This is a genomic window from Mesorhizobium sp. WSM4820 (assembly GCF_055811075.1).
Window position 1 is genome coordinate 513262 of sequence record NZ_JBVVQN010000001.1, and the last position, 56346, is coordinate 569607.

Consider the following 56346-nt stretch of genomic DNA (forward strand, 5'->3'; position numbering starts at 1 on the left):
CGGGCTGAGCTTCAAGCAGCTCGAGCTCAACGCACAAATGGTGCGCTTTCCCTCCGGCCAGGAGACCGAATTTGGCGGCCAGGCTGCCTACCTCATGCGGATTTTTGGCGTCGATGGAGAGACGGTCAGCGAAAAGCCGCTGGAAAACACGCCGGATGTGGCGCTGCTCTCGGAAGACGCCGCGCTGAAAGCAAAACTCGCCGACTATCTCAGCGCCAATCTCGCGGCGGTCGATCTCGGCGTCTACGAAATCCCCAATGAATTCCTGGCGAAGAAAGTCGTCTCATGGTCGACTTTCGGCAGCGCAAGGCAGGCCAATCACCCGTTCACGCCGCTGTTCCAGCCCGCGGATTTTTCCGGGCTGGACTATTCCGCGCTGAAGCTGCTGCGCACGCCGGAAGCGCTGGTCGAGCGGCTCGACAATGGCGCCTGCCAGGGTTGTCATCAGGCTGGTTCGACCGCCGGTTTCCATTTCATCGGCCTCGACGACAAGACGACATCGCCGCTGAACCGCATCGAGGTCGGCATCTCGCCGCATCTCCATGCCGAGATGCCGCGGCGCGAAGCTTGGCTGCGTGCGACCGCCGACGGCAAGGAGCCGAACCGGCTCCGCCCGCTGTCCTTCGCGCCGCCGGCCGCATGGAAAGACGCCGGCGAGGTCGCTTACGCACCGGCCGAGATAGCGATGCCATGTTTGATGCCGGATGATGCGGCCCGCTTCGGCGCGACCTGGCAATGCGGCGGCGGCACCGTCTGCACGGCGCTGGCGACGGCATCGGGGGTGCGGACGAAACTGGCGCAATGCCTGCTGCCCAAGGACAGCGAAAAGATGTTCTCCGGCCATCCATGCCTGACCGGCTCGATCGCCAGCAACGGCACGCAGCCTTTCAATGACCGCTACAGCATTACCGGCCAGTTCGCGGCCTTCGCCACCGACATTTCGCGCACCGCCTACACCTGCCGGCCGCCGAAGATCGGTGTGCCGGCCGGCATCGCCTATCGCGGATGCAATGACAAGGACCGTGCCTTTGCCGGCTTCAAGCCGGGCAAGCCGATGCCGAACGAGATCTGCGGGCTGGTCGGCGGCAAAAAATTCGACATCTGCGTGGCGACCAATAATTTCGACCAGTGCTTGGGCGGCGCCGTCAATCGCGGCAACCGGCCGGCTTGCTCGGCCGATCATTTCTGCCGCGAAGATTACATGTGCCAATCGCTGCCGCCCGACACGCCTGGTGTCGGCAAGGTGAAAGGTGTCGGATTCTGCTCGCCGACCTATTTTATCTTCCAGATGCGCATCGACAATCATGCCACGCCGTGGTCGGGCGCCGTCCGCGCGACGATGGGCGCAGGGTTCGGCGCGGCGGAAGCGGAGTGAGCTTTTGCTGTGGTCGCTTTCGCGACGTCAGCGCTTCACAACGGAATGTTGTCGTGCTTCTTCCAGGGGTTTTGCATGTCCTTATTGCGCAGCATGCGCAGCGCACGCGCAATGCGGCGGCGGGTCGAATGCGGCATAATCACCTCGTCGACATAGCCGCGCTCGGCGGCGACGAAGGGCGACAGGAAGCGATCCTCGTAAGCCTTTGTATGTGCTGCGATCTTCTCCGCATCGCCGATGTCCTTGCGATAGATGATCTCGACCGCGCCCCTGGCGCCCATCACTGCGATCTGCGCCGTCGGCCAGGCATAGTTCATGTCGCCGCGCAGATGCTTCGACGCCATCACGTCATAAGCGCCGCCATAGGCTTTTCGGGTGATGACGGTGATCTTCGGGACGGTCGCTTCGGCATAGGCGAACAAGAGCTTGGCGCCGTGCTTGATCAGCCCGCCATATTCCTGCGCGGTGCCGGGCAAAAAGCCTGGAACGTCGACGAAGGTGACGATCGGAATCGAAAAACAGTCGCAGAAGCGTACGAACCGCGCCGCTTTGCGGCTGGCGTCCGAATCGAGCACGCCGGCCAGCACCATCGGCTGGTTGGCGACGAAGCCGACCGTGCGCCCTTCGACGCGCCCGAAGCCGGTTACGATGTTTTTTGCAAAATCCTGCTGGATCTCGAAGAAGTCACCCTCATCGGCAACTTTAAGGATCAACTCCTTGATGTCGTAAGGTTTATTGGCGTTATCGGGGATCAGTCGGTCGAGCGACAGATCGTCATCGGTGACCGACTGATAACATTCGATCTCGGGGATTTCAGCCGTGTTGGAGGCAGGCAGCAGATCGACCAGCCGGCGCATCTGCAGCAGCGCCTCGACGTCATTGTCGTAAGCGCCATCGGCGATCGACGACTTCGTCGTGTGGACCAAGGCGCCGCCGAGGCTCTCGGCGGTTACCGTCTCGTTGGTGACGGTCTTCACCACGTCCGGCCCGGTGACGAACATGTAGGAGGTGCCGCGCACCATGAAGATGAAGTCGGTCATCGCCGGCGAATAGACGTCGCCGCCGGCGCAAGGGCCCATGATCACTGAAATCTGCGGGATGACGCCGGAGGCGAGCACATTGCGCTGGAATATCTCGGCATAGCCGCCAAGTGCTGCCACGCCTTCCTGGATGCGGGCGCCGCCGGCGTCGTAGAGGCCGATGATCGGCGCGCGATTGCGCAGCGCCATCTCCTGCACCTTGACCACCTTTTCGGCGTGGGCCTCGGACAGCGAGCCGCCGAACACGGTAAAGTCCTTGGCAAAGACATAGACCGGCCGGCCATTGACGGTGCCCCAACCGGTGACGACGCCGTCGCCGGCGATCTTGGTCTTCTCCATGCCGAAATCGGTCGAGCGATGCTCGACATACATGTCGAACTCCTCGAACGAGCCTTCGTCGAGAAAGACGTCGATGCGTTCGCGCGCGGTGAGTTTGCCCTTCTTGTGCTGAGCGTCGATACGGGCCTTGCCGCCGCCCATGCGCGCCATGGCGCGACGGCGCTCGAGTTCCTTCAGCACGTCCTTCATCGCTCGGTCCCCAAATAGAAGCTGATTTGTGGTAATCATGGCGGTAAGGGAGCGCAAGCGCCGCTTTTCGGCCTGCTTTGTTTTCGCAACGCTGGCGTGCTTTCGCCGTCGATCTCGATACGCTGGCGGGCATAGCTGGCCGTCTGTTAGGTGCGGCTTACCAACCGCTCTCGCTTTCCATGCTCCCCCGTTTCGCTCGCTGGGGCAGCGCCCGCCGCAAACGGGCCGATGTCAGTGGAAACGTTTGAGATTAGCCGAAGCATTCCTCCACTTCGTCATCCTAGACTAGGATTGACGAAGGCGTGGATAGAATTTGGCCAATCGCCAGCGTATCGGGTGAAAGACACTCAAATAGAGTTCTGTTCGTCCAGCATGGGGCGAGGGAATGGCCGGGAGAAGTTTGAGCAGACCTTCACGGCTGCTCGTCGTGGCTGTTTTTTGCTGCGCTGCAACATGACGGCCCTTGCATTTCGCGGCGAACTGGGCCATATGCGGCGGCATAGGCGCTTGGGCCGGGACCTATCCGGCCTTCTCGACGAATGAGACTGGTTGCGTCTGTTTTCCCTCTTTCCGGCATATCGGCAAGGCGGCGAAAAAGCCCCGTGGCATGATGCCTGCGGGCACGACAGCGCAGCCGTGCGGACGATAACGTCCGCCCGCCTTGTCGTTTCATGACAGTTTTTCGACGGCAGGTTGCGCCCTGCCGCATCGATGTTTGCGGCCAGGAGCCGCGTGAAAGAAGAATATTTTGAACAACGAAAACACTTTGACCGGTAACGACAACCTGACCGGTAAGGACACTGGCGAGCTTTCGGGTTTCGCAGCACTTGGAATTACGGGCGCGCTGCTCAAGGCCACCCATGGCGCAGGCTTCACCGATCCGAAGCCGATCCAGGCCCAGGCGATCCCGCCGCAGCTGGAAGGCCGTGACATTTTCGGCATCGCCCAGACTGGTTCGGGCAAGACCGCGGCGTTCGCGCTGCCGATCCTTTCGAAGATCATCGCGCTCGGCACCAAGCGCCGGCCGAAGACCGCTCGTGCGCTGATCCTGGCGCCGACGCGTGAGCTCGCCGTGCAGATCGAAGAGATGATCAAGCTGCTCGCCAAGGGCGCGCATGTCTCGACAGCACTCGTGCTTGGCGGCGTCTCGCGCTTCAGCCAGGTGAAGAAGATCGCTCCCGGCGTCGACATTTTGATTGCCACGCCCGGCCGGCTGACCGATCTGGTGCGTGAGGGCGACCTCGTGCTTGCCGACACCAAATGGCTGGTGCTCGACGAGGGCGACCGCATGCTCGACATGGGCTTCATCAACGACGTCAAGCGCATCGCCAGGGCGACCGCGCCGGACCGTCAGACGGTGCTGTTCTCGGCGACCATGCCGGCCGAAATCGCCGAGCTGGCCAAGGGTCTGCTGAAGAACCCGATCCGCGTCGAAGTGGCGCCTCACAGCACCGCGGCGGCCGAGATCGTGCAGGGCGTCGTCTTTGCCCGCACCAAGCAGAAGCGCCAGGTGCTGGCGACGATGCTCGCCGACGAGGCGATGAAGTCCGTCATCATCTTTTCGCGCACCAAGCATGGCGCCGACAGGGTGACCAAGGACCTCGAGCGCGATGGCTTCAGGGCCGCCGTGATCCACGGCAACAAGTCGCAGAACGCCCGCCAGAAGGCGCTGAACGATTTCCGCGAGGGTTCGGTGCGCATTCTTGTGGCGACCGATATCGCGGCGCGTGGCATCGACGTGCCCGGCATCAGCCATGTGGTGAATTTCGACCTGCCGGACGAGGCGGAGAGCTATGTACACCGCATCGGCCGCACCGGCCGTAACGGCATGGACGGCATCGCCATCACGCTTTGCGACCCGTCCGAGAACAGCAAGCTGCGCCAGGTCGAGCGGATCATCCGCACCAAGCTGCCGATCGTTGCCGACCATCTCGGCAGTCCAGACCCGCAGCGCAATCCTGCCGAAAAGAACGAGCGCAGCTTCGAGCCGGCCAACGACCGCAATGGTCGTCGCGACGGCAGGCGGCCGGGCGGCCACAACAACGGCAACAAGCGCTTCGGCGACAAGCCGGCCTTCGCCGGCGAGCGCAAGCCGGAAGGCGCCAAGGCGTTCAAGGGCAACAACAAGCGTCGTTTCGGCGGCAAGCGGCCAGCAGCGCGGGCTGCGTAATCAGATAGTGCGTCCGGCCCGCGCCTGTCGGCTCGGCTGCTCACAATTGAAAAAGGCGATCGGAGCGATGCTTCGGTCGCCTTTTTCGCCTGAGACCTACTTCACCACCGCCTGTACCCACACGACAATGCGCTGGGCGAGGAAAGCTGTGGTTGCTGGCGACAACGCGTCTCCGGCGATGACATGATTGTCCCGATCGCCGGTATCGTCGACCGGCACCAGTTCGTGCGCCGCGCCCCAGCGCCCGGCGATGTCACGGGTGCGGTCCGGGCGCACGATCCTGTCCGAATCGGAAAAGATGAAGAGGGCAGGGATGGTCGCCTTCTCCACCGGCGCGCCATAGGCCAGCTCGGTCAGCGCCACCATCGGCAGGGTCGCCGCGATCGGATAGCGCCAGGTCCAGAATTTCTCGTGCAGAGCATTGCGCGGCACGAAGCTGCGCTCCTTGCCGGCAACCAGCTCGGCGATCTCTCTGCCCCACGGCATGGTCAGGAGTTCGGCGCCGGAAGCCTTGACGCCGAAATTCGGCGAGATGAACGCTATGGCCGCCACCCCGTCCGATGCGCCCGGCTGCGTCGCAGCCCAGGCTGCCAGCGAGCCGCCGGTCGAGGTGGCGATGACGATCACCTTGTCGCCGATCGCTCGGCCGATGGCGAGCGCTTCCTCATAGTCGTTGATCCAGGCGTTGACGCTGCCGTCCGCCATTGCGGCGCCGCCCTGTCCGTGGCCGGTGAGACGGGTGTAGTAAAGATTGGCGTCGAGCTGGTCGGCCACCTCGTCGGGAAGCGGCCGAACCTCGCCCTTCGACGCCGAAAAGCCGTGGATATAGACGATCGACAGCGGCGTCCTGGTGTGAACCATCGGATTGGCCCAGATGATTTCCTTTTCCAGCCCGTCGTGGATATCAGGTACGGCCGCCTCTTTGCGTGTCAGATAGGCCTGCGGGTCATCGCCGAGCACGGAAGGATCGAAGCGGATCGTGGTATCGGCTTGGACGCGCGGGCCGAAGACGTAGGCAAGGACGAGATTGACGGCGAGACCCGATACCGCAAGCACGATCCGTCGCCCCATCGCAGACTCCATGCAATAAATCTCAACCTATGGCCACGATGACAAACAGGCAACGACGCCCCGCCGGCGGCGGGATCGCCAGCTTTGATGACCGGTCTATTCGCTCGGCGGCTTGCGGTCGAAATTAAGCGGACGCGCCTTCCAGCGGGTCGCGGTGCTGATGACCCATCGGCAGAACGGTCTCGGCAGGATTCTGAGCAGCTTCAGGCCCCAGCTCAAGCGCCGCGGGAAGGTGACCTCGAAGCCGCCGGACTTGATGCCGCGCGCCATGCGGCGCGAGGCGCGATTGACGGGCATCAGCCCGGGCATCGGCAGCAAATTCTTCTCGGTCAGCGGGGTGTCGACGAAGCCCGGGTTTATCACCTGGATGCGGACGTTCATCTTGTCGAAATCGTACTTCAGCGATTCGGCGAGGATATTGATCGCCGCCTTGGTGCCGCCATAGGCGGCCGTGGTCGGCCAGCCGAAATAGGCAGTGACCGAACCGACCAGGACGATATGGCCGCGCGCGCGGACGCGCATGCGCTCGATGACCGGCACCAGGCCATTGATGATGCCGAAATAATTGACATCGAAGGACTGGCGAAATCCACGGACAGTGAGGTCTTCGCCGACGGTCGCAATATAGCTCCCGGCATTGAACACGGCCAAGACGATCGGGCCGAGATCCTTCTCGATCGCCGCGACCGTCCTTGCCATGCGTTCTTCGTCGGTGACGTCGCAAGCATAGGCCGTGACGTGGCCCGGCATCTGCGCCGTCTCGACAACAAGCGTGTCGATCGGATCGTCGTCGAGCGCCGTCACCGCGACGACATAGCCTTGCGCCGCAAGGTCCTTGGCCAGTGAACGGCCGATGCCGCTGCTGCCGCCGGTAATCCAGGCGACGCCGTGCTTCGGGTCGGCCCGATAGAGTGTCATGCTATGCCCTGCGACTTTTTCTTAGCCTGTGCTCTAGCGGTGAAGAAATCGGATGAAAAGAGCGCTTTTCAATGGTGAGCTTCAATGATTGGCGCAACGCAACGTCTGTATTAGGAAATTGCAGCCCGGAAATGCTGCTGGACCAGGCAATTCTTGCCTTGAAACCCAAGCTTCGGGTTTCTAGGGTTCGGCCGCAAGCATAAAGGAATCTCCATGCCCCGTTCTGTGATCGAAGCGATCGGCAATACGCCTCTGATCCGCCTCAACAAAGCCTCGGAAGAAACCGGCTGCGAGATCCTGGGCAAGGCCGAATTCATGAATCCGGGCCAGTCGGTCAAGGACCGTGCCGCGCTGTTCATCATCCGCGACGCCGAGCAGCGCGGACTTTTGAGGCCGGGCGGGGTGATTGTCGAGGGGACGGCCGGCAACACCGGCATCGGATTGACGCTGGTCGCCAAGGCGCTTGGCTACCGCACCGTAATCGTCATCCCGGAGACGCAAAGCCAGGAGAAGAAGGACACGATCAGATTGCTCGGCGCCGAGCTGATCGAGGTGCCTGCCGTTCCCTACAAGAACCCCAACAATTATGTGAAGCTGTCGGGCCGTCTGGCCGAGCAGATGGCCCGGTCCGAGCCGAACGGCGCGATCTGGGCCAATCAGTTCGACAACGTCGCCAACCGTGATGGCCATACCCGCACCACGGCGGAAGAAATCTGGGCCCAGACCGGCGGCAAGGTCGACGGTTTCGTCTCGGCGGTCGGCTCCGGCGGAACACTGGCCGGCGTCGCCTTCGGGCTCAAGGCCAGGAGCAAGGACGTCAAGATCGCGCTCGCCGATCCGCTCGGTGCGGCGCTCTATAGCTTCTACACCAGCGGTGAGCTGAAATCCGAAGGCAGTTCGATCACCGAAGGCATCGGGCAGGGGCGGGTCACCGCCAATCTGGAAGGGTTCACGCCGGATTTCTCCTTCCAGATCCCGGATGAGGACGCGCTGCCTATCGTCTTCGACCTGATCCAGGAGGAAGGCCTGTGCGTCGGCGGCTCGACCGGCATCAACATTGCCGGCGCGATCCGGCTGGCACGTGAGATGGGTCCCGGCCACACCATCGTGACTGTGCTTTGCGACTACGGCACGCGCTATCAGTCGAAATTGTTCAACCCGGAATTCCTGCGTCAGAAGCAGCTGCCGGTGCCGGGCTGGATGGAACAGCGGAGCACAATCTCGGTGCCGTTCGAAAAGGTTGCGTGATGGCTTACAGGACGGATCCCCTGTTTCGCGACGACGCCTATCTCAGGACGGCTGATGCCGTGGTTGTCGCTGTCAACGACCGTGGCGGCATCATTCTGGACCGGACGATCTTCTATGCCACGTCGGGCGGGCAGCCCGGCGATACGGGCACCCTCGAACGCGCCGACGGCAGCCTGATCGCTGTTGCCGCCACCATCACAGGTGAGACCAAGGATGACATCATCCATGTGCCGCCGCCTGAGCAGGCGGTGCCTGAGGTCGGCGAACCGGTAAAGCTTGCCCTCAATTGGCAGAGGCGGCATCTGCTGATGCGCATGCACACAGCCTGCCACTTGCTTACCGTCGTCTGCCCGTTCCCGATCACCGGTGCCTCGGTTTCCGAGGACGACAGCCGTATCGATTTCGATATTCCGGATGCCGGCTTCACCAGGGAAGACGTGACGGCCCGGCTGATGGAATTGGTGCGGGCCGACCACCCGGTCTTTGTCAGGCTGATCACCGACGAGGAGTTGGCGGCCAATCCGGGACTGGTGAAATCGAAGAATGTTCGGCCGCCGGTCGGCACGGGCAAGATCCGCTTGGTCTGCATTGGCGAGAACGCCTCGATCGACAGCCAGCCTTGCGGCGGCACTCATGTGAAGAGCACTGGAGAAGTCGGCGAGATCCATATCGGCAAGATCGAGAAGAAGGGTCGCGAGAACCGGCGCTTCCGAATACGCTTTGGACCAATGCCGCCGGCCTGATAAACAGCCGGCCTGATAAACAGCCGGCCTGATAAACAGATTATCGAAGGCGGGCAGGAGAAGAACAATGGCCGAAGACAGCCCTTTCACCATCGATGCGGACTGGTTGCAGAAGCGCCTCGGCGAGCCTGGCCTGACCATCGTCGACGCGTCCTGGTATTTGCCGGCGCAGAAACGCGACGCGCGCGCCGAATATGACGCAGCGCACATTCCGGGCGCCCGTTTCCTGGATCACGATGCGATCTCGGATCCTGATTCCCCACTGCCGCACACACTGCCGTCGCCGCAGCATTTCGCCCAATATGTCGGCGCCATGGGCATTTCGGCCGACGACACCATCGTTGTCTATGACGGCCCGGGCTTCTTCTCGGCGCCGCGCGCCTGGTGGATGTTCCGTGTCATGGGGGTGTTCCAGGTCTACATATTGGACGGCGGCTTCGATCGCTGGAAAGCGGCTGGACGGCCGGTGACGGCGGAGCCGACGAAGATCGCGCCTTGCGTGTTCCATGCCGACTTCGATGCCGCTCGCGTCGCCAGCCTGGCCGACATGCGCCGGATCGTCGAGACCGGAGAAAGCCAGATCGCCGACGCGCGTTCGCCTGGCCGGTTTGCCGGTACCGAGCCGGAGCCTCGCGCCGGCGTCCGCTCGGGTCATATGCCCGGCGCGCGCAATGCGCCGTTTTCGGCGCTTGCCGAGGATGGCGAGTTGCTGTCGAAAGACCGGTTGCGCAAGGTGATCGAGGACGCCGGCATCGACCTGTCAAAGCCGGTCGTCACCTCTTGCGGCTCAGGCGTTACGGCGGCGGCGATCACGCTGGCGCTCGAGACGCTAGGCCACACCGACAACAGGCTCTACGACGGTTCATGGACCGAATGGGGTGGGCTTGGCGATACGCCCGTCGAGACGGGCAAGGACTGACTGCGATGGAAAACGGCGCGCTTGAAGACATCGAGGTCACGGTGACGTTTCTCGAAATGCATGCGCCGCCGGCCTATTCGCCGCCGCTGCCGTATAACCGCCAGATCGCATTGCTGAAAACCAAGGACATTCCGCTGCATTTCTACCGCTATTTGATGGATCGGGTGGGCCGCAAATGGCACTGGGTCAACGTGCTGAGGCTGAGCGACGAGGAGCTTTCTGCCGGGATCCACCGCGAGGACCGCGATATCAGGGTGCTGTATCTCGACGGCTCGCCGGCCGGCTTTTTCGACCTGAAGCCGCATCTGCCGGGAGAAGTGGAACTGGCCTATTTCGGCATGATGGAGCACGCCACCGGCCAAGGCATCGGCCGCTGGTTCCTGGGTGCGGCGATCGACGCCGCCTGGTCGCACGGACCAAGGCGGGTGACGGTGCAGACCTGCACGCTCGACCATCCGGCGGCATTGCCGCTCTATCAGAAGCTCGGCTTTGAACCGGTCGCGCAAAAGAAGGAGATGGTGCATCCGATGACCTTCGCCGAGCGTGCGGCCAGCGTCATGCGGCCATGATTTTCTCGGCAAGCTGAACCTTCATCGATGCTTCAGCTTGCAGTCAAACTGTTGGAGCGTTCGTCATGCATCTAAGGCGGGTGCGCTCAAATAGCGATGGGAGGATCAAACGATGACGATTCGGGTGGTGATGGCCGGTGCGACCGGCTGGGTCGGCAAGGCACTGGTTCCGGCGATCGGGGCGCAAGGCGACATGGCGCTGGCCGCGGCCGTGTCACGCAGCGGCGCTGGGCAGGATTCCGGCCTGCTGGTCGGCCTGCCGGCAAACGGCATCATCGTTGCCGCCTCGCTGGCCGAGGCAATGGAGGTGCCGTCGGACGTGCTGGTCGACTACACCAAACCGCATGTGGTGAAGGACCATGCGCTGCTGGCCATCGAAAACGGACGGCACGTGGTGATCGGCACCTCGGGGCTGGGTGCGGCCGATTTCGGCGAGATCGATGCTGCAGCCCGCGCCAACCATGTCGGCGTCGTTGCCGCCGGTAATTTTTCGATCACCGCCACGCTGATGAAGCGGTTTGCCCTGATGGCGGCGAAATACGTGCCGGATGTCGAGGTCATCGATTATGCCAGCGCCAGGAAACCCGACGCGCCGTCCGGCACGGCGCGCGAGCTTGCCGAAGCGCTGGCCGATGTCCGCAGAGCTTCGACCGCGCGGCCGGTCTCGGAGGTCTCCGGTGTGCCGGGAACGCGCGGTGCGGCGGTTGGCACGGGTGAGGGGGTGCAGGTGCATGCGCTCCGCCTGCCTTCCTACATCCTGTCCTGCGAAGCGCTGTTCGGCCTGCCCGACGAGCGGCTGACCATCCGCCACGACGCCGGCTCGTCCGCTGCCCCTTACGTGGCCGGCACGCTGCTCGCCATCCGGCGGGTACAGGAGATCACAGGGCTGGTGCGCGGTCTCGACGCGCTGATGGACTGATCCGAATTGGCAGGAATCGGGTGGGAGGCGCTGGCACAGCGACGTAATTTCCGGTCGACGACATCGGAGATTTCACCATGACCATCCAGTTCAAGGCCTTACCCACGGAAGGTGTTAGAGCCTTGCAGCGCGGCGGGCCGGACGCGTATGGCCTGATCCCAGAGTGGAAAATATCCGACGGTGACGGCGTGCCTTGCCGCCACTGCCTGAAGAACGTCGCCGCTGGAGAAGCCTACCTTGTCCTGGCTTATCGGCCATTTCCGCAATTGCAGCCTTATGCCGAGACCGGTCCGATCTTCCTGCATGCCGAGCCCTGCGAGCGCGCTGCCGAAGCCGAGGCGCTTCCCGAAATTCTCGAAAGCAGCGACTACATCGTGCGCGGCTATGGCAGCGACGACCGCATCGTCTACGGCAGCGGCGGCGTCATCCCAACGGGCGCTATCGCGGCGCGGGCCGAGAGTTTGTTCGAGCGCGACGACATCGCCTATGTGCATGTCCGCTCGGCACGAAACAATTGCTACCAGTGCCGGATCGAGCGCGCGTGACCGGATCGGTCGCAGCTGTCGTGCGCCTGTCGCAATGTCGCGTTATGGAATGATTGTCGATCGATTTGCCGACCGCGGATGAACCGGCGGGAGATCTCGATATCAGAGGAAGCGGGGCTTTGGCTCCGCTTTTTTGCTGCCTGCATTGTCCCGCCCCCGTATTTCTTCACCCGAAGTATTTCGTCACCCGAAGAAAAAGCCCGCCGGAATGACCGACGGGCTTTGACTGTTGTCTGGACGGCTCGAAAATTAGTTGAACTTGTACTTCGCACCGATGCGGACGGTGTGGAACGAAGGCGTAGAGGTGAGAGTGTCGTCCGGCAGCCCAAGTTCCGAGGAAAAATCCTCCTCCGAGAACTGCGAGTAGCGGTATTCGAGGCCGACGGTCACGTTGCTGGACATGGCCGTTTCCAGACCACCACCCACCGAGAAGCCGCTGGAGTCCCAGTCGAGGATGTCGCCGATGGGCGAAGACGCATTCAGATCGAAATGCTGCCAGCTGTAACCGCCGAGCACATAGGCAAGTGTCGATTCGTTGACTTTCATGCCGACGCGGGCAAGCACATCGAAGCCGTAATCGGTATCCAGATTGATCGATCCGCCTGGAACTTCCAACTCGGAAGTCATGCCGGAGTAGCGGGCATCCACCATGACACCTGCGACCCAGCTGCCGAAATCATGGTCATAGCCGACGTTCAATTCGCCGAACACACCTTCGCCGCCGAGCCCGTTGAACTCGAGCCCGCCAAGCGGCGGAACCTCGATCTGATGCACCGACGCACCCGCGCCGGCGGCGCCGCCGACGTAGAAGCCGGTCCAGTTGTAGGCAGGCGCTTCAAAAGAGGCGACGCCGCCATTCTGGGCGCCAAAGCGATAGTTGGCCCCGACCTGGAACGTATGCCGCGACGTGTCGATATTGAGGGCGCCATCCGGCAAACCGAACTCGGAAAGCAGATCATCATTGGTACCGAAGCGGGTATAGCGATATTCTGTCTTGATGGTCCAGTTGCTGTTGATGGCCGTTTCAACGCCGGCTCCGACGAAGTAACCGCTCTGGTCCCAATCCAGGTCAAAACCAGCGTTGGTGTCGAGTTCGTATTTCTGCCAGGAATAGCCGCCGAGCACATAGCCCAAAGTGTTCGGCGTGAACAGGTAACCGGCTCGCAAACCAGCGTCGAAGCCGTAGGTCTCTTGGACCGAAGCCTCTAGTCCAGCTACATCTAGCGTGGTTTCAATGTTGCCGATATGGGCGTCCAGGAGTCCGCCGATCAGGAAGCGCGGCGACACCATATAGTCGTATCCAACGGTCAGTTCACCGTATACGCCTTCACCACCAATGCCGTTCAACGAGAAGCCCGGAAGGAAGTCGCTGCTGAGCTCGTGGACATTGGCGCCGGCGCCAACGCCAAAGCCGACATAGATGCCACTCCAGTTGAAGGCCGACGTTTCGACCACCGGCACAAGCGCGTCGGCGGCATGAGAAGCCGATCCAAGCGCCAGAACGGAAACTGCGCCAAGAAGAAGAGATTTTGCGAATCGTTTGCTGGTCATTGCCCCTGCCTTTTGAAAAACCCGTCAGCCGTCTAGCACCTGCCCACGCCGGCGGATGTAACAAAAAAGCCACAGGAATGACACATTGCAAGCAAAACGGGTAAAGCCGGTCTGCTGAACGCAAACCGTGAAATTTTCTTGTGGAAAAAAAGAGCCGCCGGGGGCGTCGGCGGCTCTTTCGGGAGAGAATCAGCGGCGGGTTCAGGCGGCGAGAACGGCCTTCGGCTCGACCAACTCATAGCCGAGTGATTCGGCCACCGCGCGGTTGGTGATCTTGCCCTTGTGGACATTGAGGCCGTTGCGCAAATGATGATCGTCGACCAGCGCCTTCAGGCCTTTGTCGGCAAGCTGCAGGCCGTAATGCAGCGTCGCGTTGTTCAACGCCTGGGCCGAGGTGACCGGCACCGCGCCCGGCATGTTGGCGACGCAATAGTGAACGACGCCGTCGACCTCATAGGTCGGGTCGGCATGAGTTGTGGCGTGCGAGGTCTCGAAGCAGCCGCCCTGGTCGATGGCAACATCGACCAGCACCGAGCCCTTCTTCATTCCCGACAGCATTTCGCGCGAAACGAGTTTTGGCGCCGCGGCACCCGGGATCAGCACGGCGCCGACGACGATGTCGGCCGAAAAACATTCCTCTTCCAGCGCCTCGACCGTCGAGTAGCGGGTGTGGACGCGGCCGCCGAAGATATCGTCGAGCTGGCGCAGCCGCGGGATTGAGCGGTCGATGATGGTGACGTCGGCGCCAAGGCCGGCCGCCATCCGTGCGGCATGCAGGCCGACGACGCCGCCGCCGAGCACAGTGACCTTGCCAGGCAGCACGCCGGGCACGCCGCCGAGCAGAACGCCGCGGCCGCCATTGGCCTTCTGCAGCGCGGTGGCGCCGGCCTGGATCGACAGGCGGCCCGCGACTTCCGACATCGGCGCCAGCAGCGGCAGGCCGCCGCGGTCGTCGGTGACCGTCTCGTAGGCGATGGCCGTCACACCTGAGGCCAGCAGGCCCTTGGTCTGCTCCGGATCCGGAGCGAGATGGAGATAGGTGTAGAGGATCTGGCCGTCATGGAGCTGGACCCATTCGTTGGGCTGCGGCTCCTTGACCTTGACGATCATGTCGGACTTGGCAAACACGTCGGCGGCCGTCTTGGCGATGGTGGCGCCGGCGGCGCGATAGGCGTTGTCGTCGGCGCCGATGCCGGCGCCGGCGCCGGTCTCGACCAGCACTTCGTGGCCATGCGCGACATATTCGCGGACCGATCCCGGCGTCAGGCCGACGCGGTATTCGTGGTTCTTGATTTCCCGGGGGCAGCCGACGCGCATCTTCTTCTCCTCCTGATCCAGCCTTTTGAGGCATGTTCGCTGTTGAGAGACAGTGAACCACGAATCGTCGCGTAGGTGTTTGCGAATGCGCTTGCGCAAGACGGCACGGTTCGATAATCGTTGCGCAAAACAGCAGGATTGTCGCAGGAATCCCGAAGAATGCCGCTCGACAGGATTGATATCGCCATCCTCGAAACGTTGCAACGAGATGGGCGAATACCCAACGCGGCGCTTGCCGAGAAGGTCGGCCTGTCGCAGTCGGCCTGCTCGCGGCGGCTCGACAATCTGGAGAAATCCGGGACCATCCGCGGCTACCACGCCCGGCTTTCCAATGCCGCGCTTGGCCACCAGATGACGGCGATCGTGCATATATCGCTGTCGGGGCAATTCGAGAAGACACTGTCGGATTTCGAGGCGGCGATAAAGCGCTGCCCGAATGTGTTGTCCTGCCACCTGATGTCGGGCGAATACGATTATATCCTGCGCATCGCGGCAAAGGATCTCGTCGACTATGAGCGCATCCACAAGGAATGGCTGTCGGCGATGCCGCATGTGACGAAGATCAACTCGTCGTTCGCCTTGCGCGAGATCGTCGACCGGACGGCGGTCGGGATGAAGCCGGAACTTGCCTAGGCTTTGAAAGCCTCCGTTACCACCCGGTCCATCGGGATGTCATGCGGCTGCGGGTAGATGGTGGCGATGCGCTGCAGTTCGTAGCCGACACCGATGACCAGCGGCTTGAACGGCATCGCCGCCAGCGTGCGGTCGAAGAAGCCGCCGCCATAGCCCAGCCGATACTGTCTCGGATCGATGCCGACGACAGGCGAGATGACGATGTCGGGCAGCACCGGATCGCCTCCAGCCGGGATCGGGATGTTCCAGACACCCTTTTCAAGCCGGTCGCCCGGTGCGTAGGCGCGAAAGATAAGCGGGCGGGCTTTTTCGACGACAACAGGCAGTGCGGTACGGCCGCCGCGCTCATTGACGGAAGCTATCCAGGCCCGCAAATCCGGCTCGCCGCGGAACGGCCAGTAGAGGCTGACCATGCGGCCGGCAATGTCGCCGATCACCGCGTCGAGGTTTTCGCCGATGCGCTGCGACATTGCCGTCCGCACGTCAGCCGGGACAGCGAGGCGCGCCGCAATCAGCCGCTCGCGCTCGGCCTTGCGCCATCGTTTCACGTCGTTCCAGTCGGATAGGGGCGGCCGGAATTCCGGGTCGAGCTCGTGCATGAAGCAAGGCGGCGAGGAATATTGCCCCGGACCGTCGTCATGATCGCTAGCCAATTTTCACTCCTGTCATCTGCTTCGATGAAATTATACTCGGCGGCAGGATGGGGGCATGTACAACAGCGACATCTCAGGGCGGGCAGTCGGCAAAGTCGGATGTTGTTGCGGTGCACAAAAATAGCTACATCAGCCTTGACGAAATTGCTCTCCAGTCTGCTCTCGCGGCCAACGGCCCTCACGGCCCACCTGCTCTCCCGGCCAACCTGCTCCCGGAGTGAATGAATTGAACGAAACCAGACATCATGTCGTCGTCGTCGGGGCGGGCTTTGGGGGTCTCGAATTCACCCGCGCGCTTGACGGTGCGCCGGTGCGCATCACCATGATCGACAAGCGCAACCATCATCTTTTCCAGCCGCTGCTCTATCAGGTGGCGACCACGGCGCTGGCGACCTCGGAAGTCGCCTGGCCGATCCGCCATCTCCTGCGCAAGCGCAAGGATGTGACGACACTGCTGGCCACCGTCAGCGGCGTCGACCGCGCCGGCAGAAACGTGCTGCTCGATGATGGCGGCGCGGTTGGATACGACACGCTGCTGCTGGCCACCGGCGCCCGCCACGCCTATTTCGGCCATGACGAGTGGGAGAATTTCGCACCGGGGCTGAAGACGCTGGAGGACGCCACCACCATTCGACGGCGCATCCTGCTTGCCTTCGAGCAGGCCGAGCGGGAGACCGATCCCGCCAAGCGCCAGGCGCTGCTGACACTGGCGATCGTCGGTGGCGGACCGACCGGCGTGGAACTGGCCGGCACCATTGTCGAACTGGCGCACGAGATGCTGCGCGGCGAGTTCCGCAACATCGATACGCGGCAGACGCGCGTGGTGCTGATCGAGGCCGGTGACCGTATCCTCCCCAATTTCGCGCCGGAACTCTCCGACTATGCCAGCAAGGCGCTCGAGCGGCTTGGCGTGACGGTCGAACTCGGTCGGCCGGTGACACGTTGCGACGCGGAGGGTGTCGTCTTCGGTGAAACGCATCTGCCGGCCAGGACTATCCTGTGGGCAGCAGGCGTCGCCGCTTCGCCGGCCGCCGAATGGCTGGGGGCGGCAGCGGACCGCGCCGGCAGGGTGCTGGTCGAGCCCGATCTGACCGTGCCGGGCAGCCCAGAAATTTTCGTCGTCGGTGACGCTGCACACGTCCTGCGGCCGGATGGCCGCATGGTGCCCGGCGTGGCACCGGCCGCCAAGCAGCAGGGCCGGCATGTCGCCGCGACGATCAAGGCCCGGCTTGCCGGCGACGCAGCCCCGCGGCCTTTCCGCTACAGGCATGACGGCGACCTGGCGACGATCGGCAAGCGCGCCGCCGCGATCGATTTCGGCTGGATCAAGCTCACCGGCCGGCTGGCCTGGTGGCTTTGGGGCCTGGCGCACATCTATTTCCTGATCGGCTTCCGTAACCGGCTTGCGGTTTCGCTGAGCTGGCTATGGATCTACTTGACAGGGCAGCGCAGCGCGCGGCTGATCACCCAAGGCGACGATGACAGGCGCTGACGTTTCCGCCCGCGCACATGCATCCGCACGTCATCTGTTCCCGTATGGACTCGACCGGATTCAGGCGCGAAGCTCTGCTTCGGTCAGGACTTGGCACGCTGTTGAAGGCTGGCACGCCATTGAACAGCAGCCAGCTCGAACCGCATCATCGACTTGATGTTCGACGGAGAACCAATTGATCCCATGCGGAAATTAGTCGTCGCCACCCTAAGTCCTGTAAACCACCTGGCGGACATCGATGTAGCTGGCGCGGAAGCCGGCTTCGCAATAATGCAGGTAAAACTCCCAGAGCTTCTTGAAGCGGTCGTCGAAACCGAGCGGGACGATCTTTTCCCATGACCCACAAAAACGGTGGCGCCATTCGGCGAGCGTGCGGGCATAGTCGTCCGGGAAAATGCGCTCGCGCAGATGAGCAAGGCCATGGTCTTTACCGAGCGTTTTCAGGATCGACGGCGTCGGCAGCATGCCGCCCGGGAAGACGTAACGCTGGATGAAATCCGGCCGGCCGCGATAGGTGTCGTAGGCTTTCTCGTTGATGGTGATGATCTGCAGGCCGGCGGTGCCGCCAGGTCGCAGGCAATCCCTCATCTTGCCGAAAAACACGGGCCAGTACTTTTCGCCGACCGCCTCGAACATCTCGATCGAGGCGATGCGGTCGTAGGAACCGGTTTCGTCGCGGTAGTCCTGCAGCTTGATGTCGATCTTGTCGGCAAATCCAGCCTTCTGGACGCGTGCTCTGGCGAAATCATGCTGCTCGCGGCTGATCGTCAGCCCGGTGACGCGGCAGCCGATCTCGCGCGCCGCGAATTCGGCAAAGCCGCCCCAGCCGCAACCGATTTCAAGCACGTGGTCGTTCGCGCCGATGCCCGTGTCCTTGGCCAGCGCGCGATATTTGGCGGCTTGCGCGCTTTCCAGATCGTTGGCGCCAGCCGCATAGAGCGCCGACGAATAGGTCATGCTCGGATCCAGCCATTCCTTGTAAAAGGCGTTGCCGAGATCGTAATGCGCCGAAATGTTGCGCTTCGAGCCGGTGCGAGTGTTTTGGTTGAACCAGTGGCGGACACGCTGGACGGCGTTGATCAACCAGCTGGCGCCGCCGGCGATGCGCTCTCCGATTTCTGAATTGACGACGAACAGTTCCAGGAAACTGGTCACATCGGGACTGTCCCAATCGCCGTCGATGTAGGATTCGGCGATGCCGATGGTGCCGCCGGTGAAGGCGCGGCCGGGCAAGCGCCAGTTCTTGAGCACCAGTTCGGCGTCCGGACCCGGGCCCTTGCCGCCGACGAGGACGGCGCGGCCGTCCGGCATCCTCACCTTGAGCGAGCCACGCGGCAGGTTCATCGCCGCCGACAGCACCATGCGCGCCTTGGCCGGCAGGCCTTTGACGGTCTCGGCGAAATTGAATTCGTCCAACTTGACCGCGTCGCCCGACGCAACGCTGGTGTCTTCCTTGTGAGCCATGTCACGCCCCCGGGACTTCTGCGGCGCCGGCGCAAAATCGCCGGTTTCCAACTCTCTCGCAGTTCATCGGCAGGGCGCGAACGCCGCTTCCCGATGAATTCCCGCGCAATCTTTCACGTCATCAAGGGGAACTTCAAGAGCCAAGGCAAGCGAGCACGGATCATGGAAAGATTTTGGGGGAGGGCGCTGATCAACGCCGGAATCACTATGGTTGCAGCCACCCGGATGCAGTAGTTTTAGCCATGCGTTATGTCATCGTCATCTGCGCCGTCACGTTCTTCCTGATCTGGGACGGGCTCTACAATCAGGGCAGCTATCTCGACACCACGGTCAGGGAGATTAACCGCATCGTGCGCTACATCACCAGCATGATGTAGGTTTCCTCGCCTTCGACCCAACGCGTTGTTGCCGCGACATCGTTGCCGGTTGACGCAATCGTGTTGCCCACACAAAACATGGCTGCACATCGATCGAGGGGGCTGGGGTTGATCCGGCATATCGTTTTCTTCAGCGCACGGCACAAAGAGGACGTCGAGGCCGTACGCACGGGCTTGCTGGCGCTGGGCAACATCCCCCATTCCCGTCTGTTCGAGGTGACGCTCAACAGCAAGGTCGACCCGCTTTCGGACGAGATCGACGTGGTCGTTTATGCCGAGTTCGAGGATGACGCCGCTCTGGCCGCGTACAAGGCGCATCCGCTCTATGCCGAGACGACCAGCCAGGTCAAACCGCTGCGTGAATTGCGCTATTCGGCGGACATCGTGGCTGCGACTTGAAGGGAAACTGACCGAAGCAGGAGCGCACCCATCTGCGGCCGTTGGTTCGGTCGGATCAGCGCCCTGCCGCTTTCGCGCGTCGCCAAGGCAGCGTGGCCAAGAACAGCCATCGCGACGACCGCTGCCGCTATATGAAATCCCTGCGCGTCAGGCGAGGGCTCTTGAACCAACTTCCGGAATGATGCACACCGCGCCGGCATGATCGAGACGATGCCAGCACGCCCTCATTCGCCCGGCGCTTATCCGCCCGGCCCCTGTCCGCTTGACCATCTTGTCCTGCCGACCGCGAGCCTCGACGTGGCACGGGCGCGGCTGGCTTCGCTTGGCTTTGTCGGGGCGCCGACCGGCATCCATCCTTTCGGCACGGAAAACTGCTGCGTCTTCCTTGAGGACGGCACCTATCTCGAGTTGCTGGCAGTGGGCAATGCGCAAGCGGCGGCGAAAGCGATCGCCGACGGTAACGCCTTCGTCGCGCGCGATCGCGCCTATCGCGACAGCTGCGGCAATGAGGGATTTTCCGCCCTTGTCCTGGGCACCCAAAGTGCGGATGCCGACCACGCACGCTATGTCGAAGCCGGCCTGTCGGCTGGAGACATGCTGAGCTTTTCGCGCACCTTCACCGACGCGGCGGGAAACAGCGACACGGCATCGTTCAAACTGGCCTTCGCCTCCGGCACCGGGGCGACGGACGCATTCCTGTTTGCCTGCGAGCGGATCAATGCGCCGAAAGTGGACCGCAGCGCGTTGCAGGTCCACGCCAATGGCGCAAACGGCATTGTCGAGGTCGTGGCGGTCAGCACCGAGCCATCCGAACAGCGCCGATTGATTTCGATCGCGACGCACAGTCCGGCGACCGTGCCGGGGAGCAGCACTGCGTTTGAGCTGCCGAACGCGACCTTGACCCTCCTTGACCCCGTCGCTTTCGAATCGCGCTTCGGCATACCTGCCGGCGCGCCATCGGAACTCCGCTTCGCGGCGATCGTCTTTTCAGTTGGTTCCGCCGACACGGTCGCCAAGCTGCTTGCAGCAAGTTCCGTAGAACATGACTTACGCGGCGATGATATTGTCGTGTGGCCGGTATCCGGGCAGGGTGCGGCCTTCGTTTTCCAGGAGAAAGCATGAGCAAGCCCAATTCGTCCGTAACCGTCGGCAATGTCGTCTTCGGCAACAGCGCGCCGCTGTCGCTGATTGCCGGCCCGTGCCAGCTTGAATCGCGCCAGCACGCCTTCGACATGGCTGGCGCGCTGAAGGAACTGACCGAGAAGCTCGGGCTGGGCCTCGTCTACAAGACCAGTTACGACAAGGCCAACCGCACCTCGCTTGGCGGCACGCGCGGCGCCGGGCTCGATGCGGCGCTGCCCGTCTTCGACGATTTGCGCAAGGCGTTTTCGCTGCCGATCCTGACCGATATCCACACCGAGGAACAGTGCGCGCTCGTGGCGCCGCATGTCGATATCCTGCAGATTCCGGCTTTCCTCAGCCGCCAGACCGATCTGCTGATCGCGGCGGCAAGAACCGGCAAGGTCGTCAATGTGAAGAAGGGCCAGTTCCTCGCGCCGTGGGACATGAAGAACGTCGTCGCCAAGGTCACCGGTTCCGGCAACGCCAATGTGCTGGTCACCGAGCGCGGCGCGTCCTTCGGCTACAACACGCTGGTGTCCGATATGCGCGCCCTGCCGATCATGGCCGAGATCGGCGCGCCGGTGATTTTCGACGCCACGCATTCGGTGCAGCAGCCGGGCGGGCAGGGCGGCTCGTCAGGCGGCGATCGGCGCTTCGTCGAGACGCTGGCGCGCGCCGCGGTTGCGGTCGGTGTCGCCGGCGTCTTCATCGAGACGCATCAGGATCCCGACAACGCCCCCTCCGACGGTCCCAACATGGTGCCGCTGAAGGACCTTCGGGCGCTGCTTGAAAGGCTGATGGCATTCGATCGCGTCGCCAAGGGCTGAGCAAGTTCAGCGGCCCAGCCCTAAGTCCGACCCGAAACTTGTGATCAACAGGCGCCGGTTGTACGCTGCCCAGGCAACCGAGTGCCTTGGAGGACGAAGCCATGTCCGTCGCCCGCGTCACCGAAATCACATCATCGTCGAATAAGAGCTTTCAGGACGCCATCGAACAGGGGATTGCCCGCGCGGCAAAGACATTGAAAAACGTCGAAGGCGCCTGGATCCAGGACCAGAAGGTCGTCGTCGAGAACGGCACGATCTCCGCCTACCGCGTCAACATGAAGGTCACCTTCATCCTCGCTGAGTGATCAGCCCTGCACGTATGACCGCGTCCATAAAAGTCTGGAACCTTCGCAGCCCTCTCCTCATTGTCGAAGCTGAAGTGAACGACAAAAGGAGCACATCATGACAACCCAGACAGGACACACTGAAGCCATCGCTGCCTCGCGGGTGATCGGCACTTCCGTCTACAACACGGAAGGCACGCACATCGGCGACATCGAGGATGTCATGCTCGACAAATTGTCGAATGGAATCATGTTTGCCGTGATCGGCTTTGGCGGATTTCTCGGCATCGGCGAGAAATACCACGCCATTCCGTGGGCGAGCCTCGACTATGACGAGAACAAGGGCGGCTATGTCGTGCCGTTCACCAAGGAGCAACTGAAGGCAGCTCCCGCCTATTCGATCAACGAATTGACGGGCGCCGACGGCGAGGCCGCGCGTGATGCTTCATACAGTTACTACAGGGTAGAGCCTTATTGGCATTGATCTTGCTCTGCCGGAATCAAAAGGCCCCCGGTTGAACCGGGGGCCTTTTTTGCAGGATATCTACTCCGCTGCAATGGTCGACAACTCTACCGCGCCCTGTTGAGGCTGCTGAGTGTCACACGACGTCAAAAACGCCGCCGCGATCAGGAACAAACTCACAATACCGCTCAACTGAGACATGGCGAAACTCCTCCTGTTTCGCCCCGCGCAGCTGTGAGCATAAACCAGAAAGCCGCATGCCGCCAAGGCCTATGACCGACATGACTTATGATGACAGCAATTTGTGCTTCGTGATTCGATGTGGCGGAAGTGGCGGCACTATTTGCGGACGCCCCGATTGCGTTTTGCGGCACTTTGGCTAAGACGTGCGCGACGCTTCGTCAGATCAATCGGGGACATCGCAATGACTGCCATCATCGACATTGTCGGGCGCGAAATCCTGGACAGCCGCGGAAACCCGACCGTCGAGGTCGACGTCGTGCTCGAAGACGGCTCGATGGGCCGCGCTGCGGTGCCTTCCGGCGCCTCGACCGGCGCGCATGAGGCGGTCGAGCTGCGCGACGGCGGCGCCCGCTACCTCGGCAAGGGCGTCCTGCGGGCGGTAGAGGCCGTCAATGGCGAGCTGTTCGAAGCTATCGGCGGGATGGAAGCCGAGAACCAGATCCACATCGACCAGACCATGATCGAGCTCGACGGCACACCCAACAAGAGCCGCCTCGGCGCCAATGCGATCCTTGGCGTGTCGCTGGCGGTGGCCAAGGCTGCGGCGGAGGCGGCTGGCCTGCCGCTCTACCGCTATGTCGGTGGCACCAAGGCGCATGTGCTTCCGGTGCCGATGATGAACATCATCAACGGTGGCGCCCATGCCGACAACCCGATCGATTTCCAGGAATTCATGATCCTGCCGATTGGTGCGCCGACACTGCGTGACGGCGTGCGCTGGGGTTCGGAAATTTTCCATACGCTGAGGAAGCGGCTGAAGGACGCCGGCCACAACACCAATGTCGGCGACGAGGGTGGCTTCGCTCCTAACTTGAAAAGCGCGCCCGCAGCGCTCGATTTCATCATGGAATCGATCGAGAAGGCCGGCTTCAAGCCGGGCGAAGAGGTTGCGCTCGGCCTCGACTGCGCCGCGACCGAATTCTTCAAGGACGGCAACTACGTCTATGAAGGCGAGAAAAAGACCCGCGATCCGAAGACCCAGGCCAAGTATCTGGCCAGGCTCGCCGCGGACTATCCGATCATCACCATCGAGGATGGGCTGGCCGAAGACGACTGGGACGGCTGGAAAACGCTGACCGACCTCATCGGCAACAAGACCCAGCTGGTCGGCGACGATCTGTTCGTCACCAATACGGCCCGGCTGCGCGACGGTATCCGCATGGGCGTCGCCAATTCTATCCTGGTCAAGGTCAACCAGATCGGCTCACTGACCGAAACGCTCGATGCCGTCGAGACCGCGCACAAGGCCGGCTACACCGCGGTCATGTCGCACCGCTCGGGCGAAACCGAAGATTCGACCATCGCCGATCTCGCCGTCGCCACCAATTGCGGGCAGATCAAGACGGGTTCGCTGTCGCGGTCGGATCGCATGGCCAAGTACAATCAGCTCATCCGCATCGAGGAAGAGCTCGGCAAGCAGGCGCTCTACGCCGGCAAGTCGATCGTGAAGGGCTGAGCCGCAGAAAATCCTAAAACCCAGAAAATCCGAAAACGAAAGGGCGGGGCATTCTCGCCTTTTTTGTTTCAACACCGCCAGATCCGGTCGTCCGTAACCGTCCATTAAGCACAATCGGGCGAGAAAGGGCTAGGTCGCAGAGTGGTTAGAGCGCCCTTTGCGCGTCCAGGCGCGCGCGGTGCTCTAAGGGATTTGGGTCATGTGGACACGTCAGCACAAGCAGAGAAATACCGGTCGGCTGATCATCCCCTCGCTCTGCGTGGCGTTCCTCGCCTATTTCGGCTTTCATGCCTACCACGGCGAATTCGGCATCTATTCCAAATACCGGTTGCAAGCCGAAGCAGTCGACCTGCAAGGTAAGCTCGATGCCGTCAAGGCGCGCCGGCTCGATCTGCAGCGGCGTGTTCAGCTCATGCATCAGGGCACGCTGGAGAAGGACATGCTCGACGAGCAGGCGCGCAAGGCGCTCAATGTGTCCCACGCCGACGAAATCACCATCATGCTACCGGCCACGGCAAGATAACCAAATTCAAGTTAATCGCCGATATTTTCAACGATTTTAATCGCTTAGACGCATGTCAGCCATGCATTTTTCGGCATGGCGAAACGCTTTCTTGCGTGTTAGCCTTTGCCAAATCGGTGGGGAGAACTGATCTCCCTCAGTGTCCGCAAGAGACGCCAACAGGGAGTGATGCATGGCCACCGCCGCCAGAAAAGCGCCTGCCAAAACCAAACCCAAATCCGACGGCAGATCGGCAGGGCTTTCAGCCCCCAAACCTCTCGACTTCACCAAGGATGAGGAGCTTGACGCCTACCGGCGCATGCTGCTCATTCGCCGCTTCGAGGAAAAGGCCGGCCAGCTCTACGGCATGGGCTTCATCGGCGGCTTCTGCCACCTCTATATCGGCCAGGAAGCAGTTGTCACCGGCATGAAGATGGCGCTGATCGACGGCGACCAGATGATCACCGCCTATCGCGACCATGGTCACATGCTGGCGATGGAACTGTCGCCGCGCGGCGTCATGGCCGAATTGACCGGGCGCCGCGGCGGCCTGTCCAGGGGCAAGGGCGGCTCCATGCACATGTTCTCCAAGGAGAAGCATTTTTACGGCGGCCACGGCATTGTCGGCGCGCAGGTTTCGCTCGGCACCGGCCTCGCCTTCGCCAATCGCTATCGTGGCAACAACAATGTGACACTGACCTATTTCGGCGACGGCGCCGCCAATCAGGGCCAGGTATATGAAAGCTTCAACATGGCCTCGCTGTGGAAGCTGCCGGTGATTTTCATCATCGAGAACAACCGCTATGCCATGGGCACCTCGGTAACGCGTTCGTCGGCCGAGACGGATTTTTCGCACCGCGGCGCCTCCTTCAAGATCCCCGGCATCCAGGTCGATGGCATGGACGTCCGTGCAGTCAAGGCAGCCGGCGATCTCGCCACCGAATGGTGCCGTGACGGCAAGGGGCCGCTGATTCTCGAAATGCAGACCTATCGCTACCGCGGCCACTCGATGTCCGATCCGGCAAAATACCGCTCCAAGGAAGAAGTGCAGAAGATGCGCTCCGAGCGCGACCCGATCGAGCAGGTCAAGGCGCGCCTGCTCGACAAGAAGTGGGCTGATGAGGACGAGCTCAAAGCCGTCGACAAGGAGGTCCGCGACATTGTCGCCGACGCCGCCGAATTTGCCCAGAACGACGCAGAGCCGGATCCGTCCGAGCTCTGGACCGATATCGTACTATAACGAGAGGGCAAGGCCATGCCGATCGAAATTCTCATGCCCGCTCTCTCGCCGACTATGGAAGAGGGCAATGTTTCCAAATGGTTGAAGAAAGAGGGCGATAAGGTTGTCGCTGGTGATGTCATCGCCGAGATCGAAACCGATAAGGCGACGATGGAAGTCGAGGCCGTCGACGAAGGCACGCTAGCCAAGATCGTGGTTCCTGCCGGCACCGAAGGTGTCAAGGTCAACACGCTGATCGCCGTGCTCGCCGTTGATGGTGAAGACGTCGACAAGGCAGGCGAAGGCATCGGCGAGGAACCTGCCAAGGCGGAAACTGCAGCGCCAGCGCCTGCTGCGGCCAAAAGCGAGGGCGCAGCACCTGTCGCCGCGGCGCCGAGAACCGAAATCGCCGCCGATCCCGACATCCCGGCCGGCACGGAGATGGTCTCGACCACGGTGCGCGAAGCGCTGCGTGACGCGATGGCCGAGGAAATGCGCCGTGACGCAGACGTCTTCGTGATGGGCGAGGAGGTCGCCGAGTACCAGGGCGCTTACAAGATCACGCAAGGGCTGCTGCAGGAATTCGGGGCGCGTCGCGTCGTCGACACACCGATCACCGAGCACGGTTTTGCCGGCGTCGGTGTTGGCGCGGCGATGGCCGGCCTGAGGCCGATCGTCGAGTTCATGACCTTCAACTTCGCCATGCAGGCGATCGACCATATCATCAACTCCGCCGCCAAGACGCTCTACATGTCCGGCGGCCAGATGGGCGCGCCCATCGTCTTCCGCGGGCCAAACGGCGCGGCCGCCCGCGTCGCCGCCCAGCATTCGCAGTGCTATGCCGCCTGGTACAGCCACATTCCCGGCCTCAAAGTGGTGATGCCCTACACCGCCGCCGACGCCAAGGGATTGCTGAAGGCCGCGATCCGCGACCCGAACCCGGTCATCTTCCTCGAGAACGAAATCCTCTACGGCCAGTCCTTCGATGTGCCGAAGATCGACGATTTCGTGCTGCCGATCGGCAAGGCGCGCATCCACAAGTCGGGCAAGGATGTCACCATCGTCTCTTTCGGCATCGGCATGAGCTACACGGTGAAGGCAGAGGCCGAATTGCGTGGCATGGGCATCGATGCCGAGATCATCGACCTCAGGACCATCCGCCCTCTCGATTTCGACACCATCATCGCCTCGGTCAAGAAGACCAATCGTCTCGTGGTGGTGGAGGAAGGATTCCCGCAGAGCTCGGTCGGCGACCACATCGCCAGCCAGGTGTCGCAGCGCGCCTTCGATTTCCTCGACGCGCCGGTCATCACCATTGCCGGCAAGGACGTGCCGATGCCCTACGCGGCAAACCTCGAAAAGCTGGCATTGCCCAATGTCGCGGAAGTCATCGAGGCGGTGAAAGCCGTGACGTACCGGGGTTAACGAGATGTCGCGCGAACTAGAAGTTCCCGCGGTGGTCGTCGAGAACAGCGAATTCGATGAAATACTCCGCGTCTGGATTGGTTCGGACGCGGTCGTCACGATGCAAGACCTCTTTGGACCAAATGCTCACAACTGGGGCATGGTGCTCGCTGATGTCGGCATGCACATAGCCAGGATGAGACTGGAACAAGATGACATCCCTGAAATCGAGACGCTTCAGGCATTGGAAGAAGGCTATCGAGGCAGAATGTCGGAGCAGTTCAATATCCAGCACCGTTCACTAACCGGGCGGAACTGAGGAGGAAAAATGCCGATCAACATCACCATGCCGGCCCTGTCGCCCACGATGGAAGAGGGCAATCTTGCCAAGTGGCTGGTCAAGGAGGGCGACAAGGTTTCGCCGGGCGATGTGATCGCCGAGATCGAGACCGACAAGGCGACGATGGAAGTCGAAGCTGTCGATGAGGGCACGGTGGCCAAGCTGGTGGTTCCAGCCGGCACCGAAGGCGTCAAGGTCAACGCGCTGATCGCCGTGCTCGCCGCCGAAGGTGAAGATGCGGCGGCTGCCGCCAAGAGCGGTGACGGCGCTGCCGCTCCGGCAAAAGCCGAGGCAAAACAGGATAAGGCGCCAATCTCCCCACCCGTGGGGGAGATGTCGACGAAGTCGACAGAGGGGGGCGCTGTCCCGCCAGCGGCGAGGAACGAAGCGCCCCCCTCTGGCCTGCCGGCCATCTCCCCCACAAGGGGGGAGATCAGCCAGTCGGACGGTCGCACCTTCGCCTCGCCGCTGGCCCGTCGCATCGCCCGGGAAGCCGGTGTCGATGTCTCCGCGGTGACCGGCTCCGGCCCGCATGGCCGCGTGGTCAAGGCCGATGTCGACGCAGCGATTTCCAGCGGCGGCGCCAAGGCGGCACCCGCCGCGAAAGCCGCACCTGCCGGCGCTCCGGCTCCGGCGGCCGCAGCCAAGCCAATGTCGGACGACCAGGTGCTGAAACTGTTTGCCGACGGCTCTTACGAGCTTGTCCCGCATGACAACATGCGCAAGACCATTGCGCGCCGGCTGGTCGAGGCCACGACCACCATCCCGCATTTCTACCTGACGCTCGACTGCGAGCTTGATGCGCTCCTGGCCCTGCGCACGCAGCTCAATGCGGCCGCCCCGGTGAAGAAGACCGACAAGGGTGAGGCGCCGGCCTACAAGCTGTCGGTCAACGACATGGTCATCAAAGCGATGGCAATGGCGCTGATGGCGGTGCCGGATGCCAATGCGTCATGGACCGAGAGCGCCATGGTCAAGCACAAGCATGCCGACGTCGGTGTCGCCGTGTCGATCCCCGGCGGGCTGATCACGCCGATCATCCGGCGTGCCGACGAAAAGACGCTGTCGGTCATCTCCAACGAGATGAAGGATCTTGCCAGCCGCGCGCGCAGCCGCAAGCTGAAGCCGGAAGAATACCAGGGCGGCACCACTGCGGTGTCCAATCTCGGCATGTTCGGCATCAAGGACTTTGCCGCCGTCATCAACCCGCCGCATGCGACGATCCTGGCGGTCGGCGCCGGCGAGGCGCGCGCGGTGGTCAAGAACAGTGAGATCAACATCGCTACAATCATGTCAGTCACTCTGTCGACCGATCACCGCGCCGTCGACGGCGCGCTCGGCGCCGAACTGCTCGGCGCCTTCAAGCGCATGATCGAAAACCCGATGGGCATGCTGGTCTAGAAGGGAAACAAGGCGGTGCGGAAAAACTCTTCACCAGCCTTTTTGCCTTCAGCCTTTCCAGCGTTGCAACGATCGTCGTGCATTGGCTGTTCGTGGGTTGGCGGGTGAGGGGCGCGCAGGCAGATTTCGACCGGAGTGGGGCAAACGCATGAAAACAGTCCTTTGCTACGGCGATTCGCTGACCTGGGGCTATGATGCGGCAAGTCTGGATCGCCACCCGCTCAACGACCGCTGGCCGAGTGTGCTGCAGGCGACGTTGGGAGCCAGCGTCGAGGTCATCGCCGAAGGCTTGAACGGCCGCACAACGGCTTTCGACGACCATTTGGCCGGCGCCGACCGTAACGGCGCAAGAGTGCTGCCGACGATCTTGATGACGCATGCGCCGATCGACCTGGTCATCATCATGCTCGGCGCCAACGACATGAAGCCGTGGATTCACGGCAATCCGGTCGCCGCCAGGCAAGGCATGCAGCGCCTGATCGACATCGTGCGCGGTCACGACTACCCGTTCGATTGGCCGTCGCCGCAAATCCTGATCGTCGCGCCGCCCGCCGTCAGCCGCACGGAAAACGCCGAATTCAAGGAAATGTTCGCCGGCGGCGATGAAGCGTCGAAGCGGCTGGCGCCACAATATTCCGTCCTTGCCGACGAGGTCGGCTGCGGCTTCTTCGATGCCGGCTCGGTGGCCGAGACCACGCCACTCGACGGCGTCCATCTCGACGCAGAGAACACGCGCAAAATCGGGCAGGCATTGGCGCCAATCGTGCGCGTCATGCTGGAACTCTAGAGAATCATGGGAGAAATCCGTGGCTGAGAACTACGACGTCATCATCATCGGCTCCGGTCCCGGCGGCTATGTCACGGCGGTGCGTTCCGCCCAACTCGGGTTCAAGACAGCGATCGTCGAGCGCGAGCATCTCGGCGGCATCTGCCTCAACTGGGGTTGCATCCCGACCAAGGCGCTGCTGCGTTCGGCCGAGATCATGCACTATTCGGATCATTTGAAGGACTACGGCTTGAAGATCGACGGCAAGGTCAGCGTCGATACCGCTGCCGTGGTCGACCGCTCGCGAAAGGTCTCGCTGCGGCTGAACGGCGGCGTCGCCTTCCTGATGAAGAAGAACAAGGTCGATGTCATCTGGGGCGAAGCCAAGCTGTCCAAGGCGGCTTCCGGCGACAGGCCGGGCGAGATTGTCGTGTCGAAATCGTCGAAGAAGCCGATGGAGCCACAGCCGCCGGCGCCCAAGGGCGTCAAGGGCGAGGGCACATACACTGCCAAGCACATCATCCTGGCGACCGGGGCCAGGCCGCGGGCGTTGCCCGGCATCGAGCCCGACGGCAAGCTGATCTGGACCTATTTCGAAGCGATGGTGCCGAAGGAGATGCCGAAATCGCTGCTGGTGATGGGTTCGGGCGCAATCGGCATCGAATTCGCCTCATTCTACCGCACCATGGGCGCGGAGGTGACGGTGGTAGAGTTGCTGCCGGCGGTGATGCCGGTCGAGGACGCAGAGGTCTCGAAATTCGCGCAAAAGCAGTTCGAGAAGCAAGGCATGAAGATCATCCTCTATGCCAAGGTCACCAAGGTCGAAAAAGCTGCGAACTCGGTAACCGCGCATGTCGAGATGAAGGACGGCAAGGTCGAGAAGATCACCGCCGACCGGATGATCTCGGCCGTCGGCGTGCAGGGCAATATCGAGAATCTCGGCCTCGAGGCGCTCGGCGTGAAGACCGAGCGCGGCTGCGTCGTCGTCGACGGCTACGGCAACACCAATGTGCCCGGCATCTATGCCATCGGCGACGTTGCCGGCCCGCCTATGCTCGCCCACAAGGCCGAGCATGAAGGCGTGGTCTGCGTGGAGAAGATCGCCAACGTCCCCGGCGTGCACGCCACTGACAAACTGAAAATTCCGGGCTGCACCTATTGCAACCCGCAGGTTGCTTCCGTCGGGTTGACCGAAGCGAAAGCCAAGGCCGAAGGCAAGGACATCCGCGTTGGCCGCTTCCAGTTCGCCGCCAACGGCAAGGCCATCGCGCTCGGCGAGGACCAGGGTTTCGTAAAAACCATCTTCGACAGGAAGACCGGGCAGTTGCTCGGCGCGCATATGGTCGGTGCCGAAGTGACCGAGCTGATCCAGGGCTTTGTCGTGGCGATGAACCTGGAGACCACCGAGGAAGAACTGATGCACACGATCTTCCCGCACCCGACGCTGTCGGAGATGATGAAGGAAAGCGTGCTCGACGCTTATGGCCGCGCGCTGAACGCGTGATAAATTGACCGCGTGAGACTCAAAAGGTGAGAGCCAAGGAACTCAACCGTAAGGTAATTCGTTTCCGCATGCATTTATCACCAGAGGAGAGGGCATATGGACGTGAATGGCGTGGGCTGGATCGCAGCCATCATCATCGGCGGACTGGCAGGCTGGCTTGCCGAGATGTTCATGAAAAGCAACATGGGCATCTTGATGAACATCGTTCTGGGCATCGTCGGCGCGATCGTGCTGAATGCCATCCTGCAGGCGCTCAACATCGGCGCCTTCGGCACCGGCTGGATCGCCTATCTGATCACCGGTTTCGTTGGCGCCTGCCTGCTGATCTTGGCAGGGCGCATGGTGCGCCGTTAGTTGTTGAACTCTTGCCATGCGAAAACGGCTGTGGCGGCATGCGTCGCCGCGGCCTTTTTCTTTGCCGCGAAAAGTCCTAGATGACTTGTGAAGCGAACGCCGGAAGGCGATCGCGAATGAACTGGATTTCTGATGGTCACCGTCCTCGACACGATCGCCAATGCGCCGCGCCTGCGGCATCCTGAAAAGGCGCACAAGCCTGACCAGGATGTGCTGCGCAAGCCCGACTGGATCCGCGTCAAGGCGCCGATGTCGAAAGGCTATGCCGAGACGCGCGACATCGTGAAGTCGCACAGGCTGGTGACGGTGTGCGAAGAGGCCGGGTGTCCCAATATCGGTGAGTGCTGGGAGAAGAAGCACGCCACCTTCATGATCATGGGCGAGATCTGCACGCGCGCCTGCGCCTTCTGCAACGTCGCCACCGGCATTCCGACCGCGCTCGATCCCGATGAACCGGCGCGCATCGCCCACGCCGTCAAGCAAATGTGTCTAACCCATGTCGTCATCACCTCAGTCGACCGCGACGATCTCGCCGATGGCGGCGCTCAGCACTTTGCCGAGGTCATCGGCGCCATCAGGGCGGCAACGCCTTCGACGACGATCGAAATCCTGACGCCCGACTTCCTGCGCAAGGACGGCGCGCTGGAGATCGTGGTGGCGGCCAAGCCAGATGTGTTCAACCACAATCTGGAGACCGTTCCGTCGAACTATCTGACGGTCCGGCCGGGCGCCCGCTATTTCCATTCGATCAGGCTGCTGCAGCGGGTCAAGGAACTCGATCCCTCGATCTTCACCAAATCCGGCATCATGGTTGGCCTTGGCGAGGAGCGGAACGAGATCCTGCAATTGATGGACGATCTGCGTTCGGCCAATGTCGACTTCATGACCATCGGTCAGTATCTGCAGCCATCGAAAAAGCACCATCCGGTGATCCGTTTCGTCACGCCGGAGGAATTCAAGTCTTTTGAGACGATCGGCAAGACCAAGGGCTTCCTGCTGGTGGCATCGAGCCCGTTGACGCGTTCGTCGCATCACGCCGGCGACGATTTCGCCAAGCTGCGCGCGGCACGGGAAGCGTTTCTCAAGAAGTCCGCCTAACACACTGGTTTCATGCCACAATTCGAAGCCCATCGCCGCGTTGCGCATACGCCGGAACAGATGTTCGCTCTGGTCGCCGATGTCGAATCCTATCCGCAATTCCTGCCGCTTTGCGAGGCGCTGACGGTTCGCTCGCGCAAGGAACGCGACGGACGCACCCTCCTCGTCGCCGACATGAGCATTGGCTACAAGGCGATCCGCGAGACTTTCACCACGCAGGTGCTGCTAAAGCCTGACGAGAAGGCCATCGACGTCAAATACATCGACGGTCCGTTCAAATATCTGAGCAATGCCTGGCGTTTCGAGCCGGCCGACGGCGGCTGCAATGTCTGCTTCTTCATCGACTACGAATTCAAGAGTCGTATTCTGGGTGCGGTGATGGGAGCGATGTTCGATCGCGCCTTCCGCATGTTTTCCGAGGCGTTCGAGAAGCGCGCCGACGTCATCTATGGCGCAGCGCCGGCAGCCTGATCGGCGGCGAGCGCGCGCAAGCCCAGTTCAAGCGCGTGTCTGACGGTCTCCCGGCGGATGAACTTGCGGCCTTTGTCGTCAAACAACTGGCATTCGCTGACGACCGGCCGGCCGGTCAAGGCGATACCGAACCAGACCAGGCCGACGGGCTTTTCCGTCGAGCCGCCGCCCGGACCGGCAATGCCGGTGACGGCAAGGGTCAGCCCGGCGCGCGAATGGGCCAAGGCGCCGGCTGCCATCTCGACCGCCGTTTCCCGTGAGACCGCGCCGTGCGCCTTGAGCGTGGCGGCGGAAACGCCGAGCATTTCCGTCTTGGCCTCGTTGGAATAGGTGATGAAACCCCGGTCGACCACCGTCGATGAGCCGGCGATGTCGGTCAAGGCGGCGATGATCAAGCCGCCGGTGCAGCTCTCGGCCGTCGCCAGCATGATGCCGCGCTGTTGGCAGGCTTGAAGCAGGGCATCTGCGAGATCGCTGTTGCTCATTCGGGGACATCACCTGGAAACACGACGCTGGCGGTGGCGATGGCGGCTATGCCTTCCTCGCGTCCGACAAAGCCGAGCTTTTCGTTGGTCGTCGCCTTGATCGAGATGCGGTCCCGGGAAATCGCCAGCATTGCCGAAAGGATTTCGGTCATTGCTTCGCGATGCGGGCCGACGCGCGGCGCCTCGCAGATCAGCGTGATGTCGGCGTTGGCGATACGCCCGCCGCGCGCGCGCACCAATCCTGCCGCATGCTCGACGAAGATCCGCGAGGCCACGCCTTTCCACTGCGGGTCCGATGGCGGGAAATGCGTGCCGATGTCGCCCGCACCGCAAGTGGCGAGCAGCGCGTCGGTCAAGGCGTGCAGGCCGACATCGGCATCCGAATGGCCGGACAGTTTCTTGTCGTGCGGGATCGAGACGCCGCACAGGACGACATGGTCGCCGGGCTCGAAGGCATGGACGTCGTAGCCATTGCCGGTGCGGATGTCCGGAAAACGCGGCCGTTCGCCGGAAAGCCGCTGATCCGCCATCGAGATATCCCTTGCCCAGGTGAGTTTGACATTGTCCGGCGAGCCCGGGACGATTTTCACCGGAATATTCGCCCATTCGGCAATCGCGGCATCGTCGGTGAAGTCCGCCTTGCCCAGATGATGGGCCTTTTCATGGGCGGCCAGGATCGGCCAGAACGGGAAGCCCTGCGGCGTCTGGGCGGCATGAAGCCCGTTCCTGGAAACCGTCTCGCCGATCATGCCGGCGGCCGATTCGCGTTTCAGCGTATCGGCGACGGGCAGGGCAGGCAGCGCTGCCTGGCGCTCGCCGATGGCGGCGATCGTGCGGTCTATCAATTCCGCGTCGACGAACGGGCGGACGGCATCATGGACCAGAACCCGGCGCGGCGCATGGCCTCTCAGCGCCAGCAATCCGAGCCGGACGGAGTCCTGCCTGGACGCGCCACCGGTCACCGTGACCACCCGATCGGCGTTGGCGCCGGCGGCGCTGCGAAAAAGTCCGCTGTCGTCGGCATGAATGGCGACGACGACAGGACCGATTCCCGGATGCGCCAAAAACACGTCCAATGTGCGCGCGATGACGGCACGGCCGCCGATCCTTTGGTATTGCTTCGGCCCGTCGGCCTGACCGGCGCGCGCGCCGCGGCCGGCGGCGACGATAACGACGGCAACCTTGTCGTCCGCAGCCAAAGCCTGCTTTTCGCTTGCGTCTGTCATGCCGAGACGCTTAGCGCATCATCCCAAAAAGTGGAATCGCTTTTCGGAAGAGATCATGCGCAGATGCAAAGTGCCAATAGCCTCCCCAACACGCACCGCACTTTGGCTAGTGCCAGCATTTTCCCAAATGCGCCTTAATGCGACGTCATTGCGCGTTGCACATTGCCGCCATTCTGGCTAGTGAATGTGCAGCTATTAAAAATGCTTGGTTTTTGTGCATGCTTGACCTGACCAAATTGGCATCTCCGCTGGATGTGGGTCGTGTGAGAATCCGCAATCGCGCTTTTCTCGCGCCCATGTCGGGCATAACAGATGAGCCGTTCCGGCAGCGTGCCTATGCGCATGGCGCCGGGTTGGTGGTGTCGGAGATGGTGGCGAGCGGCGAACTTGCCAGGGGCAGAGCCGGTTGCGGCCTGCGCATCCGCCATTCCGGGCTGCCGGTGCACATGGTCCAGCTTGCCGGCCGTGAGGCGGTGCATATGGCAGAGGGCGCCCGTATAGCCGCGGGCGAGGGCGCCGACATCATCGACATCAACATGGGCTGCCCAGCCAAGAAGGTGACGGGCGGCTATGCCGGTTCGGCGCTGATGCGCGATCTCGATCACGCTTTGTCGCTGATCGAGGCGGTGGTCGGCGCCGTCGAGGTGCCGGTCACGGTCAAGATGCGGCTCGGCTGGGACGAAAGCGCGCTCAATGCGCCTGTTCTGGCGCGCCGCGCCGAGCAGGCGGGGGTTCAGATGGTGACGGTGCATGGCCGCACGCGCTGCGAGTTCTACCAGGGCAAGGCCAACTGGCGCGCCATCGCACGCATAAAGCAGGCCGTTTCGATCCCGGTCGTTGCCAATGGCGATGTCGGCTCGCCGGCGGAGGCAGCAATGATCCTCGACCAGTCGGGCGCCGACGCGGTGATGATCGGCCGCGCCCATTACGGCGCGCCCTGGACGGCAGGCAGCATCGCGGCAGCCGCGGCAAAAGAGATGACGCCCGGTGTGCCGGAAAGCCCGCAAGCGCTGGCCGACTACGTCGTTGCCCACTATCAGGACATGCTGTCGCTCTACGGCATCGAAAGCGGCGTGCGCCAGGCGCGCAAGCATCTTGGCTGGTATCTCGACCGCCACGCCGCTGGCGTCGTTGATGAGCAGCGAAGGGCCATCCTTACCTGCTTCGAGCCCGTCCGCGTCATTGCGGCGTTGCGCGAGGTGTTTTCAAGCGCTGCCGAGGCGATGAACCTGCGGAGCGCAGCATGAATGCCACCGTTGCACAGAACATGGACATGGCGGACGCCGCACACATCGTGCTCAACACCATCCGCCGCCCGGTGATCATGCTCGATGCGGAAGGATTCATCACCTTCGCCAACGCCGATGCCGAGGATTTCTTCCGCTCGAGCGCGACCATGCTCGCCCGCAACACATTATCCAAGCTCATTCCCTTCGGCAGCCCGTTGCTGACGCTTGTCGACCAGGTGCGCGAGCGCCGGGCACCCGTCAACGAATACCGGGTCGACGTGTCGTCGCCGCGCCTCGGCATCGAGAAGGTCGTGGATCTCTATGTCGCGCCGGTGTCGGAATTCCCGGGCTCCGTCGTGGTGATGTTCCAGGAACGGTCGATGGCCGACAAGATCGACCGGCAGATGACGCACCGCGGTGCGGCACGCTCGGTGACCGGCCTTGCCGCGATGCTTGCCCACGAGATCAAGAACCCGCTATCCGGCATCCGGGGCGCCGCCCAACTGCTCGAATTGTCGGCTTCCGACGAGGATCGCGCGCTGACCCGGCTGATCACCGACGAGACCGACCGCATCGTCTCGCTGGTCGATCGCATGGAGGTGTTTTCCGACGAGCGGCCCGTCGATCGCTATCCGGTCAACATCCATGTCGTGCTCGACCATGTGAAAGCGATTGCCAAGAACGGTTTTGCCAAGCGGATCAAGATATTGGAGGATTATGATCCATCATTGCCTCCGGTTTTCGCCAACCGCGACCAGCTCATCCAGGTGTTCCTCAACCTGGTCAAGAATGCGGCCGAGGCCATTGGCGGCGATCCGCAAGGCGAGATCACCCTGTCGACCGCGTTCCGGCCGGGCATCCGTGTTTCCGTTCCAGGATCGCAGGGCCGCGTGTCGCTGCCGCTGGAATTTTGCGTGCGCGACAACGGTTCTGGCGTCTCCGAAGATATCCTGCCGATCCTGTTCGACCCCTTCATCACCACCAAGCCGAACGGGTCGGGGCTTGGTCTGGCGCTGGTCGCAAAAATCGTCGGCGAGCATGGCGGCATCATCGAATGCGATTCGACGCCGCGCGCAACCACCTTCCGCATCCTGATGCCAGCCTGGAAGGAAACGCCGTTCGGCACTGACGACGATGGCGAAGGAGACCGCAAATGACGGTTCGCGGCAATATTCTCGTCGCCGACGACGATGCGGCCATCCGCACCGTCCTCAATCAGGCGCTTTCGCGCGTCGGCCATGAGGTGCGCGTGACGTCCAACGCCTCGACGCTGTGGCGCTGGGTGGCGGCGGGCGAGGGCGATCTCGTCATCACCGACGTGGTTATGCCCGACGAAAACGCCTTTGACATGCTGCCGCGCATCAAGAAGGCGCGACCGGAACTGCCCGTCATCGTCATGAGCGCCCAGAACACGTTCATGACCGCGATTCGCGCCTCCGAAACCGGCGCCTACGAATATCTGCCGAAACCGTTCGACCTGACCGAGCTTCTCAACATCGTCAACCGGGCGCTTTCCGAGCCCCGACGGCCGAAGATCGATGCGCGGGCGGACGAGCCGCCGGAAACCATGCCGCTAGTTGGCCGCTCGGCCGCCATGCAGGATATCTACCGCATGCTGGCGCGCATGATGCAGACCGACCTGACGGTGATGATTTCAGGCGAATCGGGCACCGGCAAGGAACTGGTCGCGCGCGCGCTGCACGAGTATGGCCGCCGCCGCGGCGGCCCCTTCGTCGCGATCAACATGGCTGCGATCCCGCGCGACCTGATCGAATCGGAACTGTTCGGGCACGAGAAGGGCGCCTTCACCGGCGCGCAGAACCGCTCCACCGGCCGTTTCGAGCAGGCCGAAGGCGGCACGCTCTTCCTTGACGAGATCGGCGACATGCCGATGGAGGCGCAGACCCGCCTGCTGCGTGTCCTGCAGCAGGGCGAATACACCACCGTCGGCGGCCGCACGCCGATCAAGACCGACGTGCGCATCGTCGCCGCCACCAACAAGGATCTGCGCACGCTGATCAATCAAGGGCTTTTCCGCGAGGATCTGTTCTATCGCCTGAATGTCGTGCCGCTAAGGCTGCCGGCGCTGCGCGAGCGGTCCGAGGACGTTCCGGATCTCGTCCGGCACTTCTTCAAGCTTGGCGCCAGCGAAGGCCTGCAGACCAAGCGCATTTCCACGGGCGGCATCGAGCTGATGAAGCGCTATCCGTGGCCGGGCAACGTGCGCGAGCTCGAAAATCTTGTCCGCAGACTTGCCGCGCTCTATTCGCAGGACGAGATTTCTGCCGAAGTCATCGAGGCGGAACTGAAGACCGGCGAGAGGCCGGTCGTTCCCGGCGGCGGCAACCTCATTCCCGACGACCTGTCCATCGGCCAGGCGGTGGAACATTTCCTGCAGCGCTATTTTGCTTCGTTCGCCGGCGACTTGCCGCCCGCCGGCCTCTATCAGCGTATCCTTTCCGAGGTCGAATATCCGCTGGTGCTTGCTTCGATGACGGCAACCCGCGGCAACCAGATCAAGGCTGCGGAGCTCCTCGGGCTCAATCGCAACACGCTGCGCAAGAAGATTCGCGAACTCGGCGTCAACGTCTACAAATCGACCAGGCAAGCATAGAGCGCCGTTTTCTTTCAACAAATCGATCCCGAATTTCGGGCCGGTGTGACAGAGCGAAGCCTTTTCCGGGGGATCGAGCGCCGAAACAGTTCCGTCCAGGCCACACTTGTTGCATAATCGCCACAATGCGTTGCATACATCCGACGCAATCACTGGCTCTAGACGGCGACATGGCTCCACGGGCATCGAGACTGAGCGAAACGCTTTTCAGCGAACCCCGCACAAGTGACGGGCGCCGGCTGCTTGCGCTGCCGGGCGTGGTGGCAATTGCCGGTGCGCTGGTTACGGCGGCGATCTCCTTCGCCATCCTCGTCGGTGCCACGCCGATCACGCCGGACGAGAGCACAACGCTGGCGCTAATCGCCGTCAATGCGGCGTTCATCCTGTTCCTGATCGCGCTGGTTGGCCGCGAAGTACATCGTATCGTGATGGCGCGCCGGCGCGGCAAGGCGGCGTCGCGGCTGCATGTGCGGATCGTCGCGATGTTCGCGCTGGTCGCCGCGATTCCCGCCATCATGGTGGCGATCATCGCCTCGATCACGCTCGATATCGGTCTTGATCGCTGGTTCGAAATCCGCACCAAGACGATCGTCAATTCGTCGCTGTCGATAGCCGATGCCTATGTGCAGGAGAACGCGCGCAACCTCCAGGGAACGACCCTGTCGATGGCTTACGATCTCGACGCCTCCCGCACGCTCTACGGCCTCGATCGAACCGGCTTCCTCGATCTGATGAACAAGGAAGCCGTTGGACGCTCGCTGGCCCATGCCGCACTGATCAGGTCCGACGGTTCGTTCGTCATGAGCGCCAAGACCGACGCCGATTTTGCCATGCCGGAGCCGCCGGAAGGCGCCATGAGCGGTGCCGCTGACGGCAGGCCGGTGCTGATCGAGCCGAAGACGCGCAACATCATGGGCGCCATCGTCAAACTGCGCGAGATCGAAGGGCTCTATCTCTACACCATCCGGCTCGTCGATCCCGAGGTGATCAAGGCGCGGCAGATTGTCAGGTCCAACAGCGACGAATATCGCGGCCTCGAAGACAGTCGCCGCACCTCGCAGGTGGCCTTTGCACTTCCCTATTTGTCGCTGACGCTGATCATCATCCTGTCCGCCATCTGGACCGGCATCGCCGTGGCCGACCGCCTGGTGCGGCCGATCCGCCAGCTCATCGGCGCGGCCGACGAGGTCGCGACCGGCAATCTCGACGTTGCCGTGCCGGTTCGGCCCTCCGACGGCGACGTCGCCTCGCTCGGCGACACCTTCAACAAGATGCTGCTGGAACTGAAATCGCAGCGTAACGAGATTCTGTCCGCCAAGGATTTGATCGACGAGCGGCGGCGTTTTTCGGAAGCCGTGCTTGCCGGTGTCACCGCCGGCGTTATCGGCGTCGATCCGTATGGCATCGTCACCATCGTCAACCGGTCGGCCGAAACGATGCTGGCCATATCCGCCACCGCCGCACTCGGGCAAAATCTCTCCGCCGTGCTGCCGCATGTTGGCCGCGTCTTCGAGATCGGCCGCAAGTCGGGCAAGCCTGTCCATCGCGAACAGGTGACCTTCTATCGCGCCGGTGCGGAGCGCACCTTCAACGTGCAGATCACGGTCGAGGCCGGCGACGACGGTTCGGAGGAGAAATCCTATGTCGTGACGGTGGACGACATCACCGATCTGGTCCAGGCGCAGCGTTCCTCGGCCTGGGCGGATGTGGCGCGGCGCATCGCCCACGAGATCAAGAACCCGCTGACGCCGATCCAGCTTTCGGCCGAGCGCATCAAGCGCCGCTACGGCAAGGTCATCACCGAAGACCGCGAGGTTTTCGATCAGTGCACCGATACGATCATTAGGCAAGTGGAGGACATCGGCCGCATGGTCGACGAGTTCTCGGCTTTCGCACGCATGCCCAAGCCCGAAATGAAGGCCCTCGATTTGCGCGAATCGTTGCGCGAAGCCTCGTTCCTCGTCGAGGTGAGCCGCTCCGATATCACCTTCGAGCGCGTATTCGGCAACGAACCGCTCAAAGGCACGTTCGACAGCCGCCTGATGGCGCAGGCCTTTGGCAACGTCATCAAGAACGCAGCCGAGGCGATTGACGGACTTGATCAAAAGGACCGCTCGCACGGCATAATCCGGATTCAAGCCGGGCGCCAGAATGGTACGATTCGCATCGATGTCATCGACAACGGCAAGGGCTTGCCGCGCGAGAACCGCCAGCGATTGCTCGAGCCTTACATGACGACACGCGAGAAGGGCACCGGCCTCGGCCTCGCTATCGTCAAGAAGATAGTGGAGGACCATGGCGGCCGGCTCGAATTGCATGATGCGCCGGCCGATTTCCACGACGGGCGAGGCGCGATGATCAGCATCATCCTGCCGCTCGCCGCCACCGTGCCGTCGCGCGGCGAAGGCAGGACGGAACCCGAAAGAGAAACTGAAAAGGTCGATAATGGCGTCTGACATTCTCATCGTCGATGACGAGGAAGACATCCGCGAGCTTGTCGCCGGTATCCTGAGCGACGAAGGTCACGAAACCCGCACGGCATTCGATGCCGACAGCGCCCTGGCGGCGATCGCCGACCGGGCGCCGAGGCTGATTTTCCTCGACATCTGGCTGCAAGGCTCGCGTCTGGACGGACTGGCGTTGCTGGACGAGATCAAGACGATGCATCCGAGCCTGCCGGTGGTGATGATCTCGGGCCACGGTAACATCGAGACGGCGGTCTCGGCCATCCGCCGCGGCGCCTATGACTTCATCGAAAAACCGTTCAAGGCCGACAGGCTGATCCTCATCGCCGAACGTGCCATTGAAACCTCGAAGCTGAGACGCGAGGTTTCGGATCTCAAGCTGCGCAGCGGCGAAACCTTCGACCTGATCGGCATGTCGTCGGCGATGAGCCAGTTGCGCCAGACCATCGAGCGCGTCGCGCCGACCAACAGCCGCGTCATGATCATCGGCCCCTCCGGCTCGGGTAAGGAACTCGCGGCACGCGCCATCCACACGCTGTCGGCGCGCAAGGGCGCCCCGTTTGTCACGCTGAGCGCCGCCAACATCACGCCCGAACGCATGGAGGTCGAGCTGTTCGGCACCGAATCCAACGGTGTCGAACGTAAGGTCGGCGCGCTTGAGGAAGCCCATCGCGGCATTCTTTACATCGACGAAGTGGCCGACATGCCGCGCGAAACGCAAAACAAGATCTTGCGCGTGCTGGTCGAACAGCAGTTCGAGCGGGTAGGGGGCACCAAACGGGTCAAGGTCGATGTCCGCATCATTTCGTCGACCTCGCAGAACCTGGAGGCGATGATCGCCGACGGTCGTTTCCGCGAGGATCTCTATCACCGCCTGGCGGTGGTTCCGGTCATGGTGCCGGGATTGGCCGAGCGGCGCGAGGACATCCCTTATCTTGTCGACAATTTTATGAAGCAGATCGCTCGCCAGGCCGGCATCCGGCCGCGGCGCATCGGCGACGACGCGCTGGCGGTGCTGCAGGCGCACAACTGGCCAGGCAACGTTCGCCAGTTGCGCAACAACGTCGAGCGGTTGATGATCCTGGCGCGCGGCGACGATATCGACGCACCGATCACCGCCGATCTCTTGCCTGCCGAGATCGGCGATGTCATGCCGCGCACGCCAAACCAATCCGATCAGCACATCATGGCGCTGCCGTTGCGTGAGGCGCGCGAACAGTTCGAGAAGGACTATCTGATCGCCCAGATCAACCGTTTTGGCGGCAACATCTCGAAAACGGCCGAGTTCATCGGCATGGAGCGCTCGGCGCTTCACCGGAAGCTGAAGTCGCTGGGCGTCTGACAGCCAATCCGGTCGTGGCCTACGCAATTATCGGTTACGGCGGCGGCGGAATCGCATAAGAAACGCTGCCGCACGTCTTTCGGGACGCGCAACGGACGCTGTAGCATTTTGTTTTTTGCGCATGGTCTTCCCCGAAAAATGGATTCCGATTTTCGGGGGCCATGCGCTGACTTCTTCAGGGGTGACCCATGCCGCGCATTGCTTATGTGAACGGGCGCTATGTCGCTCACGCCGACGCTTTCGTGCATATCGAGGACCGTGGCTATCAGTTCGCCGACGGTGTCTACGAGGTCTGCGAGGTGGCGCGCGGCTTCATCGTTGACATGCCTCGCCATCTCGGACGGCTGAACCGCTCGCTGGCCGAATTGTCGATCGACTGGCCGGTCACCCCTGGCGTGTTGCCGATCATCCTGCGCGAGGTGGTCCGCCGCAACCATGTCGCCGATGGCCTGGTCTATCTTCAGGTGACGCGCGGCGTCGCCAGCCGTGATTTTGTTTTCCCGGCGGGCACGAAGCCGTCGCTGGTGATTACCGCCAGGAAAGTCGACCCCGCTGCTGCCGCCAGGAGGGCCGAAAGCGGAATCAAGGTCATCACCGTGCCGGAGAACCGTTGGGACCGGGTCGACATCAAGTCAGTCGGCCTGCTGCCAAACGTGCTCGCCAAGCAGAAGGCCAAGGAAGCCGGCGCCCAGGAAGCCTGGTTCATCGATGCCGACGGCACCGTCAAGGAAGGTGGGTCGTCGAACGCCTGGATCATCACCAGGGACGGCGTGCTGGTGACGCGTCCGGCCGAGCACGGCATCCTGCGCGGCATCACCCGCACCACGCTGTTCGACGTGGCCGCCAAGCTCGGCCTGAAGATCGAGGAGCGGGGCTTTTCGGTCGCCGAAGCCAAGGCCGCGCGCGAGGTTTTCATCAGCTCCGCGACCACAATCGCCATGCCGATCGTGGCGATCGACGGTGCTCCGGTCGCCAACGGCCACCCAGGCTCGATAACACTTTCCTTGCGGCACGCCTTTTTTGACGTTGCGGAAAAAAGTCCAGCCTGATAACCGCACAGGTGGAATGAACATCAATATATCTCGTTCTGCTTGTCGTTATTGACGGCAAGACGGTGTTTGCGCGCTTGACATGTGCCAGTTAATTTGGCGCATTGGCCTGCAAACCGAAGGGGATCGGCGAAAGACAAGAACAATGGCGGAACGATCGCAAAATCTTCAGGACCTGTTCCTGAATTCAGTTCGCAAAAGCAAAAACCCACTCACCATCTTCCTCATCAACGGCGTGAAGTTGACCGGCGTGGTCACTTCCTTCGACAATTTCTGTGTTCTGCTGCGTCGAGACGGCCACTCCCAGCTCGTCTACAAGCACGCCATTTCCACGATCATGCCGAGCCAGCCGGTTCAGATGTTCGATGGCGAGGAAAGCCAGGGCGCCTGATTGGCACGTAAGAAAGACGCGGATCGCAGCGTTCGCGAAAAACCAGCAAATCAGCCGGGGGCGGAGGCCGAAGGCCCGACCCGCGCCGTGGTCATCGTGCCGGTGCTTACCCGCCAGCCGCGCGGCGACGAGGACACCAATCGTCCGCGTCTGACGCGATCTGCCGAGGCCCGCCACGACGAGGCGGTTGGCCTTGCCCAAGCCATAAACCTCGACCCGATCCATACCGCTGTGGTGACCGTCAATGATCCCCGGCCTGCCACCCTGCTCGGCAGCGGCAAGGTCGTGGAGTTCGCCGAGATCGTCAAAGAGGGCCGTGCCGAACTGGTCATTGTCGATCATCCGCTGACGCCGGTGCAGCAGCGCAACCTGGAGAAGGAATTGAACGCCAAGGTGCTGGATCGCACCGGCCTGATCCTGGAAATTTTCGGCGAGCGCGCGCGGACCAAGGAAGGCACGCTGCAGGTCGATCTGGCGCACCTCAACTATCAGAAGGGCCGGCTGGTGCGAAGCTGGACTCACCTCGAGCGCCAGCGCGGCGGTGCCGGTTTCCTCGGTGGCCCTGGCGAAACGCAGATCGAATCGGACCGCCGCGTCCTGCAGGACAAGATCAACAAGCTCAAGCACGAGCTGGAAACAGTGCGACGCACGCGTGACCTGCACCGCGCCAAGCGCAAGAAGGTGCCGTTCCCGGTCGTGGCCATCGTCGGCTATACCAACGCCGGCAAGTCGACGCTGTTCAACAGGCTGACCGGAGCTGGGGTGCTGGCCGAGGACATGCTGTTCGCCACGCTCGACCCGACACTGCGTCGGGTGCGGCTGCCGCACGGCACGCCGGTCATCCTTTCGGACACCGTCGGTTTCATTTCGGACCTGCCGACGCATCTGATCGCGGCCTTCCGGGCAACGCTCGAAGAGGTGGTCGAGGCCGATCTCGTCATCCATTTGCGCGATATTTCGGATCCCGACACGGCCGCCCAGGCCGAGGATGTCGAGCGTATCCTCGCCGATCTCGGCGTCGATGCCGGCGACAGCAGGCGCGTCATCGAAGTGTGGAACAAGATCGATCGGCTCGATGCGGGCAACCGGGAGCGGTTGCTCGCCGACGGCATCGACGGCAGCAAGGCACCGCCGATTGCCATATCGGCCGCCACCGGCGAGGGCATCGATGTGCTGAAGGCGATCATCGAGACACGAGTTTCAGGCGAACTGGAAACGCAGACCGTCACGCTCAAGCCTGACCAGCTTGGGTTCGTCGACTGGCTCTACCGCAATGGCGACGTCGTCTCGCGCACCGACAATGAAGATGGCGGTATAACCGTGTCGCTCAAAGCGACGCGAAGCGCACACGAAGAGATAGAAGCCAGATTGCACCGTAAAAACAACGGGTAATTTCTGTTACTTCGCGCTTTTAGCTTGCTGCCAAAGCGCCTCCATCTCGTCGAGCGTCGCCTTTTCCAGGGTGTTTCCGGACCTTTCCAGCGCTTGCTCGACATAGTGGAACCGCGACCGGAATTTCTCGTTGGTGCCGCTGAGCGCCGCTTCGGAATCAACCTTGAGATGACGCCCGAGATTGACGACGGCAAACAGCATGTCGCCGAACTCGTCCTTGATCGAAGCCGTATCGCCCTTGGCAAGGGCCTGGCGCAACTCGCCGATCTCTTCCTCGATCTTGTCGAGGATCGGCGCGGCCTCGCTCCAGTCGAAGCCGACGCGGGCCGCTTTTTCCTGCAGCTTGAGCGCCCGCGTCAAAGCGGGCAGGGCGACCGGTACGCTGTCCAGAAAACCCTTGCCATGATCCTCCGGATCGTGCCCGCGGGCGAGGCGGGCGTTTCGCTTTTCGGCTTTTTCCTCGGCCTTGATCTTCTCCCACATGCCCTTGGCCATGCCGGCGCTGCGCGCCTCATCGTCGCCGAAGACATGCGGATGGCGGCGGATCATTTTTGTGGTGATGGCCTGGACCACGTCGCCAAAGGTGAATTCGCCGGCCTCCTCGGCCATCTGCGCATGGTAGACGACCTGCAGCAGCAGGTCGCCGAGTTCGTCGCGCAGATCGTCCAGGTCGCCACGCGCGATAGCGTCCGCCACCTCGTAGGCTTCCTCGATCGTGTAGGGCGCGATGCTCGAGAAATCCTGCTCGACGTCCCACGGGCAGCCGGTTTCCGGCGCCCGCAGCGCCGCCATGATCTCGATCAGCCGGGAAATATCTTTCGAAGGTTTCATCGGTCGAATGCTACCCTGCGTCCGACGGTGCAGCCAACGCCGTCGGCAGGCGAGGGGCGATTGTCCACAGCGCTGCTGCTCAAAACCTCAGTCGAGCACGGAGACGATCGCCTTGGCGAGCGCGTCCATGCCGTCCTCCGGCAGGCCGGCGACGTTGATGCGGCTGTCGCCGACCATATAGACGCCGTGCTCGGCGCGCAGCCGCTCGACCTGCGCTTCGGACAGGCCAAGCCGGGAAAACATGCCGCGATGGCTGGCGACGAAATCGAAGCGATCGGAATTGGACTGCCGCCGCAGCGCTTCGGCGAACTGCACCCGAAGCCGCAGCATGCGCAGGCGCATCTCCTCGAGCTCCGCTTCCCAGTCGGCGCGCAGCGTGGCGTCTTCAAGCACGATGCGCACCGCGGCCGCGCCGTGGTCCGGCGGCATCGAGTACATGGCGCGCGCCGCCGACAGCATCTGGCTCATTGCGACATCCGCCTGCGCGCTGTCTTTTGCCAGGATCATCGCCGCGCCGACGCGGTCGCGATACACGGCAAAGTTCTTCGAGCAGCTCGAGGCAACCACCATTTCCGGGACTTTCGCTGCCAGCAGGCGCAAGCCGGCGGCGTCAGCGTCAAGGCCCTCGCCAAACCCCTGATAGGCAATGTCGACAAAGGGCAGCAGGCCGCGCTCGACGACGATGTCTGCTATTTCAGCCCACTGCGCGATGTCCAGATTGGCGCCTGTCGGATTGTGGCAGCAACCATGCAGCAGAACCACGTCGCCGCTCCTGGCGGTCGCCAGCGCGCTCATCATGTCGGCGAAGCGAACAGCACCTGAGACTGCGTCGAAATAGGGATATTCGCGTATCTGCAGGCCGGCGGCGCGCATCACCGGCATGTGGTTCGGCCAGGTCGGGTCCGACAGCCAGATCGTCGCGTCGGATCGCGTCCTCTTGAGCAGCTCGGCCACCAGCCGCAGCGCGCCCGAGCCGCCGGGCGCCTGCGCCGCACGGATGCGCGTCAGCTCGGCCGCAGGGCCAAAGACCAGCCTCGCCATCGCCGTGTTGAAGCCGGTGTCGCCGGCAAGGCCGAGATAGGTCTTGGTGTCCTGGCTCTGCAGCAATCGCTTTTCGGCTTCGCGCAATGCGCGCATCACCGGCGTCTTGCCATCGCGATCCTTGTAGACGCCAACCCCGAGGTCGACCTTGCCGGGGCGGGGATCGGCACGATAGAGGCCGATCAAGGCGAGGATCTTGTCGGCTGGGGCAGGCTGGAGGTCTTCGAACATCGGCGCGGTTTCCGTTGGCGGCGGAGTGATACGCAAATCGGCTGCGCTGCGCCAGCGGTTTTCATTTGCGCCAGGCTGAAACCGCCAACCGGGAGACTGGACACAGCAATCCAAAGCGTGGCTTGGAGGCGAGGCTCGCACCGTCGAAAGGCCTTGATCGCACGGCGCGTCGCGCCGTTCTATCATGCCGGTTTGAGAGCAGCAGACGGCAAGGCGGCTCCAGATTGCCGCTTCTTGCCGCCCCAACCGATCCGCGGCAACCATTCGAGGTAGTAGGCGAAGCCGAACTGCAGCGCGATGCCTGTCGAGATCAGGATCGCGTCGTAGAGGAGGCCGCCCGGGCTGACGACCTTCATGACCTGCGCGATCATGGCGAGGATCGTTCCGGCGATGAAGACCGGCAGCGAATGCTTGCCGAGAACCGCGAGCGGGTGTCCGGGCCTCGTCTTCGCCAGGTTGGAAAGCGCCGGGATTGCCACGATCAGATAGGCGATCGCCAGAATGTGCATGAGGCGCGACAGCGACAGGAACGTCTTGTCGAAGCCAGTCAGCACAGTAGGCAGGCCGGAGGCCGTCTCGATGCCCCACAGCGGCAGCCGCACCCAGATCAGCGCGCCGACCAGATACAGGACGGCCGCGCTCGCCATCATCCAGTTGAAGCGGATTTCGCCGCCGCGCTTGATATGCAGCATGCCGGCGATGCCGATGACGAAAAGAAACTGCCAGGAGAGCGGGTTCAGGAACCAGAAGCCGTCGCCGGGGAAATTCGAAGGCGCGATCTGGAAAATGCCGGCGATGAGCCAGAGGAGAGCGGACGCAGCAAGCATCAGGCGCAGGCTGAAAGTGCCGATCCACAGGAAAACCGGCATCATCAGAAGTACGACGGCATACATGGAAAGAATGTTGTTATAGCCGATCTGATGCCCGAGCGCCGCGATGCCGAGCAGCGCTTCCGGCGTGTCCTCAATGATCATCTGGATGTTGATCAGCTTCAAAAGATCGGGCCGCGAGAAATGCAATGCAGCCGCCGAGAAGATCGCCAGCGTCGCGACAGTGGTCATGACGTGGGTGACATAGAGGACACCGGCACGCCGCCAGGCCTTCAGGGTGATGAGCAACCGATTCCCCGGCTGGAACTTCAGTCCGTAGGCGAGCCCAACGGCAATCCCCGAAATCAGCACGAATGCTTCGGCCGAATCGGAAAAGCCGAAATTCTTGTGCGTGACATACTCGAAGATCGTCCCCGGCACGTGGTTGACGAAGATCGTCAGCAGCGCCAGCGCGCGGAAGACATCGATGCGGGTATCCCGCTGGGCTGGCACATTGCCTGTCATGTCGGGGCTTGTCATGTCGGGTCGATAAATTCGTTGAACAAAAGCGGGCCCAAAGCGCCGTCGGCGAAGGGAAGATTCGGCGGTGAATGTTTCCTGCCTATAACTCGCAAGTGCCCCGAAAAAGATGACACTTTCGCGATTTTTCGCGTCACAAATTAATTCAGGGATAAACATCGAAATCCCCGGTGGCGCTAAAACCGCGCGGCGAACTGAGGCGGCTGCGGGGAGGGCCGCTCATTCCCGGACAAGGAAGCCGTACGCGCACTGGTGGCGTTGTACCGGCTGTGCCTGACATCCCGGATCGCAAAAAACTCAAAAAACTCAAAGAGCGGGATTAAAAGCCTGCCATGCTCCGTAAACAGGACGTGAGAGGGTCGATGCCACGCTTCGATATCGTAGGACAGCTTGGTTCTTTGCGCCGCTACGCGCGTTCTCTGACGCGCGACAGCGCGGAAGCAGAGGATCTTGTGCATGACGCGCTGGTGCGTGCCTATGAGCGGCGCGGCACCTTTCGATCCGGCGGAAACCTGCGCGCATGGCTGCTGTCGATCGTCCACAACGCTTTCATTGACGGCCTGCGGTCCCGCAAATCCGAAGCGGTACGCGTCGAGCAGGCCGGATATCTTGCCGACGCCAGCATGCAGGCACCCCAGGAGCATTCCGTTCGCCTGGCACAGGTGCGCGAAGCTTTTTTCAAATTGCCGGATGAGCAGCGATCGGCGCTGCATCTCGTCGCCATCGAGGGACTTACCTACAGCCAGGCGGCAGAGGCCAGCGGCGTACCGCTGGGTACGCTGATGTCGCGCATCGGCAGGGCGCGCGCAGCGCTTCGCGAGATGGAGGACAAATTGCCGGCACATGCGAAAAGCCACCTCAAGATCGTGGGAGGCCCGTGATGTCCATGATGAGCGAACTGCGCGACCCGGTGACCGATGCCGACCTCGACGCCTATGTCGACGACCAGCTAGACGTTGCCCGCCGCATTGAGGTCGAGGCGTTTCTGTCCGCCCGTCCGGAGGCTGCCGCCCGCGTGATGTCCGACCTCAGGACGCGCGACGAACTGCGCCTGGCGCTTGCCGGATGCAAGGGCATGGCGCGGCCGGCGACGGCTGATGCGGCACGGCGGCTGGAACGGGGACTGGCTCGAGGGCGCGCCTTGCGCACGTTGCAGCGGGCTGCGGCGGTCGCAGTCCTGCTGGCTGCGGGCTGGTTGGCCAACGGGATCGTCGGGCCGATATCGGTGACGAAAGTCGTCGCCTCGACCCAGCCGCCCGTCTATCTGGAAGAGGCGATCCGGGCACACAGGACGACGATCATACGCGAGGCGATGTCATCCCAGCCCGAAGCGCCGGATTACGATGCGGACGAAATCCGCGCCGCCACGGCGATCGTCATGCCGTCGCTGCCGAAGGACTGGAAAGTCCGTGACGTCCAGATCTATCCATCGCAGTTCGGCCCGAGCGTCGAGATGGCTGTCGAAACAACAGACCTGGGACTGGTCTCGCTGTTCGCGATCAGGCCCGGAACGTTCGACGTGGTCCAGCCGACCGTCGCCCCGTCGGGCGAAATTTCCTCGGCCTATTTCCAGATCGGCGAAGTTGCTTACGCAGTCGTCGCCCGAAGCGGTGTCCGCGATCTCGATCGCACCGCAGAAACGCTCGCCAACACGCTTTACTGACCTTCACAAAGGAGAACCCGCATGAACACCCCCAATCTAGGATACCGCACCGGCGTTGGAGCCCAAACCGGCGCCGTCTATGACGAAGGCCTGCGCCAGCACATGCTGCGCGTCTACAACTACATGGGCGTTGGCCTCGTCGTTACCGGCGTGATCGCCTTCGTCGTGGCTTCCACGCCAGCCCTCTACGTGCCGATCTTTTCCACTCCGTTGAAGTGGGTGGTGATGCTGGCACCGCTCGCCTTCGTGCTGCTGTTCTCGTTCCGGATGCAGACGATGTCCGCGGCCGGCGCTCAGGCGATGTTCTGGGCATTCTGTGCGGTCATGGGCCTGTCGCTGGCGTCCGTGTTCCTGGTGTTCACCGGGACCAGCATCGCGCGCACCTTCTTCATCGCCGCCACCATGTTCGGCGCGACCAGCCTTTACGGCTACACGACCAAACGCGACCTGACCCAGTTCTCGTCCTTCCTGATCATGGGTCTGATCGGCGTGGTGATCGCCAGCATCGTCAACATCTTCCTCGGCTCGACCGCGCTCCAGTTCGCCATCTCGGTGATCGGCATCGCCGTGTTCATCGGCCTCACCGCCTGGGATACCCAGACGATCAAGGAGCAATTTGCTGAAAACTTCGGTGCGGAATCGCAGCAGAAGCTCGCCGTCTTCGGTGCATTCTCGCTCTATCTGAATTTTATCAACATCTTCCAGCTGCTGTTGAACTTCACCGGCGAGCGCGAATAGCCGCGTCAAATCCATGCATGTCGCGGCAGCATTTTTGGAGCAGCGACATGCATGAACAGAGACTTGAAGCGCGTCGCGAAAATCTTTCGGAACGCGGCGCGCCTGGATATCGGAGTTGCTTGCCATGGACAGGAACGACCAGCAGGCGATCGCCAATCTTTTCGAGAAACTTGCCAATGTCGAGCGGCAGACGCCGCCGCGCGACGCCGAAGCGGAACGCTTCATCAACGATCAGATTGCCCGGCAGCCCGGCGCCCCATACTACATGGCGCCGGGGAGGGTAGGCACGGCAATCGAGGAAAAGGTCGGGCTGATACGGGCCTGTCGCTGGGTGGCTGCCTCGGGCGAAGCTGGCTGGTAGGAGACCGGGCATCCATGGTGGCGATACGCTTGCGATCCAGCCGACGAAGCAAGCCGCTGTGACCACTGTGTCTTCGAGGTGCCCAAGGCGAACTCTGCCAACCTGAGGAGCTGCACGTCAGAGGTGCCCGCCGGCGCGAAGATATGGTGCGCATCCCGCAGCAATCTTTCGATGGGTCGGTCGGCGAACAATCCACAGGCGGCATGCACCTCCAGGGCATTGCGGGCCGAACCCAAGGCGTGCTCGACGTTGATCAGCTTGGCATTTATCAGTTCAGGGTCACACGGCACGGCGCGGTCCAGCATATGCACTGCGTGATAGGCGGCGAGCCGGGCGGTCATCAGCCGCGACTGCATCTGGCCGAGTTTCTGCTTAATGGTCGGAAGTTCGCAAAGAGGGCTGCCGTAACGGTGCTGCTGTGCGGCAAATGCCACGGTTTCGTCGACAAGCGCATGGTGGATTCCGAGCGCGACGGCGGTCAGGTTGGGCCTCCCGTAGAGGATGCTGGAAGAATAGGCCACAGCCAAGCCGTCGCCCTCCTTGCCGAGCAGGTTTTCAGCGGGGACCCGGCAGTTGTCGAAGACAAGTTCCCCAAAACCGAAGCCGTGCAAGCCCATCGCCGGCTTCAGTGCGGCGCGTGAGAGGCCGGGGCGATCCGCCTCTACGAGGAACGCGGACAGACCCTTCGAGCCGCCTCCGGTCCGGACGATCACCCCATGCAGATCGCCGACATGGCTATTGCCGACATACGTCTTGTGGCCGTTGAGGATATAGCCGTCGCCGTCGCGCTCTGCGCTGGACGCCATGCCGAGCACGTGGCTGCCGGACTGGCGTTCGGTTACGGCAATGGTCGGCAGACATTCCCCCTTGGCGATGGCCGGAAGCCATTTCCGCTTTTGGCTTTCGTTGCCGAAATGGAGAATTTTCGCGACGCCTAGCTGCGAGGCCTGCACCATCGCTCCCATGGCGCCGCTGACGCGCGAGATTTCCTCGATGACGATGGTCTTGGCCAGATGCCCGAGACCCAGGCCGCCAAATTCTTTGCCGATGGTGATGCCGATCCAGCCGTGGCGGGCGATCCGCCGAGATAGGTCATAGTCAACAGACCGCGAGGCTTCCATGGCAGATATACGGGGCCGGATCTCGGCCTCCGCAAAGGCCCGTGCCTTATCGCGAATCTGATTGTGGCGCTCGGCAGCGAAACAATTGTCGACGTCATAACTGTCCATCCGATCCTCCTGACTTCCGGAGCGCGATGATCGGAGCAGCGGACTACCGGACAATTTCACCAGAAGGGGAATTCGGTTACATCCGAAACATGGAAGCTACTGTCCCGTGACTCGAGGTACGACCGTCTGACGGCAGGTTGCGGCGCCTTTGAGATGTTCATTGGATTGCGCCGAGAGCTTTAACGATCTCAGAAACAGTCACTATTTTGGCTATCCTGCCGTTCATGTAATCCAGGGAGACGCGCGCGTGCTCTGCGTCGTAGGAGCCGACGCATTCCTCGGCCAGGACCACCCGAAATCTCGTTGATAGGCGTCTACCGCAGCCATTCGGATGCAGGCGTGCGTATTCACGCCGCATAAGACCAGTTCATCGATGCCCATTTCCGCCAGTAGCTCGTCAAGCCCGGTCTTGAAGAACGCGCTGTAACGCTTCTTGATGATTGTCGCATCCCTTGGCTGCCAATCGAGCCCCGCGTGAAGCTGGGCACCTCTCGTGTCCTGAATTGTAACGGCGATACGTTTGTCGCGCATCTCAAGGAATGCGTCACTGAGATCCGAACGGAACTCCTGCCGCACCCAGATAACCGGGAGCTGTAAACTTCTGAAAGCGCCCACCAACCGGTTGGTATTCTGAACCAGTCGATCGGCCCTATCTGCGTCCCAAAGGTCGAGATACTCATTCAGCAGGTCGATGATGATGAGGCAGCGTTTGACCATGGTCGAGCTGTATGAAGCGCCGAATGCAGCTTTGTGACGACGTCGTATCTCTGGACGGTTGTCAAAGCGGTTTAGAGACACGACACCGTTTGCCGAGGCCTGCGATCAGGTCGATCACCTGCGCAAGGTGAGGCCGCCCGGCGCCACGCCGGCATGATGCCGGAATCCACCCATCCGAAAGTCGCATAAGATAGGCCTCGGCCAGGACCGCCCGGAGCCGACAGGCCAAGATCGCTGTCAAACAGACGTTCCCAGCTTGATAGATGGCGATCGCTCCTCTATCTACCGACTAGTAGGTAGGTTAAGAGAGTCAAAGTTCATGCTGGCGGGACAATCCGACACCTGGAACGAAAGACTGGGCGCGCTGGTCAAGCGGGTCGGCGGATTGGCAAATGCGACCCGCCGGTTACGAGCGCCTTCCATAAGGTGGAAGCCGCCACGCGAGAGAGGGGCCTATCGTCTATTCCTCCCGCGCGCTCGAAACCTATGAGCAGCTTTGATCGAGCGATCGGCTGGCTGCGCGCCGACCGGTAAGGTGAAGCAATTGGAACGGCGCGCGCCAAGAGGCGAGGCGGATGGAAAGGCCATGGCAATCGGAACACGTGATGCACTGATAAGGACCGCGGAGGGTCTGATACGGACCAAAGGGTATGCGGCCTTCAGTTATGCCGATCTGGCCAAAACGGTGGGCATCAGCAAGCCGACCATCCACCATCATTTCCCCGCCAAGGAGGATCTCGGGACCGCCATCGTCGAAGCCTATATTGATCGGGTCCGGCGTGACTTCGATCGGATCGAGGCCGAGAACGGTGGCGTCATCGCACGTCTCGAAGCCTTCTTTGCAATGTTCCGGAGGAGCACCGAGAGCGGGTTTTTGCCCTTGTGTGGTGCGCTGGCCGCGGAAATGTCGGCGCTCCCGGCTGGGCTGCAAAAGATGACCAAACGCTTCTTCGACATTCAGCTCAAGTGGCTGAGCGGGATCATCGAGCAGGGAATAGGCCGCGGCGAAATTCCACTCGGGTGCGGCGCCAGGCAGAAGGCCTTCATGCTGTTAAGTTTGCTGGAGGGTTCCAGCTTCATCGACTGGGCAACCAAAGACGGCGATGTCATCGACGACGGCATCATCCGCCTCATCATAGAAGGCACCTGAGAACGGCCACGCGGTCGGGCCCCGGGGTTCGGTGAACCGTGGCGGCATCCATTTCCCTTGAGAGCCAACCAACTAGTCGGGTTGGAGCGGCAACGACAAAGTCCGTGGTGACCACATCTCGCGACCTAAAAAGGCGGCTACCCGCCGCCTGGGGTCGATCCTCTTCCACCATCACTCCACATCCAGAAACAAGGACATTCTCACATGACTGACAATCCCAATAGCATCGACCCCAATGGCATCGATGTTGCCGCCCTTCAACAGTTCGCAATGGGGGTCGCCGAAGACCCGTCGAAGCGCAGCGCGCGGTTCAACGTCAAGACGAAGTGGGCCGGCCAGACCCGCTCCGTCGCGACCGTCAGCCACTATTCGCTGGGCGGTTTGGAGCATCAGCGCAACTTCGAGATCGCCGCGGACGAGCCGACCGAACTGCTCGGCCAGAATTCGGCGCCCAACCCCCAGGAACTGCTGATGGCGGCGCTTAATGCCTGCCTGACCGTCGGTTACGTCGTCAATGCCGCGGCGATGGGCATCACCGTACACAGCCTCGAGATCGAGACCGACGGCGAACTCGACCTTCGCGGTTTCCTCGGGCTCGATGAGAGCGTCAACCCCGGCTACGACGAGGTCAGCTACGTCGTTCGCCTGACGACCGACGCCCCGCGCGACCGGCTGGAAGAACTTCACGCCGTCGTCACCAGGACATCGGTCAACCTGGCGAACTTCTCAAAGGCGATCCGGATGGTCTCGAAGCTGGAGATCGTCGAGGCCTAGGTCCCTCCAAGCCAACCTTCCTGTCGACACCGGGCGCCCGCAACTACCATGAGCAAGCTATTCACCTCCTGCGACCTGTCGGGCGCCACTCTTGCCAATCGCGTCGTCATTGGCCGTCCAATGTCGGCCGGCCCTCCCAACATGATGGCGGCAATGCCGTCGCTCGCAGTCCTGTTGATACTGGCGCACCCATGACCTTCGACTTCGACCGCATCATTCCACGCACCGCGACCAACGCCGTGGCCGAGGACGGTTTCGAGAACTATCTGTTCGGCGGCGACGCCGATTTGAAGTTGCCAGTCCCTCGATCTGAATTGATCTCGATGTGGGTCGCGGACATGCAGTTCGCCGCGCCGCAAGCTGCCCTCGATGCAATGACGGAACGGCTGGCGCACCCGATCTTCGGGTACACGATGAACATGGGCGACGAACTCTACGACGCGTTCCATGCCTGGTGCGTCGAGCGATACGACTGGCGCTTCGAACGCGAGGCCTTGCAGGTGTCGCTGGGCGTTATCCCGGCGCTCTATGCGCTTGCGGAGTATCTTTGCGCGCCAGGGGACAAAATTCTGACCCTGACGCCCGCCTATGGCTATTTCCAGCGCGCAGCCGTTCAGACCGGCCATGAACTGGTGTCATCCGCGCTCGTCTTGAAGGATGGGCTTTATGAAATCGACTTCGTCG

General features: G+C 62.3%; 57 protein-coding genes (2 of these 57 cut by a window edge). 43 read left to right on the top strand and 14 right to left on the bottom strand.

What is annotated here, in order from left to right:
* On the top strand, nt 1-1375 hold the 3' portion of the coding sequence (locus AC0L2R_RS02640; RefSeq protein WP_473507628.1) for a hypothetical protein. The gene continues 629 nt to the left of window position 1, outside the view; 1375 of the gene's 2004 nt are visible here — the last part of the coding sequence; its start codon lies off the left edge, out of view; the stop codon is at nt 1373-1375.
* A 35-nt stretch (nt 1376-1410) separates the two neighbouring features.
* Here the strand turns inward: AC0L2R_RS02640 and AC0L2R_RS02645 are convergent, their stop codons facing one another.
* Nucleotides 1411-2943, bottom strand: a complete 1533-nt coding sequence (locus tag AC0L2R_RS02645) for an acyl-CoA carboxylase subunit beta (protein ID WP_128169087.1) — start codon at nt 2941-2943, stop codon at nt 1411-1413.
* Nucleotides 2944-3691: 748 nt separating this feature from the next.
* Between AC0L2R_RS02645 and AC0L2R_RS02650 the strand changes: the two genes are divergently transcribed.
* Nucleotides 3692-5113 carry a DEAD/DEAH box helicase gene (locus tag AC0L2R_RS02650; protein ID WP_287220953.1) on the top strand — a complete coding sequence of 474 codons (1422 nt, stop codon included), beginning with the start codon at nt 3692-3694 and terminating at the stop codon, nt 5111-5113.
* 96 nt (nt 5114-5209) lie between these two features.
* On the opposite strand, the gene AC0L2R_RS02655 is transcribed toward AC0L2R_RS02650, so the two are convergent.
* Both AC0L2R_RS02655 and AC0L2R_RS02660 read right to left on the bottom strand, forming a co-directional pair.
* On the bottom strand, nt 5210-6184 hold the full coding sequence (locus tag AC0L2R_RS02655) for an alpha/beta hydrolase (protein ID WP_473507629.1): 975 nt from the start codon (nt 6182-6184) through the stop codon (nt 5210-5212).
* 96 nt (nt 6185-6280) lie between these two features.
* A complete protein-coding gene (locus tag AC0L2R_RS02660; protein WP_473507630.1) occupies nt 6281-7102 on the bottom strand; it encodes an SDR family oxidoreductase in 822 nt (273 codons plus the stop codon).
* Between the two features lie 213 nt (nt 7103-7315).
* Between AC0L2R_RS02660 and AC0L2R_RS02665 the strand changes: the two genes are divergently transcribed.
* The 6 genes from AC0L2R_RS02665 (at nt 7316) to AC0L2R_RS02690 (ending at nt 12045) form a co-directional block, all read left to right on the top strand.
* Nucleotides 7316-8350, top strand: a complete 1035-nt coding sequence (locus AC0L2R_RS02665) for a cysteine synthase A (RefSeq protein ID WP_077377624.1) — start codon at nt 7316-7318, stop codon at nt 8348-8350.
* A complete protein-coding gene (locus AC0L2R_RS02670) occupies nt 8350-9093 on the top strand; it encodes an alanyl-tRNA editing protein (protein WP_473507631.1) in 744 nt (247 codons plus the stop codon). Before AC0L2R_RS02665 ends, AC0L2R_RS02670 begins: the two co-directional genes overlap by 1 nt.
* 67 nt (nt 9094-9160) lie before the next feature.
* Nucleotides 9161-10012 (top strand): 3-mercaptopyruvate sulfurtransferase, encoded by an 852-nt coding sequence (gene sseA, locus AC0L2R_RS02675; RefSeq protein WP_091591158.1) that lies wholly within the window; start codon nt 9161-9163, stop codon nt 10010-10012.
* A 5-nt stretch (nt 10013-10017) separates the two neighbouring features.
* On the top strand, nt 10018-10581 hold the full coding sequence (locus tag AC0L2R_RS02680) for a GNAT family N-acetyltransferase (protein ID WP_027154015.1): 564 nt from the start codon (nt 10018-10020) through the stop codon (nt 10579-10581).
* 112 nt (nt 10582-10693) lie between these two features.
* A complete protein-coding gene (gene dapB / locus AC0L2R_RS02685) occupies nt 10694-11500 on the top strand; it encodes a 4-hydroxy-tetrahydrodipicolinate reductase (RefSeq protein ID WP_473507632.1) in 807 nt (268 codons plus the stop codon).
* Between the two features lie 77 nt (nt 11501-11577).
* Nucleotides 11578-12045, top strand: coding sequence for a DUF1203 domain-containing protein (locus tag AC0L2R_RS02690; RefSeq protein ID WP_287173860.1), 468 nt, complete (start codon nt 11578-11580; stop codon nt 12043-12045).
* A gap of 249 nt (nt 12046-12294) precedes the next feature.
* On the opposite strand, the gene AC0L2R_RS02695 is transcribed toward AC0L2R_RS02690, so the two are convergent.
* Nucleotides 12295-13596, bottom strand: coding sequence for an outer membrane protein (locus AC0L2R_RS02695; protein ID WP_473507633.1), 1302 nt, complete (start codon nt 13594-13596; stop codon nt 12295-12297).
* A 201-nt stretch (nt 13597-13797) separates the two neighbouring features.
* Nucleotides 13798-14913: an alanine dehydrogenase gene (ald, locus tag AC0L2R_RS02700; protein ID WP_473507634.1), complete on the bottom strand. Its 1116-nt coding sequence runs from the start codon at nt 14911-14913 to the stop codon at nt 13798-13800.
* Between the two features lie 159 nt (nt 14914-15072).
* Here ald and AC0L2R_RS02705 point away from each other — a divergent pair, with 159 nt between their 5' ends.
* Nucleotides 15073-15546, top strand: a complete 474-nt coding sequence (locus AC0L2R_RS02705) for an Lrp/AsnC family transcriptional regulator (protein WP_023799250.1) — start codon at nt 15073-15075, stop codon at nt 15544-15546.
* On the opposite strand, the gene AC0L2R_RS02710 is transcribed toward AC0L2R_RS02705, so the two are convergent.
* Complete coding sequence (locus AC0L2R_RS02710; RefSeq protein ID WP_473507635.1) at nt 15543-16199, bottom strand: 5-formyltetrahydrofolate cyclo-ligase; 657 nt, start codon at nt 16197-16199, stop codon at nt 15543-15545. The two genes, AC0L2R_RS02705 and AC0L2R_RS02710, sit on opposite strands and share 4 nt — an antisense overlap.
* A 226-nt stretch (nt 16200-16425) precedes the next feature.
* Here AC0L2R_RS02710 and AC0L2R_RS02715 point away from each other — a divergent pair, with 226 nt between their 5' ends.
* The gene (locus tag AC0L2R_RS02715) at nt 16426-17691 is read left to right on the top strand and encodes an NAD(P)/FAD-dependent oxidoreductase (protein WP_473507636.1); all 1266 of its coding nucleotides are present in this window, start codon (nt 16426-16428) and stop codon (nt 17689-17691) included.
* A gap of 207 nt (nt 17692-17898) precedes the next feature.
* On the opposite strand, the gene AC0L2R_RS02720 is transcribed toward AC0L2R_RS02715, so the two are convergent.
* Nucleotides 17899-19155 (bottom strand): class I SAM-dependent methyltransferase, encoded by a 1257-nt coding sequence (locus AC0L2R_RS02720; RefSeq protein ID WP_473507637.1) that lies wholly within the window; start codon nt 19153-19155, stop codon nt 17899-17901.
* 242 nt (nt 19156-19397) lie between these two features.
* On the opposite strand from AC0L2R_RS02720, the gene AC0L2R_RS02725 reads away from it, so the two are divergent.
* The 17 genes from AC0L2R_RS02725 to AC0L2R_RS02805 all read left to right on the top strand — a co-directional run bounded on the left by AC0L2R_RS02725 (nt 19398) and on the right by AC0L2R_RS02805 (nt 33385).
* Nucleotides 19398-19532, top strand: coding sequence for a hypothetical protein (locus AC0L2R_RS02725; RefSeq protein WP_023799246.1), 135 nt, complete (start codon nt 19398-19400; stop codon nt 19530-19532).
* 108 nt (nt 19533-19640) lie between these two features.
* Nucleotides 19641-19931 carry a Dabb family protein gene (locus tag AC0L2R_RS02730; RefSeq protein WP_027154007.1) on the top strand — a complete coding sequence of 97 codons (291 nt, stop codon included), beginning with the start codon at nt 19641-19643 and terminating at the stop codon, nt 19929-19931.
* Nucleotides 19932-20141: 210 nt separating this feature from the next.
* Nucleotides 20142-21053, top strand: a complete 912-nt coding sequence (locus tag AC0L2R_RS02735) for a VOC family protein (protein ID WP_473507638.1) — start codon at nt 20142-20144, stop codon at nt 21051-21053.
* The gene (gene kdsA / locus AC0L2R_RS02740; protein WP_023799243.1) at nt 21050-21880 is read left to right on the top strand and encodes a 3-deoxy-8-phosphooctulonate synthase; all 831 of its coding nucleotides are present in this window, start codon (nt 21050-21052) and stop codon (nt 21878-21880) included. The genes AC0L2R_RS02735 and kdsA overlap by 4 nt, the downstream gene beginning before the upstream one ends.
* Before the next feature lie 101 nt (nt 21881-21981).
* A complete protein-coding gene (locus AC0L2R_RS02745) occupies nt 21982-22185 on the top strand; it encodes a dodecin family protein (protein ID WP_023799242.1) in 204 nt (67 codons plus the stop codon).
* A gap of 97 nt (nt 22186-22282) precedes the next feature.
* Nucleotides 22283-22648 (top strand): PRC-barrel domain-containing protein, encoded by a 366-nt coding sequence (locus AC0L2R_RS02750; RefSeq protein ID WP_023799241.1) that lies wholly within the window; start codon nt 22283-22285, stop codon nt 22646-22648.
* Nucleotides 22649-23051: 403 nt separating this feature from the next.
* On the top strand, nt 23052-24326 hold the full coding sequence (eno, locus tag AC0L2R_RS02755; protein ID WP_473507639.1) for a phosphopyruvate hydratase: 1275 nt from the start codon (nt 23052-23054) through the stop codon (nt 24324-24326).
* Between the two features lie 199 nt (nt 24327-24525).
* Nucleotides 24526-24849: an FtsB family cell division protein gene (locus AC0L2R_RS02760; protein WP_023799238.1), complete on the top strand. Its 324-nt coding sequence runs from the start codon at nt 24526-24528 to the stop codon at nt 24847-24849.
* A gap of 172 nt (nt 24850-25021) precedes the next feature.
* Entirely contained in the window at nt 25022-26068 is a 1047-nt protein-coding gene (pdhA, locus tag AC0L2R_RS02765) for a pyruvate dehydrogenase (acetyl-transferring) E1 component subunit alpha (RefSeq protein ID WP_473507640.1), read from the top strand.
* 15 nt (nt 26069-26083) lie between these two features.
* A complete protein-coding gene (locus AC0L2R_RS02770; protein WP_128169073.1) occupies nt 26084-27472 on the top strand; it encodes a pyruvate dehydrogenase complex E1 component subunit beta in 1389 nt (462 codons plus the stop codon).
* A gap of 4 nt (nt 27473-27476) precedes the next feature.
* Nucleotides 27477-27770: a DUF5076 domain-containing protein gene (locus AC0L2R_RS02775; protein ID WP_473507641.1), complete on the top strand. Its 294-nt coding sequence runs from the start codon at nt 27477-27479 to the stop codon at nt 27768-27770.
* A 9-nt stretch (nt 27771-27779) separates the two neighbouring features.
* Nucleotides 27780-29192 (top strand): pyruvate dehydrogenase complex dihydrolipoamide acetyltransferase, encoded by a 1413-nt coding sequence (locus tag AC0L2R_RS02780; RefSeq protein WP_473507642.1) that lies wholly within the window; start codon nt 27780-27782, stop codon nt 29190-29192.
* A gap of 148 nt (nt 29193-29340) precedes the next feature.
* The gene (locus AC0L2R_RS02785) at nt 29341-29979 is read left to right on the top strand and encodes an SGNH/GDSL hydrolase family protein (protein ID WP_473507643.1); all 639 of its coding nucleotides are present in this window, start codon (nt 29341-29343) and stop codon (nt 29977-29979) included.
* A 19-nt stretch (nt 29980-29998) separates the two neighbouring features.
* Nucleotides 29999-31462, top strand: a complete 1464-nt coding sequence (lpdA, locus tag AC0L2R_RS02790) for a dihydrolipoyl dehydrogenase (protein ID WP_473507644.1) — start codon at nt 29999-30001, stop codon at nt 31460-31462.
* Between the two features lie 96 nt (nt 31463-31558).
* Nucleotides 31559-31816 carry a GlsB/YeaQ/YmgE family stress response membrane protein gene (locus AC0L2R_RS02795; RefSeq protein WP_023799232.1) on the top strand — a complete coding sequence of 86 codons (258 nt, stop codon included), beginning with the start codon at nt 31559-31561 and terminating at the stop codon, nt 31814-31816.
* Between the two features lie 132 nt (nt 31817-31948).
* Complete coding sequence (gene lipA, locus AC0L2R_RS02800) at nt 31949-32914, top strand: lipoyl synthase (RefSeq protein ID WP_473507645.1); 966 nt, start codon at nt 31949-31951, stop codon at nt 32912-32914.
* Nucleotides 32915-32926: 12 nt separating this feature from the next.
* Nucleotides 32927-33385: a type II toxin-antitoxin system RatA family toxin gene (locus tag AC0L2R_RS02805; protein WP_023799229.1), complete on the top strand. Its 459-nt coding sequence runs from the start codon at nt 32927-32929 to the stop codon at nt 33383-33385.
* Here the strand turns inward: AC0L2R_RS02805 and AC0L2R_RS02810 are convergent.
* A complete protein-coding gene (locus AC0L2R_RS02810) occupies nt 33361-33870 on the bottom strand; it encodes a CinA family protein (RefSeq protein ID WP_473507646.1) in 510 nt (169 codons plus the stop codon). The two genes, AC0L2R_RS02805 and AC0L2R_RS02810, sit on opposite strands and share 25 nt — an antisense overlap.
* Nucleotides 33867-35096 carry a bifunctional 2-C-methyl-D-erythritol 4-phosphate cytidylyltransferase/2-C-methyl-D-erythritol 2,4-cyclodiphosphate synthase gene (locus AC0L2R_RS02815; RefSeq protein ID WP_473507647.1) on the bottom strand — a complete coding sequence of 410 codons (1230 nt, stop codon included), beginning with the start codon at nt 35094-35096 and terminating at the stop codon, nt 33867-33869. The genes AC0L2R_RS02810 and AC0L2R_RS02815 overlap by 4 nt, the downstream gene beginning before the upstream one ends.
* Nucleotides 35097-35314: 218 nt before the next feature.
* Between AC0L2R_RS02815 and dusB the strand changes: the two genes are divergently transcribed.
* From dusB to hflX, 8 genes are all read left to right on the top strand, one after another.
* Nucleotides 35315-36343, top strand: a complete 1029-nt coding sequence (dusB, locus tag AC0L2R_RS02820) for a tRNA dihydrouridine synthase DusB (protein ID WP_473507648.1) — start codon at nt 35315-35317, stop codon at nt 36341-36343.
* Nucleotides 36340-37482 (top strand): two-component system sensor histidine kinase NtrB, encoded by a 1143-nt coding sequence (locus tag AC0L2R_RS02825; protein WP_287056874.1) that lies wholly within the window; start codon nt 36340-36342, stop codon nt 37480-37482. The genes dusB and AC0L2R_RS02825 overlap by 4 nt, the downstream gene beginning before the upstream one ends.
* On the top strand, nt 37479-38939 hold the full coding sequence (gene ntrC / locus AC0L2R_RS02830; RefSeq protein ID WP_023799224.1) for a nitrogen regulation protein NR(I): 1461 nt from the start codon (nt 37479-37481) through the stop codon (nt 38937-38939). The genes AC0L2R_RS02825 and ntrC overlap by 4 nt, the downstream gene beginning before the upstream one ends.
* Nucleotides 38940-39109: 170 nt before the next feature.
* On the top strand, nt 39110-41395 hold the full coding sequence (locus tag AC0L2R_RS02835) for a sensor histidine kinase NtrY-like (protein ID WP_473507649.1): 2286 nt from the start codon (nt 39110-39112) through the stop codon (nt 41393-41395).
* Entirely contained in the window at nt 41385-42746 is a 1362-nt protein-coding gene (gene ntrX, locus AC0L2R_RS02840) for a nitrogen assimilation response regulator NtrX (protein ID WP_027153990.1), read from the top strand. The genes AC0L2R_RS02835 and ntrX overlap by 11 nt, the downstream gene beginning before the upstream one ends.
* 188 nt (nt 42747-42934) lie before the next feature.
* On the top strand, nt 42935-43795 hold the full coding sequence (locus AC0L2R_RS02845; protein ID WP_473507650.1) for a D-amino-acid transaminase: 861 nt from the start codon (nt 42935-42937) through the stop codon (nt 43793-43795).
* Nucleotides 43796-43940: 145 nt separating this feature from the next.
* On the top strand, nt 43941-44186 hold the full coding sequence (gene hfq / locus AC0L2R_RS02850; RefSeq protein ID WP_006202172.1) for an RNA chaperone Hfq: 246 nt from the start codon (nt 43941-43943) through the stop codon (nt 44184-44186).
* Nucleotides 44187-45578, top strand: a complete 1392-nt coding sequence (hflX, locus tag AC0L2R_RS02855; protein WP_473507651.1) for a GTPase HflX — start codon at nt 44187-44189, stop codon at nt 45576-45578.
* A 6-nt stretch (nt 45579-45584) separates the two neighbouring features.
* Here the strand turns inward: hflX and mazG are convergent, their stop codons facing one another.
* The 3 genes from mazG to AC0L2R_RS02870 all read right to left on the bottom strand — a co-directional run bounded on the left by mazG (nt 45585) and on the right by AC0L2R_RS02870 (nt 49030).
* Nucleotides 45585-46409, bottom strand: a complete 825-nt coding sequence (mazG, locus tag AC0L2R_RS02860) for a nucleoside triphosphate pyrophosphohydrolase (protein ID WP_473507652.1) — start codon at nt 46407-46409, stop codon at nt 45585-45587.
* Between the two features lie 87 nt (nt 46410-46496).
* A complete protein-coding gene (locus AC0L2R_RS02865; RefSeq protein WP_473507653.1) occupies nt 46497-47681 on the bottom strand; it encodes an amino acid aminotransferase in 1185 nt (394 codons plus the stop codon).
* 182 nt (nt 47682-47863) lie between these two features.
* Nucleotides 47864-49030 carry an OpgC family protein gene (locus AC0L2R_RS02870; protein ID WP_473507654.1) on the bottom strand — a complete coding sequence of 389 codons (1167 nt, stop codon included), beginning with the start codon at nt 49028-49030 and terminating at the stop codon, nt 47864-47866.
* A gap of 362 nt (nt 49031-49392) precedes the next feature.
* Between AC0L2R_RS02870 and AC0L2R_RS02875 the strand changes: the two genes are divergently transcribed.
* The 4 genes from AC0L2R_RS02875 (at nt 49393) to AC0L2R_RS02890 (ending at nt 51792) form a co-directional block, all read left to right on the top strand.
* Nucleotides 49393-49911 (top strand): sigma-70 family RNA polymerase sigma factor, encoded by a 519-nt coding sequence (locus AC0L2R_RS02875; RefSeq protein WP_027153985.1) that lies wholly within the window; start codon nt 49393-49395, stop codon nt 49909-49911.
* Nucleotides 49912-49919: 8 nt separating this feature from the next.
* Entirely contained in the window at nt 49920-50693 is a 774-nt protein-coding gene (locus AC0L2R_RS02880; protein ID WP_023799216.1) for an anti-sigma factor family protein, read from the top strand.
* Between the two features lie 21 nt (nt 50694-50714).
* A complete protein-coding gene (locus AC0L2R_RS02885) occupies nt 50715-51431 on the top strand; it encodes a Bax inhibitor-1/YccA family protein (protein ID WP_091591079.1) in 717 nt (238 codons plus the stop codon).
* 124 nt (nt 51432-51555) lie between these two features.
* Nucleotides 51556-51792: a DUF2076 domain-containing protein gene (locus tag AC0L2R_RS02890; RefSeq protein ID WP_473507655.1), complete on the top strand. Its 237-nt coding sequence runs from the start codon at nt 51556-51558 to the stop codon at nt 51790-51792.
* On the opposite strand, the gene AC0L2R_RS02895 is transcribed toward AC0L2R_RS02890, so the two are convergent.
* Both AC0L2R_RS02895 and AC0L2R_RS02900 read right to left on the bottom strand, forming a co-directional pair.
* The gene (locus AC0L2R_RS02895) at nt 51693-53021 is read right to left on the bottom strand and encodes an acyl-CoA dehydrogenase family protein (RefSeq protein ID WP_473507656.1); all 1329 of its coding nucleotides are present in this window, start codon (nt 53019-53021) and stop codon (nt 51693-51695) included. The genes AC0L2R_RS02890 and AC0L2R_RS02895 overlap by 100 nt on opposite strands.
* Nucleotides 53022-53243: 222 nt before the next feature.
* On the bottom strand, nt 53244-53738 hold the full coding sequence (locus AC0L2R_RS02900; RefSeq protein ID WP_473507657.1) for a cysteine hydrolase family protein: 495 nt from the start codon (nt 53736-53738) through the stop codon (nt 53244-53246).
* 496 nt (nt 53739-54234) lie between these two features.
* Here AC0L2R_RS02900 and AC0L2R_RS02905 point away from each other — a divergent pair, with 496 nt between their 5' ends.
* From AC0L2R_RS02905 to AC0L2R_RS02920, 4 genes are all read left to right on the top strand, one after another.
* A complete protein-coding gene (locus AC0L2R_RS02905) occupies nt 54235-54888 on the top strand; it encodes a TetR/AcrR family transcriptional regulator (protein WP_473507658.1) in 654 nt (217 codons plus the stop codon).
* A 204-nt stretch (nt 54889-55092) separates the two neighbouring features.
* Complete coding sequence (locus AC0L2R_RS02910) at nt 55093-55662, top strand: OsmC family protein (RefSeq protein ID WP_287230477.1); 570 nt, start codon at nt 55093-55095, stop codon at nt 55660-55662.
* Between the two features lie 48 nt (nt 55663-55710).
* Nucleotides 55711-55857 carry a hypothetical protein gene (locus tag AC0L2R_RS02915; RefSeq protein WP_473507659.1) on the top strand — a complete coding sequence of 49 codons (147 nt, stop codon included), beginning with the start codon at nt 55711-55713 and terminating at the stop codon, nt 55855-55857.
* Nucleotides 55854-56346 carry the start of a MalY/PatB family protein gene (locus AC0L2R_RS02920; protein ID WP_473507660.1) on the top strand. 743 nt of this gene lie beyond the right edge of the window, so the window shows 493 of its 1236 coding nt (coding positions 1-493); it begins with the start codon at nt 55854-55856; its stop codon lies beyond the right edge, outside the window. Before AC0L2R_RS02915 ends, AC0L2R_RS02920 begins: the two co-directional genes overlap by 4 nt.

Excerpts from the sequence above, each read along its gene's own strand:
- AC0L2R_RS02780 (WP_473507642.1), top strand. The coding sequence starts at position 27,780 with ATGCCGATCAACATCACCATGCCGGCCCTGTCGCCCACGATGGAAGAG.
- dusB (WP_473507648.1), top strand. The coding sequence starts at position 35,315 with ATGCTTGACCTGACCAAATTGGCATCTCCGCTGGATGTGGGTCGTGTG.
- AC0L2R_RS02870 (WP_473507654.1), bottom strand. The coding sequence starts at position 49,030 with ATGACAAGCCCCGACATGACAGGCAATGTGCCAGCCCAGCGGGATACC.
- AC0L2R_RS02745 (WP_023799242.1), top strand. The coding sequence starts at position 21,982 with ATGTCCGTCGCCCGCGTCACCGAAATCACATCATCGTCGAATAAGAGC.
- AC0L2R_RS02865 (WP_473507653.1), bottom strand. The coding sequence starts at position 47,681 with ATGTTCGAAGACCTCCAGCCTGCCCCAGCCGACAAGATCCTCGCCTTG.
- AC0L2R_RS02880 (WP_023799216.1), top strand. The coding sequence starts at position 49,920 with ATGAGCGAACTGCGCGACCCGGTGACCGATGCCGACCTCGACGCCTAT.
- AC0L2R_RS02785 (WP_473507643.1), top strand. The coding sequence starts at position 29,341 with ATGAAAACAGTCCTTTGCTACGGCGATTCGCTGACCTGGGGCTATGAT.
- AC0L2R_RS02815 (WP_473507647.1), bottom strand. The coding sequence starts at position 35,096 with ATGACAGACGCAAGCGAAAAGCAGGCTTTGGCTGCGGACGACAAGGTT.
- AC0L2R_RS02775 (WP_473507641.1), top strand. The coding sequence starts at position 27,477 with ATGTCGCGCGAACTAGAAGTTCCCGCGGTGGTCGTCGAGAACAGCGAA.
- eno (WP_473507639.1), top strand. The coding sequence starts at position 23,052 with ATGACTGCCATCATCGACATTGTCGGGCGCGAAATCCTGGACAGCCGC.
- AC0L2R_RS02895 (WP_473507656.1), bottom strand. The coding sequence starts at position 53,021 with ATGGACAGTTATGACGTCGACAATTGTTTCGCTGCCGAGCGCCACAAT.
- AC0L2R_RS02805 (WP_023799229.1), top strand. The coding sequence starts at position 32,927 with ATGCCACAATTCGAAGCCCATCGCCGCGTTGCGCATACGCCGGAACAG.
- AC0L2R_RS02875 (WP_027153985.1), top strand. The coding sequence starts at position 49,393 with ATGCCACGCTTCGATATCGTAGGACAGCTTGGTTCTTTGCGCCGCTAC.
- hfq (WP_006202172.1), top strand. The coding sequence starts at position 43,941 with ATGGCGGAACGATCGCAAAATCTTCAGGACCTGTTCCTGAATTCAGTT.
- dapB (WP_473507632.1), top strand. The coding sequence starts at position 10,694 with ATGACGATTCGGGTGGTGATGGCCGGTGCGACCGGCTGGGTCGGCAAG.
- AC0L2R_RS02810 (WP_473507646.1), bottom strand. The coding sequence starts at position 33,870 with ATGAGCAACAGCGATCTCGCAGATGCCCTGCTTCAAGCCTGCCAACAG.
- AC0L2R_RS02760 (WP_023799238.1), top strand. The coding sequence starts at position 24,526 with ATGTGGACACGTCAGCACAAGCAGAGAAATACCGGTCGGCTGATCATC.
- ntrX (WP_027153990.1), top strand. The coding sequence starts at position 41,385 with ATGGCGTCTGACATTCTCATCGTCGATGACGAGGAAGACATCCGCGAG.
- AC0L2R_RS02695 (WP_473507633.1), bottom strand. The coding sequence starts at position 13,596 with ATGACCAGCAAACGATTCGCAAAATCTCTTCTTCTTGGCGCAGTTTCC.
- kdsA (WP_023799243.1), top strand. The coding sequence starts at position 21,050 with ATGAGCAAGCCCAATTCGTCCGTAACCGTCGGCAATGTCGTCTTCGGC.
- AC0L2R_RS02750 (WP_023799241.1), top strand. The coding sequence starts at position 22,283 with ATGACAACCCAGACAGGACACACTGAAGCCATCGCTGCCTCGCGGGTG.
- AC0L2R_RS02890 (WP_473507655.1), top strand. The coding sequence starts at position 51,556 with ATGGACAGGAACGACCAGCAGGCGATCGCCAATCTTTTCGAGAAACTT.
- AC0L2R_RS02910 (WP_287230477.1), top strand. The coding sequence starts at position 55,093 with ATGACTGACAATCCCAATAGCATCGACCCCAATGGCATCGATGTTGCC.
- AC0L2R_RS02655 (WP_473507629.1), bottom strand. The coding sequence starts at position 6,184 with ATGGGGCGACGGATCGTGCTTGCGGTATCGGGTCTCGCCGTCAATCTC.
- ntrC (WP_023799224.1), top strand. The coding sequence starts at position 37,479 with ATGACGGTTCGCGGCAATATTCTCGTCGCCGACGACGATGCGGCCATC.
- mazG (WP_473507652.1), bottom strand. The coding sequence starts at position 46,409 with ATGAAACCTTCGAAAGATATTTCCCGGCTGATCGAGATCATGGCGGCG.
- sseA (WP_091591158.1), top strand. The coding sequence starts at position 9,161 with ATGGCCGAAGACAGCCCTTTCACCATCGATGCGGACTGGTTGCAGAAG.
- AC0L2R_RS02690 (WP_287173860.1), top strand. The coding sequence starts at position 11,578 with ATGACCATCCAGTTCAAGGCCTTACCCACGGAAGGTGTTAGAGCCTTG.
- AC0L2R_RS02670 (WP_473507631.1), top strand. The coding sequence starts at position 8,350 with ATGGCTTACAGGACGGATCCCCTGTTTCGCGACGACGCCTATCTCAGG.
- AC0L2R_RS02660 (WP_473507630.1), bottom strand. The coding sequence starts at position 7,102 with ATGACACTCTATCGGGCCGACCCGAAGCACGGCGTCGCCTGGATTACC.
- AC0L2R_RS02725 (WP_023799246.1), top strand. The coding sequence starts at position 19,398 with ATGCGTTATGTCATCGTCATCTGCGCCGTCACGTTCTTCCTGATCTGG.
- AC0L2R_RS02720 (WP_473507637.1), bottom strand. The coding sequence starts at position 19,155 with ATGGCTCACAAGGAAGACACCAGCGTTGCGTCGGGCGACGCGGTCAAG.
- AC0L2R_RS02680 (WP_027154015.1), top strand. The coding sequence starts at position 10,018 with ATGGAAAACGGCGCGCTTGAAGACATCGAGGTCACGGTGACGTTTCTC.
- ald (WP_473507634.1), bottom strand. The coding sequence starts at position 14,913 with ATGCGCGTCGGCTGCCCCCGGGAAATCAAGAACCACGAATACCGCGTC.
- AC0L2R_RS02825 (WP_287056874.1), top strand. The coding sequence starts at position 36,340 with ATGAATGCCACCGTTGCACAGAACATGGACATGGCGGACGCCGCACAC.
- AC0L2R_RS02835 (WP_473507649.1), top strand. The coding sequence starts at position 39,110 with ATGGCTCCACGGGCATCGAGACTGAGCGAAACGCTTTTCAGCGAACCC.
- AC0L2R_RS02915 (WP_473507659.1), top strand. The coding sequence starts at position 55,711 with ATGAGCAAGCTATTCACCTCCTGCGACCTGTCGGGCGCCACTCTTGCC.
- lipA (WP_473507645.1), top strand. The coding sequence starts at position 31,949 with ATGGTCACCGTCCTCGACACGATCGCCAATGCGCCGCGCCTGCGGCAT.
- AC0L2R_RS02795 (WP_023799232.1), top strand. The coding sequence starts at position 31,559 with ATGGACGTGAATGGCGTGGGCTGGATCGCAGCCATCATCATCGGCGGA.
- AC0L2R_RS02735 (WP_473507638.1), top strand. The coding sequence starts at position 20,142 with ATGCCAGCACGCCCTCATTCGCCCGGCGCTTATCCGCCCGGCCCCTGT.
- AC0L2R_RS02665 (WP_077377624.1), top strand. The coding sequence starts at position 7,316 with ATGCCCCGTTCTGTGATCGAAGCGATCGGCAATACGCCTCTGATCCGC.
- AC0L2R_RS02770 (WP_128169073.1), top strand. The coding sequence starts at position 26,084 with ATGCCGATCGAAATTCTCATGCCCGCTCTCTCGCCGACTATGGAAGAG.
- AC0L2R_RS02645 (WP_128169087.1), bottom strand. The coding sequence starts at position 2,943 with ATGAAGGACGTGCTGAAGGAACTCGAGCGCCGTCGCGCCATGGCGCGC.
- AC0L2R_RS02900 (WP_473507657.1), bottom strand. The coding sequence starts at position 53,738 with ATGGTCAAACGCTGCCTCATCATCATCGACCTGCTGAATGAGTATCTC.
- AC0L2R_RS02885 (WP_091591079.1), top strand. The coding sequence starts at position 50,715 with ATGAACACCCCCAATCTAGGATACCGCACCGGCGTTGGAGCCCAAACC.
- AC0L2R_RS02705 (WP_023799250.1), top strand. The coding sequence starts at position 15,073 with ATGCCGCTCGACAGGATTGATATCGCCATCCTCGAAACGTTGCAACGA.
- pdhA (WP_473507640.1), top strand. The coding sequence starts at position 25,022 with ATGGCCACCGCCGCCAGAAAAGCGCCTGCCAAAACCAAACCCAAATCC.
- AC0L2R_RS02845 (WP_473507650.1), top strand. The coding sequence starts at position 42,935 with ATGCCGCGCATTGCTTATGTGAACGGGCGCTATGTCGCTCACGCCGAC.